This window comes from Actinocorallia sp. A-T 12471 (assembly GCF_033875155.1).
GTDB lineage: Bacteria > Actinomycetota > Actinomycetes > Streptosporangiales > Streptosporangiaceae > Actinocorallia.
In genome coordinates, this window is sequence record NZ_JAWZTE010000022.1 from 1 (window position 1) to 52111 (window position 52111).

Annotated in this window: 56 protein-coding genes, 1 tRNA gene and 1 riboswitch; of the genes, 24 read left to right on the forward strand and 33 right to left on the reverse strand. The window is 69.5% G+C overall.

All coding sequences use genetic code 11. The features are described 5' to 3' along the window. Positions 1-477 precede the first annotated feature (477 nt). Positions 478-1413: an NADP-dependent oxidoreductase gene (locus tag R9X44_RS34585; protein ID WP_319818606.1), complete on the reverse strand. Its 936-nt coding sequence runs from the start codon at positions 1411-1413 to the stop codon at positions 478-480. Between the two features lie 91 nt (positions 1414-1504). Between R9X44_RS34585 and R9X44_RS34590 the strand changes: the two genes are divergently transcribed. Further along, positions 1505-1966: a helix-turn-helix domain-containing protein gene (locus R9X44_RS34590; protein ID WP_319818607.1), complete on the forward strand. Its 462-nt coding sequence runs from the start codon at positions 1505-1507 to the stop codon at positions 1964-1966. Here the strand turns inward: R9X44_RS34590 and R9X44_RS34595 are convergent. From R9X44_RS34595 to thrC, 5 genes are all read right to left on the reverse strand, one after another. Continuing rightward, positions 1851-2279, reverse strand: coding sequence for a hypothetical protein (locus R9X44_RS34595; protein WP_319818608.1), 429 nt, complete (start codon positions 2277-2279; stop codon positions 1851-1853). The genes R9X44_RS34590 and R9X44_RS34595 overlap by 116 nt on opposite strands. Before the next feature lie 80 nt (positions 2280-2359). Beyond that, a complete protein-coding gene (gene groL, locus R9X44_RS34600) occupies positions 2360-3985 on the reverse strand; it encodes a chaperonin GroEL (protein WP_319818658.1) in 1626 nt (541 codons plus the stop codon). 341 nt (positions 3986-4326) lie between these two features. Continuing rightward, positions 4327-4527, reverse strand: coding sequence for a cold-shock protein (locus R9X44_RS34605; protein WP_319818609.1), 201 nt, complete (start codon positions 4525-4527; stop codon positions 4327-4329). A gap of 260 nt (positions 4528-4787) precedes the next feature. Continuing rightward, positions 4788-5066: a MoaD/ThiS family protein gene (locus tag R9X44_RS34610; protein WP_319818610.1), complete on the reverse strand. Its 279-nt coding sequence runs from the start codon at positions 5064-5066 to the stop codon at positions 4788-4790. Positions 5067-5074: 8 nt separating this feature from the next. Then, positions 5075-6304 (reverse strand): threonine synthase, encoded by a 1230-nt coding sequence (gene thrC, locus R9X44_RS34615; protein WP_319818611.1) that lies wholly within the window; start codon positions 6302-6304, stop codon positions 5075-5077. Positions 6305-6319: 15 nt separating this feature from the next. After that, positions 6320-6457, reverse strand: a riboswitch (SAM riboswitch). 206 nt (positions 6458-6663) lie between these two features. On the opposite strand from thrC, the gene R9X44_RS34620 reads away from it, so the two are divergent. After that, positions 6664-8088, forward strand: a complete 1425-nt coding sequence (locus R9X44_RS34620) for a trehalose-6-phosphate synthase (RefSeq protein WP_319818612.1) — start codon at positions 6664-6666, stop codon at positions 8086-8088. Between the two features lie 162 nt (positions 8089-8250). Here the strand turns inward: R9X44_RS34620 and R9X44_RS34625 are convergent, their stop codons facing one another. Further along, complete coding sequence (locus R9X44_RS34625) at positions 8251-8802, reverse strand: RNA polymerase sigma factor (RefSeq protein WP_319818613.1); 552 nt, start codon at positions 8800-8802, stop codon at positions 8251-8253. Between the two features lie 52 nt (positions 8803-8854). Between R9X44_RS34625 and R9X44_RS34630 the strand changes: the two genes are divergently transcribed. Beyond that, complete coding sequence (locus R9X44_RS34630) at positions 8855-10618, forward strand: serine/threonine-protein kinase (RefSeq protein WP_319818659.1); 1764 nt, start codon at positions 8855-8857, stop codon at positions 10616-10618. Between the two features lie 4 nt (positions 10619-10622). Here the strand turns inward: R9X44_RS34630 and R9X44_RS34635 are convergent, their stop codons facing one another. Then, positions 10623-11780, reverse strand: coding sequence for an FAD-dependent oxidoreductase (locus tag R9X44_RS34635; protein ID WP_319818614.1), 1158 nt, complete (start codon positions 11778-11780; stop codon positions 10623-10625). A 118-nt stretch (positions 11781-11898) separates the two neighbouring features. On the opposite strand from R9X44_RS34635, the gene R9X44_RS34640 reads away from it, so the two are divergent. Further along, positions 11899-12474, forward strand: a complete 576-nt coding sequence (locus R9X44_RS34640; protein WP_319818615.1) for a PadR family transcriptional regulator — start codon at positions 11899-11901, stop codon at positions 12472-12474. 7 nt (positions 12475-12481) lie between these two features. Here the strand turns inward: R9X44_RS34640 and R9X44_RS34645 are convergent, their stop codons facing one another. The 4 genes from R9X44_RS34645 to R9X44_RS34660 all read right to left on the reverse strand — a co-directional run bounded on the left by R9X44_RS34645 (position 12482) and on the right by R9X44_RS34660 (position 16822). Next, complete coding sequence (locus tag R9X44_RS34645; protein ID WP_319818616.1) at positions 12482-13936, reverse strand: serine/threonine-protein kinase; 1455 nt, start codon at positions 13934-13936, stop codon at positions 12482-12484. An 88-nt stretch (positions 13937-14024) separates the two neighbouring features. Further along, positions 14025-15620, reverse strand: coding sequence for a serine/threonine-protein kinase (locus R9X44_RS34650; protein WP_319818617.1), 1596 nt, complete (start codon positions 15618-15620; stop codon positions 14025-14027). 75 nt (positions 15621-15695) lie between these two features. After that, a complete protein-coding gene (gene otsB, locus R9X44_RS34655; protein WP_319818618.1) occupies positions 15696-16463 on the reverse strand; it encodes a trehalose-phosphatase in 768 nt (255 codons plus the stop codon). A 35-nt stretch (positions 16464-16498) separates the two neighbouring features. Next, entirely contained in the window at positions 16499-16822 is a 324-nt protein-coding gene (locus R9X44_RS34660; protein WP_319818619.1) for a DUF3263 domain-containing protein, read from the reverse strand. Between the two features lie 340 nt (positions 16823-17162). Here R9X44_RS34660 and R9X44_RS34665 point away from each other — a divergent pair, with 340 nt between their 5' ends. Further along, a complete protein-coding gene (locus tag R9X44_RS34665) occupies positions 17163-17690 on the forward strand; it encodes a MarR family winged helix-turn-helix transcriptional regulator (protein ID WP_319818620.1) in 528 nt (175 codons plus the stop codon). Positions 17691-17763: 73 nt separating this feature from the next. After that, complete coding sequence (gene mycP / locus R9X44_RS34670) at positions 17764-18978, forward strand: type VII secretion-associated serine protease mycosin (RefSeq protein ID WP_319818621.1); 1215 nt, start codon at positions 17764-17766, stop codon at positions 18976-18978. Positions 18979-18983: 5 nt separating this feature from the next. Here mycP and R9X44_RS34675 read toward each other — a convergent pair whose 3' ends face one another. After that, positions 18984-19838, reverse strand: coding sequence for an SDR family oxidoreductase (locus R9X44_RS34675; protein ID WP_319818622.1), 855 nt, complete (start codon positions 19836-19838; stop codon positions 18984-18986). A 75-nt stretch (positions 19839-19913) separates the two neighbouring features. On the opposite strand from R9X44_RS34675, the gene R9X44_RS34680 reads away from it, so the two are divergent. From R9X44_RS34680 to R9X44_RS34690, 3 genes are all read left to right on the forward strand, one after another. Further along, positions 19914-20327 carry an Rrf2 family transcriptional regulator gene (locus tag R9X44_RS34680; protein ID WP_319818623.1) on the forward strand — a complete coding sequence of 138 codons (414 nt, stop codon included), beginning with the start codon at positions 19914-19916 and terminating at the stop codon, positions 20325-20327. 274 nt (positions 20328-20601) lie between these two features. Then, positions 20602-20997 carry a hypothetical protein gene (locus R9X44_RS34685; RefSeq protein WP_319818624.1) on the forward strand — a complete coding sequence of 132 codons (396 nt, stop codon included), beginning with the start codon at positions 20602-20604 and terminating at the stop codon, positions 20995-20997. 149 nt (positions 20998-21146) lie between these two features. Then, a complete protein-coding gene (locus R9X44_RS34690) occupies positions 21147-21680 on the forward strand; it encodes a hypothetical protein (RefSeq protein WP_319818625.1) in 534 nt (177 codons plus the stop codon). Between the two features lie 748 nt (positions 21681-22428). Here R9X44_RS34690 and R9X44_RS34695 read toward each other — a convergent pair. The 3 genes from R9X44_RS34695 to R9X44_RS34705 all read right to left on the reverse strand — a co-directional run bounded on the left by R9X44_RS34695 (position 22429) and on the right by R9X44_RS34705 (position 24994). Then, positions 22429-22956 carry a hypothetical protein gene (locus tag R9X44_RS34695; protein ID WP_319818626.1) on the reverse strand — a complete coding sequence of 176 codons (528 nt, stop codon included), beginning with the start codon at positions 22954-22956 and terminating at the stop codon, positions 22429-22431. Positions 22957-23233: 277 nt separating this feature from the next. Next, positions 23234-24013, reverse strand: coding sequence for a TIGR04255 family protein (locus R9X44_RS34700; protein ID WP_319818627.1), 780 nt, complete (start codon positions 24011-24013; stop codon positions 23234-23236). 315 nt (positions 24014-24328) lie between these two features. Then, positions 24329-24994 (reverse strand): ATP-binding protein, encoded by a 666-nt coding sequence (locus tag R9X44_RS34705; protein WP_319818628.1) that lies wholly within the window; start codon positions 24992-24994, stop codon positions 24329-24331. 412 nt (positions 24995-25406) lie between these two features. Here R9X44_RS34705 and R9X44_RS34710 point away from each other — a divergent pair, with 412 nt between their 5' ends. From R9X44_RS34710 to R9X44_RS34720, 3 genes are read left to right on the forward strand one after another with little or no spacing between them, the layout of a single operon-like run. After that, positions 25407-25664 (forward strand): hypothetical protein, encoded by a 258-nt coding sequence (locus tag R9X44_RS34710; RefSeq protein WP_319818629.1) that lies wholly within the window; start codon positions 25407-25409, stop codon positions 25662-25664. After that, on the forward strand, positions 25657-25893 hold the full coding sequence (locus R9X44_RS34715) for a hypothetical protein (protein WP_319818630.1): 237 nt from the start codon (positions 25657-25659) through the stop codon (positions 25891-25893). The genes R9X44_RS34710 and R9X44_RS34715 overlap by 8 nt, the downstream gene beginning before the upstream one ends. Next, entirely contained in the window at positions 25871-26224 is a 354-nt protein-coding gene (locus tag R9X44_RS34720; protein ID WP_319818631.1) for a hypothetical protein, read from the forward strand. The genes R9X44_RS34715 and R9X44_RS34720 overlap by 23 nt, the downstream gene beginning before the upstream one ends. Before the next feature lies 1 nt (position 26225). Here R9X44_RS34720 and R9X44_RS34725 read toward each other — a convergent pair whose 3' ends face one another. From R9X44_RS34725 to cysS, 5 genes are all read right to left on the reverse strand, one after another. After that, positions 26226-26771: a phosphotransferase-like protein gene (locus R9X44_RS34725; protein ID WP_319818632.1), complete on the reverse strand. Its 546-nt coding sequence runs from the start codon at positions 26769-26771 to the stop codon at positions 26226-26228. Further along, complete coding sequence (locus R9X44_RS34730) at positions 26768-27778, reverse strand: AAA family ATPase (RefSeq protein WP_319818633.1); 1011 nt, start codon at positions 27776-27778, stop codon at positions 26768-26770. The genes R9X44_RS34725 and R9X44_RS34730 overlap by 4 nt, the downstream gene beginning before the upstream one ends. Positions 27779-27873: 95 nt before the next feature. Next, positions 27874-27947, reverse strand: a tRNA-Thr gene (locus R9X44_RS34735). A 24-nt stretch (positions 27948-27971) separates the two neighbouring features. Continuing rightward, entirely contained in the window at positions 27972-28901 is a 930-nt protein-coding gene (gene rlmB, locus R9X44_RS34740; protein ID WP_319818634.1) for a 23S rRNA (guanosine(2251)-2'-O)-methyltransferase RlmB, read from the reverse strand. Between the two features lie 90 nt (positions 28902-28991). Next, the gene (cysS, locus tag R9X44_RS34745) at positions 28992-30386 is read right to left on the reverse strand and encodes a cysteine--tRNA ligase (protein WP_319818635.1); all 1395 of its coding nucleotides are present in this window, start codon (positions 30384-30386) and stop codon (positions 28992-28994) included. Between the two features lie 126 nt (positions 30387-30512). On the opposite strand from cysS, the gene R9X44_RS34750 reads away from it, so the two are divergent. Continuing rightward, positions 30513-31430: a hypothetical protein gene (locus R9X44_RS34750; RefSeq protein ID WP_319818636.1), complete on the forward strand. Its 918-nt coding sequence runs from the start codon at positions 30513-30515 to the stop codon at positions 31428-31430. Positions 31431-31445: 15 nt separating this feature from the next. Here R9X44_RS34750 and ispF read toward each other — a convergent pair whose 3' ends face one another. Then, entirely contained in the window at positions 31446-31931 is a 486-nt protein-coding gene (gene ispF, locus R9X44_RS34755) for a 2-C-methyl-D-erythritol 2,4-cyclodiphosphate synthase (protein ID WP_319818637.1), read from the reverse strand. Positions 31932-31946: 15 nt separating this feature from the next. Continuing rightward, on the reverse strand, positions 31947-32429 hold the full coding sequence (locus R9X44_RS34760) for a CarD family transcriptional regulator (protein ID WP_106397345.1): 483 nt from the start codon (positions 32427-32429) through the stop codon (positions 31947-31949). 285 nt (positions 32430-32714) lie between these two features. On the opposite strand from R9X44_RS34760, the gene R9X44_RS34765 reads away from it, so the two are divergent. Next, positions 32715-33422, forward strand: coding sequence for a hypothetical protein (locus R9X44_RS34765; RefSeq protein ID WP_319818638.1), 708 nt, complete (start codon positions 32715-32717; stop codon positions 33420-33422). Between the two features lie 144 nt (positions 33423-33566). Continuing rightward, positions 33567-34238 carry a hypothetical protein gene (locus R9X44_RS34770; RefSeq protein ID WP_319818639.1) on the forward strand — a complete coding sequence of 224 codons (672 nt, stop codon included), beginning with the start codon at positions 33567-33569 and terminating at the stop codon, positions 34236-34238. A 115-nt stretch (positions 34239-34353) separates the two neighbouring features. Here the strand turns inward: R9X44_RS34770 and R9X44_RS34775 are convergent, their stop codons facing one another. Together R9X44_RS34775 and R9X44_RS34780 are read right to left on the reverse strand one after the other, a co-directional pair. Then, complete coding sequence (locus R9X44_RS34775) at positions 34354-35034, reverse strand: response regulator transcription factor (protein ID WP_319818640.1); 681 nt, start codon at positions 35032-35034, stop codon at positions 34354-34356. Next, complete coding sequence (locus R9X44_RS34780) at positions 35031-36203, reverse strand: sensor histidine kinase (protein WP_319818641.1); 1173 nt, start codon at positions 36201-36203, stop codon at positions 35031-35033. The genes R9X44_RS34775 and R9X44_RS34780 overlap by 4 nt, the downstream gene beginning before the upstream one ends. A 185-nt stretch (positions 36204-36388) precedes the next feature. On the opposite strand from R9X44_RS34780, the gene phoU reads away from it, so the two are divergent. Beyond that, positions 36389-37054 carry a phosphate signaling complex protein PhoU gene (gene phoU, locus R9X44_RS34785; protein WP_319818642.1) on the forward strand — a complete coding sequence of 222 codons (666 nt, stop codon included), beginning with the start codon at positions 36389-36391 and terminating at the stop codon, positions 37052-37054. Positions 37055-37116: 62 nt separating this feature from the next. On the opposite strand, the gene R9X44_RS34790 is transcribed toward phoU, so the two are convergent. Genes R9X44_RS34790 through mshA form a run of 3 tightly spaced genes read right to left on the reverse strand, consistent with a single transcriptional unit; the run spans position 37117 to position 39654 of the window. Further along, positions 37117-37863 carry a phosphoglyceromutase gene (locus tag R9X44_RS34790; protein ID WP_319818643.1) on the reverse strand — a complete coding sequence of 249 codons (747 nt, stop codon included), beginning with the start codon at positions 37861-37863 and terminating at the stop codon, positions 37117-37119. A 28-nt stretch (positions 37864-37891) separates the two neighbouring features. Then, positions 37892-38410 carry a YbjN domain-containing protein gene (locus R9X44_RS34795; RefSeq protein WP_319818644.1) on the reverse strand — a complete coding sequence of 173 codons (519 nt, stop codon included), beginning with the start codon at positions 38408-38410 and terminating at the stop codon, positions 37892-37894. Then, positions 38407-39654 (reverse strand): D-inositol-3-phosphate glycosyltransferase, encoded by a 1248-nt coding sequence (gene mshA, locus R9X44_RS34800; RefSeq protein ID WP_319818645.1) that lies wholly within the window; start codon positions 39652-39654, stop codon positions 38407-38409. The genes R9X44_RS34795 and mshA overlap by 4 nt, the downstream gene beginning before the upstream one ends. A gap of 134 nt (positions 39655-39788) precedes the next feature. On the opposite strand from mshA, the gene R9X44_RS34805 reads away from it, so the two are divergent. Then, on the forward strand, positions 39789-40553 hold the full coding sequence (locus R9X44_RS34805) for an SDR family NAD(P)-dependent oxidoreductase (protein WP_319818646.1): 765 nt from the start codon (positions 39789-39791) through the stop codon (positions 40551-40553). Between the two features lie 301 nt (positions 40554-40854). After that, positions 40855-41931 carry a hypothetical protein gene (locus tag R9X44_RS34810; protein ID WP_319818647.1) on the forward strand — a complete coding sequence of 359 codons (1077 nt, stop codon included), beginning with the start codon at positions 40855-40857 and terminating at the stop codon, positions 41929-41931. A gap of 6 nt (positions 41932-41937) precedes the next feature. Here the strand turns inward: R9X44_RS34810 and R9X44_RS34815 are convergent, their stop codons facing one another. The 3 genes from R9X44_RS34815 to R9X44_RS34825 are packed head-to-tail and all read right to left on the reverse strand — an operon-like array spanning position 41938 to position 45574. Beyond that, a complete protein-coding gene (locus tag R9X44_RS34815) occupies positions 41938-42771 on the reverse strand; it encodes a class I SAM-dependent methyltransferase (protein WP_319818648.1) in 834 nt (277 codons plus the stop codon). Between the two features lie 50 nt (positions 42772-42821). Further along, positions 42822-43856, reverse strand: a complete 1035-nt coding sequence (locus tag R9X44_RS34820; RefSeq protein WP_319818649.1) for a hypothetical protein — start codon at positions 43854-43856, stop codon at positions 42822-42824. After that, complete coding sequence (locus R9X44_RS34825) at positions 43853-45574, reverse strand: DUF2207 domain-containing protein (RefSeq protein ID WP_319818650.1); 1722 nt, start codon at positions 45572-45574, stop codon at positions 43853-43855. The genes R9X44_RS34820 and R9X44_RS34825 overlap by 4 nt, the downstream gene beginning before the upstream one ends. Before the next feature lie 226 nt (positions 45575-45800). Between R9X44_RS34825 and R9X44_RS34830 the strand changes: the two genes are divergently transcribed. From R9X44_RS34830 to R9X44_RS34840, 3 genes are all read left to right on the forward strand, one after another. After that, a complete protein-coding gene (locus R9X44_RS34830; RefSeq protein WP_319818651.1) occupies positions 45801-46196 on the forward strand; it encodes a helix-turn-helix transcriptional regulator in 396 nt (131 codons plus the stop codon). Beyond that, a complete protein-coding gene (locus R9X44_RS34835; protein WP_319818652.1) occupies positions 46193-46693 on the forward strand; it encodes a hypothetical protein in 501 nt (166 codons plus the stop codon). Before R9X44_RS34830 ends, R9X44_RS34835 begins: the two co-directional genes overlap by 4 nt. 141 nt (positions 46694-46834) lie before the next feature. Further along, positions 46835-47230 carry a VOC family protein gene (locus R9X44_RS34840; RefSeq protein WP_319818653.1) on the forward strand — a complete coding sequence of 132 codons (396 nt, stop codon included), beginning with the start codon at positions 46835-46837 and terminating at the stop codon, positions 47228-47230. On the opposite strand, the gene R9X44_RS34845 is transcribed toward R9X44_RS34840, so the two are convergent. Together R9X44_RS34845 and R9X44_RS34850 are read right to left on the reverse strand one after the other, a co-directional pair. Further along, positions 47114-48295, reverse strand: coding sequence for a lysophospholipid acyltransferase family protein (locus R9X44_RS34845; protein ID WP_319818654.1), 1182 nt, complete (start codon positions 48293-48295; stop codon positions 47114-47116). The genes R9X44_RS34840 and R9X44_RS34845 overlap by 117 nt on opposite strands. Next, positions 48292-49092, reverse strand: coding sequence for a GNAT family N-acetyltransferase (locus R9X44_RS34850; protein ID WP_319818655.1), 801 nt, complete (start codon positions 49090-49092; stop codon positions 48292-48294). The genes R9X44_RS34845 and R9X44_RS34850 overlap by 4 nt, the downstream gene beginning before the upstream one ends. Positions 49093-49453: 361 nt before the next feature. Here R9X44_RS34850 and R9X44_RS34855 point away from each other — a divergent pair, with 361 nt between their 5' ends. From R9X44_RS34855 to R9X44_RS34865, 3 genes are all read left to right on the forward strand, one after another. Then, positions 49454-50011, forward strand: a complete 558-nt coding sequence (locus R9X44_RS34855; protein WP_319818660.1) for a DNA starvation/stationary phase protection protein — start codon at positions 49454-49456, stop codon at positions 50009-50011. 136 nt (positions 50012-50147) lie between these two features. Continuing rightward, complete coding sequence (locus R9X44_RS34860; protein WP_319818656.1) at positions 50148-51200, forward strand: type III polyketide synthase; 1053 nt, start codon at positions 50148-50150, stop codon at positions 51198-51200. Between the two features lie 38 nt (positions 51201-51238). Then, entirely contained in the window at positions 51239-51769 is a 531-nt protein-coding gene (locus R9X44_RS34865) for an isoprenylcysteine carboxyl methyltransferase family protein (protein WP_319818657.1), read from the forward strand. Positions 51770-52111: the final 342 nt, after the last annotated feature.

Sequence of the window (52111 nt, forward strand, 5' to 3'; positions counted from 1 at the left end):
CCGTTTTCCACCCTTGCGGGCTTCTTTCGGAGCAACCCTTCTAACTTACCAGGCTTCCGGAGCTTGTCAACCCCATCTGCCCGACTTTCACGCTGTGCCCTAGATCCGCTACTTTCGTGGCTTTCTCCGGAGCAACCCTTCTAACTTACCAGACCTGTCTGAAGTGTCAAACTTCGTCCCGGTCTGTCGCTTTTGGGGGCGGCGAACCGCACCCTCAGGCGGGTGGATCAGAAGGGGTTCCCCGCGATCGGCCGCCCCTCGGTTTCCCTCGTTGCGGCCCGCTCTCAGTGGGGCGAAGCAAACGTTATTCCCCTTCTCCGCACTCGTCAAACCAGCCACGGCACGGAACCTGCCATCCGCCGACCGGGCGGGACCGGCACCGGTCCCGCCCACGAGTGCGGCCCACTGGTCAGCCGCCAGGCCGGGGGCTCACGGGTCACGCCTAAGGGTCAGGCCCACAGGTGAGGGGCCCACGGGTCAGGGCAGGAGGACGACCTTGCCGGTGGTCCTGCCGCCCGCGACCGCCTCGTACGCCTTGGCCGCGTCGGCGAGCCGGAACGTCGCGTCCAGGTGGACGCGCACGGAACCGTCGGCCACCAGGGCGGTCAGGTCCGCGAGGTCGTGGGCCGACGGCCTGACGTTCACCGCCTCAAGCCGAATCCCCCGCTCCGCCGCCTCGTCCCGCGTCAGTCCGAGGTTCGCCCCGATCGCCCCGATCAGCAGGCCGCCCGGCCGCAGGACGCTCGCGGAACGCGGTCCGCTCTCGCCGCTGACCAGGTCGAAGACCACGTCGAGGCCGGACAGGACCTCGGTGTAGTCGGTGTCCCGGTAGTCGATGACCTCGTCCGCGCCGAGCCCGCGCACGAACGCGTGCTTCGGCTCCGACGCCGTCCCGACGACGTGCGCGCCGCGCAGCTTGGCGAGCTGGACCGCGAGATGCCCGACGCCCCCGGCCGCCCGGTGGATCAGCACCCGCTGCCCGGCCTGGATATCCGCGATCCCGTACAGGGCCTGGTACGCGGTGAGACCGGCGAGCGGCAGCGCCCCCGCGATGTCCACCTCCACCGACGCGGGCCGCCGCACGATCTCGTTCGGCGAGACGAGCACGTACTCCGCGTGCGTCCCCGCCTCGGCCGGGAACCCGACGAACCCGAGCACCTCGTCGCCGACGCCGAACGCCGAGACGCCGGAACCGACCGCCGCGACCGCGCCCGCGACGTCCCAGCCGAGGGTGAACGGCGGCTCGCCGAGCAGCGGGTAGTACCCGGCGCTGACGGCGGCGTCCACCGGGTTGACGCCGGCCGCCGCGACCCGCACGAGGACCTGTCCCGGCCCGGGCTCCGGCGTCTCCACGTCGATGAGCTGCAACACGTCGGCGGGCGTTCCGACGGTGTCCTGGGTGAGCTTGCGCATATCTGCCTCCATGTTCCGGTGATCTGCGTTCACCCTGCCCGGAGCCGGTATCCCTTGGAAAGAAGGCACCTTTGGGATATATAGGTACCTTATGGAAACCATCCAGGTCAGCGAGTCGTGCGCCTCCCCCGCCGACAGGACCCGCATCCGCTTCGACGCCGACGCCTACCTCGCCGAGTGCGCGTCCCGCACGGTGCTCGCCGCGCTGTCGGACAAGTGGACGTGCCTGCTGGTCGACGCGCTCAGCGGCGGGCCGGTCAGGTTCGGGGAGCTGCGCCGCAGGATCGGCGGGATCACCCAGAAGAGCCTCACCTCGACGCTGCGGACGATGGAGCGCGACGGCCTCGTCAGCCGGACCGTCTACCCGACGATCCCGCCGAAGGTCGAGTACGAACTGACCGAGCTGGGCCGGAGCGTCATCAGGCTGATGAGCGGGGTCAAGGAGTGGGCCGAAGTCCACGTTGATGAGATCCTCGCCGCCCGCGCGCGCTACGACGAGCTCGCCACCCGCGAGGTCGAGCCGGTAAGGGCTGGGACAGGTATCCGCCGGTGAAGACGACGGCCTCGGCGATGATCCAGAGGGCCGCGGTGGCCGTCAGGAGGACGTCGAGGGCGTCGGGGTCGTCGTTCAGGAGCAGCGCCCCGGCGAACGCGAGGACGAGCGCGGGGACGGCGACGACGAGCGAGTACGAGACGGCGGTGTGGAAGCCCTCGAGGCAGGCCGGGTCGGCGAGGGAGCCGTCGGACGAACAGAAGGCGGCCTCGCCCCAGCCGCCGTAAGCCGACAGCAGCCAGAGCAGCGCGAGGGCCGCGTTGGCGGCGGCGGGAAGCGCCGGCGACACCCTCCAGGGGCCGGGCCGGTCCATGCCCGCCTACATAACACCAAAAGGGCGGCCCCGTCACGGGACCGCCCTTCTGTGTGCACGACTGTGCGCGCGACCGGGACTTAGAAGTCCATGCCGCCCGCGTCGGGCATGCCGGCCGGGGCCGGGTTCTTCTCGGGCTTCTCGGCGATGACGGCCTCGGTGGTGAGGAACAGGGCAGCGATCGACGCCGCGTTCTGCAGCGCCGAGCGGGTGACCTTCGCCGGGTCGATGATGCCGGAGGCGAACATGTCGACGTACTCGCCGGTGGCGGCGTTCAGGCCCTGGCCCGCGGGCAGGTTGCGGACCTTCTCCACCACGACGCCGCCCTCAAGGCCGGCGTTGACGGCGATCTGCTTGATCGGCTCCTCGAGCGCCTTCTTGACGATCGCGGCGCCGGTGGCCTCGTCGCCCGCCAGGTCGAGCTTGTCGAACGCGTTGACCGACGCCTGCAGCAGCGCCACGCCACCGCCGGGGACGATGCCCTCCTCGACGGCCGCCTTCGCGTTGCGAACGGCGTCCTCGATGCGGTGCTTGCGCTCCTTGAGCTCGACCTCGGTGGCCGCGCCCGCCTTGATGACGGCGACGCCGCCGGCGAGCTTGGCGAGGCGCTCCTGGAGCTTCTCGCGGTCGTAGTCGGAGTCGGTGTTGTCGATCTCCAGGCGGATCTGGTTGACCCGGCCCTGGATCTCGGTCGCGTCACCGGCGCCCTCGACGATGGTGGTCTCGTCCTTGGTGATGACGACCTTGCGGGCGCGGCCCAGCTGGTCGAGGGTCACCGAGTCGAGCTTGAGGCCGACCTCTTCGGTGATGACCTGGCCGCCGGTCAGCACGGCGATGTCGCCGAGCATGGCCTTGCGGCGGTCACCGAAGCCCGGGGCCTTGACGGCGACGGACTTGAAGATGCCGCGGATCTTGTTGACGACCAGCGTGGCAAGGGCCTCGCCGTCGACGTCCTCGGCGATGATCAGCAGCGGCTTGCCGGCCTGCATGACCTGCTCGAGCACCGGCAGCAGGTCCTTGTTGGAGGACGCCTTGCCGCCGACGATGAGGATGTACGGGTCGTCGAGCGACGCCTCCATCCGCTCGGGGTCGGTCACGAAGTAGGGCGAGATGTAGCCCTTGTCGAAGCGCATGCCCTCGGTGAGCTCGAGCTCGAGGCCGAAGGCGTTGCTCTCCTCGACGGTGATGACGCCTTCCTTGCCGACCTTGTCCATCGCCTCGGCGATGAGCGAGCCGATCTCGGGGTCGGCGGCGGAGATGGAGGCCGTCGAAGCGATCTGCTCCTTGGTCTCGATCTCCTTGGACAGCTGGGAGAGCTGCTCGGAGACGGCGGCGACCGCGGCCTCGATGCCCTTCTTCAGGGACATCGGGTTGGCGCCGGCGGCGACGTTGCGCAGACCCTCGCGCACGAGCGCCTGGGCCAGGACGGTGGCGGTGGTGGTGCCGTCACCCGCGACGTCGTCGGTCTTCTTGGCGACCTCCTTGACCAGCTCGGCGCCGATCTTCTCCCAGGGGTCCTCGAGCTCGATCTCCTTGGCGATGGAGACACCGTCGTTGGTGATGGTGGGAGCGCCCCACTTCTTCTCCAGCACGACGTTGCGGCCCTTGGGGCCAAGCGTCACCTTTACGGCGTCCGCGAGCTGGTTCATACCGCGCTCGAGACCGCGCCGGGCCTCCTCGTCGAACGCGATCATCTTGGCAGCCATCGGCTCCAGATCCTCCTCGTAGTGGATGCGGAACATGGCGGATCGGGTGGATGCCCGCGACGGACGGCCTCACCCTGCGAGCAGCCCCATGCATGCCACCCGAGAGCCTGACCTCATCGTCCCGACCCTGAAGCTTGTGTGGTTATCACTCTCACCTGGAGAGTGCCAGCACCTGTTTAGCACTCTCCCCCGTCGAGTGCAAGCCGCACTGGTGCTGACCAGCAGATGAACAGAAAATGACCCGCGCCCCCAAAGCGGGGTCGCGGGTCATGTGGGTCGACGCGTTACACGGCTCGGCCTGCTGGGCGGCTCGGCCCCGGCCTGCTAGACCGCTCGGCCTGCTAGACGGCTCGAACCAGGTCGGCCTGGGGGCCGCGGTCGGACTGGGTGATCTCGAACTCGACCCGCTGCCCCTGCTCGAGGGTGCGGTAGCCGTCCATCTGGATGGAGGAGTGGTGGACGAACACGTCACGGCCGCCGTCCACGGCGATGAAGCCGTATCCCTTGTCCGCGTTGAACCACTTCACGGTGCCCTGCGCCATGCCTGAACCCTGACTCGAGCCGCGGCCCCCCTGGACCGCGGAACGGCCGGGGAGTCCACCTCGGACGCCCCGATCCCCGTTCGTGATCGCCCGGAGATCCGGGCGTGATGGGGATGGCAATGGAACATACATGGGTGTATCAGACAGGGGGAATGTTCCGGCCGAGTGTGGCCACCATTGTGTCGCCGTGCACAAATCCCGGGAAACGCGAAAGGGCTTTCCCATTCTGACGGGAAAGCCCTTTCTGTAAAGTCGCTGTCTCAGGCGCCGCCGGCGACCGCCGGGATGATGGACACCTGGACGCCCGCCGGGGTCGGCGTGTCGAGGCCCTGCTCGAACCTGACGTCCTCGTCGCCGACGTAGACGTTGACGAATCGGCGCAGCTTGCCGGTGTCGTCAAGGACGCGCGCGGAGATGCCCGTGTAGTTCGTCTCGAGGTCGGCGATGACCTCGCGGAGGGTGTCCCCGGTCGCCTTGACCTCGGACTCGCCACCCGTGTAGGTGCGCAGGATCGTGGGAATGCGGACGGAAACGCTCATATCTAGACTCACACCAATCCGGTAGCGCGGAACGCCTCGATCGAGGGCGCGATGTTGGCGGACGGCTTGGCGACCTGGGCCACCGCGTCCAGGGTCTTCAGTCCTTCGCCCGAGTTGATGATGACGGTCTCCAGCGACGGGTCGAGTTGGCCGCTGTCGATGAGCTTCTTCAGCACGCCGACGGTGACGCCGCCCGCGGTCTCGGCGAAGATCCCCTCGGTCCTGGCGAGCAGCCGGATGCCGTCGACGACCTCGGTGTCGGTGACGTCGTCGATCGCGCCGCCGGTGCGGCGGACGGCGTCGAGCACGTAGGGGCCGTCGGCGGGGTTGCCGATCGCCAGGGACTTGGCGATGGTGTCGGGCTTGACCGGGCGGATCACGTCGAGACCGGCCTTGAACGCCGCCGAAACCGGGCTGCACCCCTCGGCCTGCGCGCCGTACACCTTGTAGGGCTTGTCCTCGACAAGGCCGAGCTTGATGAGCTCCTGAAACGCCTTGTCGATCTTGGTGAGCTGCGAGCCCGACGCGATCGGGACGACGATCTGGTCGGGCAGCCGCCAGCCGAGCTGTTCGGCGATCTCGTACCCGAGGGTCTTGGAGCCCTCGGCGTAGTACGGCCTGACGTTCACGTTGACGAACGCCCAGTCCTCCTGCTCGCCCGCCAGTTCCGAGGCGAGGCGGTTGACGTCGTCGTAGTTGCCGTCGACGGTCACGAAGGTGCCGTCGTACACGGCGGTGGTGATGATCTTCTGCTGCTCCAGGTCGGAGGGCACGAAGACGGCGCTGCGGATGCCCGCGCGGGCCGCGGCCGCGGCGACGGCGTTGGCGAGGTTGCCGGTCGACGGGCAGGCCAGCACCTTGAAGCCCAGCTCGCGGGCGGCGGCGAGGGCGACCCCGACGACCCGGTCCTTGAAGGAGTGGGTGGGGTTGCCGCTGTCGTCCTTGACCCACAGGGAGCTCAGGCCGAGCGCGGACGCGAGCTGGTCGGCCTTCACCAGACGGGTGAAGCCGGGCTCGGTGTTGGGGATCTCGGCGACGTTCGACGGCACCGGAAGAAGGTCCTTGTAACGCCAGATGTTGCGGGGCCCCGCCTCGATGGACTCCCTCGTGACGTTCGAGACGTCGTAGGAGACCTCGAGCGGGCCGAAACACTCGGCACAGGCGTAGTACGGGCCGAGTTCCACGGAATTGCCGCATTCGCGGCAGGTGAGCGCGGTGGCGTTACCCAGGTTGGGCATGAGTTCGAGGCCCCTCCCTCATCTTCCCTGCGCCGATCTGGTCGCAGGCCGGAGTTGGCACCTGTTCCGCGCCTACGCGCAACGGCTGCGCGGGCTGTCGGAAGGGTTGCCGGGGCTTCGCAGGGCCGGTCCCTCCACCCCTCTGGATGAGCGCCCGTCAGAAAGCGACGGGCGTGTATGAAGTTGTGCCCCGACTTTACCTCAGGTGTCCGTTCCACCGAACGGCCGGGGCGGCCGCCCTGTTGGACCGTGCCCGTCCGGGGTTGGACCGTGCTCTTTTGTGAGTTGCGCCACCGGGCGGCAGGTCAGGGCGCACCTGGTCCGGGAACCGTGTGATGTGCCGTGCGACACTTTTGTCCATGCAGGTACTCGTCGCCAGCAATCGCGGCCCGGTCTCGTTCCGCCGCGCCGAGGACGGCACCCTGACCATGCGCCGGGGAGGGGGCGGACTCGTCTCCGGCCTCGCCTCCGTCGCCTCCGGCACCGACCTTCTGTGGGTTTGCGCGGCCCTGTCTGACGACGACCGCACGGCGGCCCGTCAGGACCCCGAAGGTCGCCTCGACAAGGCGGGCCACGACACCGGGGCCGTACGGATGCTCGACATCCCGGAGAAGACCTTCCATCGGGCTTACAACTCCGTCGCGAACTCGACCCTCTGGTTCATCCACCACCTGCTGTACGCGACGCCGACGGCCCCGCACTTCGACGCGGTCTTCCGGCGCGACTGGCAGGCTTATACGGCCTATAACGCCGCGTTCGCCGGGGCGTTGGGGCAGGACGCCGAGCAGGGCGCGAAGGTCGTCGTGCAGGACTACCACCTGGCTTTGGTGCCGGGGATGCTGCGCGAGGCACGGCCCGACCTGCGGATCGCGCACTTCTCGCACACGCCCTGGGCGCCGCCCGCGTACTTCCGGCTCCTCCCGGACGACATCGGCGCGGCCCTCCTCGAGGGGATGCTGGGGGCCGACCACCTCGGGTTCCTGTGCGACAGATGGGCCGAGGCGTTCCTGAGCTGCTGTGACGAGATCCTCGGCGCGCGGGTCGATCCCGTCGCGGGGACCGTGACGCACCGGGGGCGGACGACGCGCGTCGGCGTGCACGCGCTGGGGATCGACGGGCCCGAGCTGCGCGAGCGGGCGGGGCGCGCGGACGTCGCCGAGCGGATGGCGGCGCTGCGCGAGCAGGTCGGGGACCGGCAGCTGCTGCTGCGGATCGACAGGACCGAGCTGTCGAAGAACATCGTGCGGGGGCTGGCGGCGTACTGGGAGCTGCTGCTGAACCATCCCGAGTGGCGTGGACGGGTGGTGCACCTGGCGTTCGCGTACCCGTCGCGTACTGATCTCGCGGAGTACCGGGCGTACACGGCCGAGGTCGAGCGGCTCGCGGCGGAGATCAACGACGAGTTCGGCACCGACGACTGGACGCCGCTGATCCTCGAGGTCAAGGACGACTACGCGCGCTCCCTGGCGGCCTACCAGCTCGCCGACGTGCTCGTGGTGAACCCGATCAGGGACGGGATGAACCTCGTCGCCAAGGAGGGTCCCGTCCTGTCGGACAAGGGATGCGCGCTTGTGCTCTCCCGCGAGGCGGGCGCGGCGGCCGAACTTTCCGACGACGCGCTGATCGTCAACCCCTTCGACGTCTCCCAGACCGCGGAGATGCTGAACCAGGCCCTCCTGCTCAGCCCGGACGACCGCAAGGCCCGCGCGAAGCGCCTCTCGGACGCCGCGACGGCCCTTCCCCCTACCCGCTGGTTCGCGGAGCAGCTCGCCGCCTTGGACTAAAGACAACGGGCCGTCCCTTCGGGACGGCCCGGAAAAGAGCCCCTGCGGGGCATAGAGCCCGCAGAAGGAGGCCCCTCCGGGGCTCCCCGTGCGTAGCGGGTCCCCGTGGGACGGTCCCAGGGCGTAAGGCCCCCGCGCGTAGCGGGTTTCTCCTGAGCGGGGTCAGGAGTAGGACTCGCCCAGGGTGGCTCGGACTTGTTTGCGGGCCTCGTGGATGCGGGACTTGACGGTGCCCAGGGGGAGGTTGAGCTGGGCGGCGATCTCGCTGTACTCCAGCTGGGAGACGTCGCGCAGGACGAGGGCCTGGATGAGGTCGGGCTTCTTGGCCTCGAGCTCTTCCATGGCCTCGAGGATGTCGACGCGGGAGCCCGCGATGACGCTCGTGCGGCGCGGGTCGGGGCGCTGCGAGGGCAGCTCGCCGGCCTGCTCGACCGAACGGCGCTTGAGCGACCGGTAGGTCGAGCGCGCCGAGTTGGCCACGACCACATGCAGCCACGTGGAGAACCGCGAGCGGCCCTCGAACCTGTGGATGTTGCGCGCCACCTGCAGCAGCGCGTCCTGACATGCCTCTTCGGCGTCCTGCCTGCACGGCAGGAACCTGCCGGTGTGCCGCAGGACGTCGCTTTGGATCAACCCGAGGAGTTCGTTAAGAGCGCCCTGGTCTCCCTGGGCGGCCTTCAAGGCCAGCTCTTCGGTCCGTTCGTTGAACGCCATCCGCTTCCGCTCCCCTTCATGACCGCTCAAAGGGCATGATATCGGGGTGTCCATGCCTTCAGCCGTCGGCCGTTACCGAATCGATCGAGTCCTCGGACAGGGGGCTTTCGCCTCAGTCTGGCTCGGCCTGGACGACGACCTGAACGACCAGGTCGCCATCAAGGTCCTGTCCGGGGCTCTCCTTGACGATCTGGACGTGCGCAACCGCTTCCTGGAAGAGGCCCGTATCCTGCGGCGGGCCGACTCCGAGCGGCTCGTCCGGGTGCACGAGTTCGGCGAGCTGCCCGACGGCCGCCCGTACTTCGTCATGTCCTATGCCGACCGGGGGTCGCTGTCGGACCGGATGAAACAGGGCGGTCCACTTCCGGTCAGCACCGCGCTGGCGTTCGTCGAGGACATCGCCCAGGGCGTCGAGGTGATCAACGAGCTCGGCGTGATCCACCGCGACCTGAAGCCGTCGAACATCCTTTTCCAGACGACGAAGGACGGCCAGGGCGAACGGCTGCTCATCGCCGATCTCGGACTCGCCAAGGCCCTGGCGCACGCGTCCGGCGCGTTCACGCTGCCGGTAGGGACGCCCGGTTACATGTCGCCGGAGCAGGCGAGGTTCGGCGGCGGCCTCGACGTCCGCGCCGACGTGTACGGCGTCGGCGCGCTCAGCTACCACCTGCTGGCCGGGCGCGCCCCCGGGCCCGCGCCGGTGAAGGTGCCGCCGAGCGCGCACAACCCCGAGGTGACGCCGGAGATCGACGCCGTCATCCTGAAGGCCCTGGAAGCCGACCGTGAGCTGCGCTGGCCGACGGCCGCCGCCTACGCGAACGCGATCGCGGCGCTGCGGCGCGGCGAGGCCCCGCTGTCGCCCGGCCCGCGCCGTCCGCCGCCCCCCGCGGCGATGACCTCGCCCGACCTGCCGAGCTTCGAGCCCTACGGCAGGGCGGCCGGGCCGCCGCCGCCCCCTGAGCCGCCCAGGAGGCCCCAGTACCGGCCCGAGGACGAGACCCAGGCCGTCCGGTACCCCGAGACCGACGACGCGACGGTGCTCGACCACAACGCGCTGCTCGACCGTCAGCCGCCCCGGGACACCCCGTTCGGCAGGCAACCCCAGCAGCCACAGCAGCCCCCACAGCACCCCGGGCAGCAGTACGCGCCCACGCCGCCGAACCCTCCGGCGTCCTCGTCCGCGCAGGGGCAGCCTCCCGCGCCGCGTCCAGCGAGACAGCGCCTGCTCATCCCTGCCGTGGTCACCGCGGGTGTGCTCGTGCTCGGCGCGGTCGCGGCCGTCCTGGTCCGGCTCACCGACGGCGGCCCAGAACCGAAGCCGACCGCGACGATCGCGCTGGTCCCCCTGGCCGACCCGAGCCAGAAGATCCAGCTGAGCGTGCCCGCCGCGTGGGTGCAGGACACCGACCAGGACACCTGGAACCCGGCGGAGAACGCGGGCGTCGCCGACTCCACCGCGCGTCCGGTGCTGCGCGCGACCACCGACAAGGACGACTTCAGGCCCGCCGACGCCACGTCACCCGGCGTGTTCGTCGGCCTGACGACCGCGCTGCCGCTGCCGCCCGAGGGCGAGTCCGACCACTCGGCGGCGGAGGACGGCGGCTGCGTCAAAGGTGAGACCCGGTCGCTGAAGATCGGCGATCTCGGCGCGACGATCACCCCGTGGACCCAGTGCAAGACGGGGGTTCCGTCGATCACCGAGGTCGGCGTGGTGAAGGACGACCAGAGCTTCGGCGCGTGGGTCCGCATCAAGCAGACCGACGAGACCGACATCAGCGACCAGATCCTGCGGACGCTGAAGCTCCAGGCCCCCTAGCGCGCTAGACCCGCACATGCTCGGGCCGTCCCCCGTAGGCGACGAGCCTGGCGAGGGGTCCGCGCAGCCGCGCCATCACCCTGGGCGGCGGCAGTTTCGGCGGCGCGCCCGCGAGCGTCGGCGCGACGAGCCTGCCCTGCGCGGCCCGCTGGAACCCCTGGACGAGCACCGTCGCGGGCATCCTGCGCCGCTGGACCGCCGCGAGGTCGGCGACGTCGAGGGTCCCGTCGCGCAGCGGCCGCGCGAGCCGGTTCGCGGCGGCGACGGCGTCCTGGATCGCGAGGTTGATGCCGACCCCGCCGATCGGCGACATCGCGTGCGCGGCGTCGCCGAGGCACAGCAGTCCCGGCCGGTACCAGCGCTTCAGCCGGTTCACCGCGACGCGCAGGGTGCTGGTCGTCTCCAGCGCGCGGGCGCGGTCGGCGAGCCACGGGATCAGCTCGGCGACGTTCTCGCCGACGACGTGTGGATCGTCCACGTTCATCCCCTTGCGCACGACATAGCCGCACTGCCAGTGCGTCCCCCGGTCGATCATCGCGACGAGCCGGCCACGGGAGACCCGTAGGAACAGCTCGTCCGGGTCGTCGGGTTCCTTGGGGAGCGCGAACCACGCGACGTCCATCGGCGCGCCGATCTCGTGCAGCGGGAAGCCCGCGCGCAGCGTCGAGTTCCTGCCGTTGGCGACGACGACGAGGGCGGCCCGCAGCGTCCGGTCGACGCCTTGCGCGCACCGGTAGCGCAGCCTGCCTCCGGACGCGTCGAGGACCTCGCAGCCCATCTTGAGGGTGAAGCCGGGGAAGCGGGCGGCCTCTTCGGCGAGGAAGTCGAGGAAGTCCCACTGCGGCACGAGCGCGATGTAGGGGTGGCGGCCGCGCAGTCGGCTGAGGTCGGCGACCACAAGGCGCTCGGCGTCGGTGACGACGGCCATCCGGGACACCCTGCGCTGCGGCAGCCGGGCGAAGCGCGCGCCGACGCCGAGCTCGTCGAGCACGTCGAGGGTCGAGGGGTGGACGGTGTCGCCGCGGAAGTCGCGCAGGAAGTCGTCGTGCTTCTCCAGGACGACGACGTCGACCCCCGCCCTGGCCAGGATCAGGCCGAGCATCATGCCGGCGGGTCCGCCCCCGGCGATCGCGCAGGTCGTGGTGTCCTCTGTGCCGCCCATGTCCCCCAGATCCCCCGTCCAGACAGGGGCTAAGCGATCCCACTTGCCAACGACATACTTCCGATATATCGTTGAGCCATCGACAAGCGGTCGATAACCAACCGAAGGGAAGACGATCATGCATCGCCATCACGAGAAGCACATCCACGAACACTTCGACGGGCGCGGGGCGCGCGGCCGCCGCGGCGACTTCGGCCCCTGGGGCCCGGGTCCCGGCGGCTTCGGGGGCGGACCCCGGGGCGGCGGCAGGCGCGGCGGCGGCCGGGCGCGGCGCGGCAACGTCAAGGCGGCGCTGCTCGCCCTGCTCGCCGAGCGGCCCATGCACGGCTACGAGATGATCAGCGAGCTGGAGAACAGGACGGGCGGCATCTGGCGGCCCAGCCCCGGCTCGGTGTACCCGACCCTCCAGCTCCTGGAGGACGAGGGCCTGGTCACCAGCGCCGAGCAGTCAGGCAAGCGCCTGTTCACCATCACCGAGCTGGGCACCGCGGAGGCCGTCAAGGACCCCGAGCCCTGGCAGGCCGTCGCCGACGCCGCGGGCGACACCGCGGTCAAGGCGCGCGAGTCGGTCCACCAGCTCGCGGTCGCCCTCAGGCAGGTCATGACGGCCGGCACCGAGGACCAGCAGACCCGCGCGCTGGAGATCGTCGGAGACGCCAAGCGCAAGCTCTACGGCATCCTCGCCGAGAGCTGAGCCCCGGTTATTCGGCGAAGGGCAGCGCGATGGCCCGCTGGGTGAACCGCGGATCGAGCACGTACAGGCCGAGGTCGGCCTGGGCGAGCTCGGCCTCCACCCGATCGGTGGTGGAGATCCGCAGCACGTACACGGCGCGGGGCGGCATCGTCAGGGTGCCGTCCCGCAGCTTCGGCGGGGGCGATCCGGCCACCGCCGAGCGCACGACGGTCCCGGTGCGCAGCGCGCACATCGCGAGCACCGGCTCGCATCCCGCCCTGACCTCCTCCGGCAGCGCCTCCTTGCGGATCAGCAGCGCCCCGGGGGTCTCCAGCGCGACGGCCTGACCCGAGGTGTTGGTGATCTCGTAGTCGGCGAAGGCACGGCCGTCGTCGGTCCCGCCGCCCAGCGCCTTCACCCGATACGCGCCGCCAAGGTCGAGCTTGCGGTCCTGCGAGGCCGCCGCGACCTGCGCGACCACCGGCTCGGACCGCGAGTCGTTCCACTTCACGACAGCGCCGCCGACCACCAGCGGCACCACCACCGACGCGGCCAGCAGCAGCGGGCGCAGCGGCGTCATCGGCGCGCCGGCGAGCCCGCCGAGATACGGCTGGACGGGTTCGATGTGCGGACGCGGAGGCTTCTCCGGCGTACGCACCACGGAAAGCGACGGCCACGACCTCGCCGAAGGCGCGGTGGTACCCGTCAGTTCGAGCAGCAGCTGTTGCGCCGACGGCCTACGCCTCGGCTCCTTGGCGAGGCTGTCTTCCACGAGTTGCCCTAGGCGTCCGTCGAGGCCGCCCAGCGACGGCGGCTCGGTGAGGACCCTTGTGACGACGTCCTGGATGGAGCCCTCGCCGAACGGAGGGCGTCCGGTGGCGGCATAGACCATCAGGCACGCCCACGCCCACACGTCGGCCGCCGAGTCCGTCTCCCGGCCGGACACCTGCTCGGGCGCGCGGAACGACGGCCCGCCCAGCACCCCCCTGACGCCGCCGCCCTCGAGCGCCGAGCCGTAGCCGAAGTCGATGACGCGCGGGCCGCCCGAATCCAGCAGCACGTTCCCCGGCCGCAGGTCGCGGTGGATGACGCCCGCGCGGTGCATCGCCCACAGCGCCCCGGCGACGCCGATGGCGAGCCTGTCGAGCGGCGGGCCGGTGCGCGGTCCCGCGCCCTCGACCACGTCGCTGAGCGACAGACCGTGCACGAACTCCGACGCCACCCATGGCGCGCCGCGCTCGATGCCCGCGCCGAGCAGCCGCGCGACGCACGGGTCGTCGACCCGCTGCGCGGCGGCGAGCTCCTGCGCGAAACGGGCGCGCAGCCTGTGGTTGCCGCCGAATCGCGCGTGCAGCAGCTTCACGGCCGCGAGATCGCCGTCGCGGTCGCCGAGGTAGACCACGCCCTGCGCGCCGCGCCCGAGCCGGGCGATCACGCGGTAGGGGCCGATCTGTTCCGGATCGCCCGCCTGGAGGTCTTCCATGCCGGGAATCCTGGCCCCTCGCGGGAGCGTGTAACCGATCTCTCGTGGCCGGTTGCGGCCATCCGCCGCGTGGCGGGGTGGCGCGGGGCTATCCGGGGAACTCAATGTGGCGCGCCTTCCGGTCCTGGAAGAACCGAACATCCCAGACGTACACCCCGATGTCGGCGGCCTTGACGTCGCCCGGCACCGGGTCCTTGGTGCGCACCCTGATCAGGTACGACGCGCCGGGGGCCATGTACTCGTCGCCGTCGACCGTGAGGGGCGCCTCGGACCCGTCGAGCAGGGCCTTGACCGTCTGCTCGTTCGGGACCGTGCAGCGGGAGTCCGGCGCGCCCGGCTGGTCCATGCACGCGACGCCCTTGGGGGCCTTCGCGCGCTCGATGAACAGGTCGCCGGGGTACTCCATCGGCACCGGCTGGTCCTGGGCGTTGGCGATGAAGTAATCCGCGTAGGCGTACTTCGCGCCGTCTATCTCCTCGGTGCCGCCGCCCGCCGCGCCGATCGTGTAGGTGAAGTCGTCGGTGCTGCGCAGCTCGAGCACGGGGCCCGTCGGGGGACGGACCTGGGAGGTGGCCCCGCCCGTCGCCATCACCGACGGGCTCGGCGGCTCGGGCTCGGCGTGCCCGCCGCCGGTCAGCACTACGGTCGCCGCGACGGCCACCGCCGCGACCGCCATGACCCCGCCGACGACGCCGTAACGCAGCGAGTTCTTCCGCCGGGCCCGCTCACGTTCGATGGCGCGCAGTTCGCTGCGCGAGACCGTCGGGTTGGAGTGGCCCGACCTGTCCGCGCCGCTCGCCAGCGTGGTGCGCTCGCGCGTCGGCGGGACGGGCGAGGCGGCCGCGGCCGGGAAGGGGTCGTCGGAGCGGCCCGTGCCGATGAGGTCGAACAGCAGCTGCTCGGCGGTCGGCCGCGCGGCCGGGTCCTTGGCCAGGCACGCCTCGGCGAGCTCGCGCAGCCCGCCGGTGAGCGTGCCCAGATCCGGCTCGGTGTGCAGGATGCGGTTGATCACCACCGAGATCGAGTCGTTCCCGAACGGCGGCTCCCCGCAGGAGGCGTACACCAGCGTCGACGCCCAGGCGAACACGTCGACCGGCCTGTCGACGGGCGCGCGGGCGAACTGCTCGGGGGCCATGTAGGCAGGGGTGCCGAGCGGACCGCCGCCCGTGGACAGCGACGCGGTCGTGAGGTCGAGCGCGCGGGCCACCCCGAAGTCGATAACGCGCGGCCCGTCAGGACCGAGGATGACGTTGGACGGCTTGAAGTCCCGGTGCACCACCCCGGCCTTGTGGATCGCGACGAGGGCCGTCGCGGTGCCGATCGCCAGCCGGTTCAGCTGCGAGCCCGCGCGCGGCCCCCACTCCTCGACCGTCCGCTTCAGCGACAGGCCGTGGATGTACTCGCTCGCGATGTAGGGGACGTCGCCCTCGACGTCGGCGGTGAGGATGCGCGCGGTGCAGAACGGGTCGACCTTCTGCGCGGCCTGGAGCTCGTGCGCGAACGCCGCGCGCGCCCGGTTGTCGCCGCTGAACCGCGTGTGCAGCCGCTTGACCGCGACCTGCTCCCCGGACGCCGCCGTCGCCAGGTAGACGACGCCCTGACCGCCCTCGCCGAGCCGTCCGACGAGGCGGTAGGGGCCGAGCTGTACGGGGTCGCCGGGCCTGAGCGAGTGCGCCTCGGGCATGACCGTCCCCTCATTCGTGGGTCCACAGGTGGGTTGGGCGCAAACCCTAGAACCACGACGCCGCCTAAGGCCAGTTTATGAAATTTCTTCGCAAAGCTCCCGGAGCAGGGCGACGACCCCGGCCGGGCCGTCGACGACGACGTCGGCGCGTTTGGCCAGCTCGGCGACCTCGTCGGAGCCGCTGCACACCTTCACCGCGGGAATCCCGAGCTCGTCGGCGGCGGCGAAGGCGGCGAGGTCGCCCAGGTCGTCACCCGCGACGAGCACCGCGCCCGCGCCGACCTCGGCCGCGAACGCCTTCAGCGCCTTGCCTTTGTCCATGCCCGGCGGCCGCAGTTCGAGCACGAGCCTGCCCGGCTCGATCACCAGGCCCGCCTTCTCCGCCAGGGCCTCGAGGATCGACCGCAGCCGCTCGAGCGCCACCTCGGGCTCGGCCGCGCGGCGCGTGTGGACGGCGAGGGCGTGCCCCTTGTCCTCCACGCTGACGCCCTCGGGCGCCTTGGCCAGCAGCAGCGGCAGTTTCGTCCGCGCCTCGGCGACGCCAGGGTGCTCGGGCGGCGTGCTCAGCTCGCCGCCCGACCAGCGCTCAAGGCCGTACTGGCCGAGCACCGTGAGGTTGGGTACGTCGGCGAAACCGCCGTACTCGACGGCCGTCAGCGCGGGTCTGCCGGTGATGATGACGACCGCGCCGACCTTCGGCGCGAGGTCGCGCAGCACCTGGGCGGTCTCCGGCAGCGCGCGGGCCTGGGTCGGGTCGGGGACGATGGGGGCGAGCGTGCCGTCGAAGTCGAGCGCGACGAGCACCGGGCCGGGAGCGGTGAGAAGCGGGGCGAGTACGGTCACCCCGCAAGTCTCTCAGAGCCCGCGTGCCCGCGCCGTCACGGATTGAAGCCGTACCGCCGCGCGGCGCGCTGGCGCTGGCGCTGCGCGCGGATTCGGCGCAGCCGCTTCACCAGCATCGGGTCGTGCGCCAGCGCCTCCTGCCGGTCGATCAGCAGGTTGAGCAGCTGGTAGTAGCGGGTCGCGGACATGTCGAACGTCTCGCGGATCGCCTGCTCCTTGGCGCCCGCGTGCTTCCACCACTGCCGCTCGAAGGCGAGGATGCGACGGTCGCGGTCGGACAGCAGGCCCTCGGGGAACGCGCGCGGGTCGTCCGCGTCGTGCACACCGGACTCCTCGTCGGGGACGTCGGCCGCAGTCATCAGGTCCCTTTCGATGGATTCTGATCCCGGCTGTCCGGGTTCGGCGGGGGACCTCACTCTAGCGGGGTCCACGAACGCGTGGCTGCCATTCTGGTTGTCCCTCTACACGGTTATCGGCACGCGGATATCTGCTTTTCCTCCATCATCTCCGACCCCTGTGACATCTTCCGTCCCACCGCCCGCAACGCCGTCCTGACCTGCCGATACGCGTCACGTCGGACGGCCGCCGACGCCCCGGGGCCGGTGACGTGAGACCGTGTGCACCATACATTTATCCTCCGTGCGGGGGCTGTTCCCCGGGCGGCCGCCGGACCTCTCGGCACCGGACGAAAGGGATGTGATGGAGACCGTGGCCCACGACCCCCTCCTCACCCAGATCGGCACCTCGCTGTTCCGGCTGCGCCGGGTGTGGGCGCGTCCGGACCTCATGAAGAAGGTCGGCGCGCAGCACTCGGGGGCCAAGCCGTTGCAGCTGTCGAACCTCATGGTCGTCAGCGCCGTCGGCAGGCTCGGCGACGCCGGAGGCGAGGTCACCATCGGCGCGGTCGCCGAACGGCTCGAGGTTGACCCGTCGACGGCGTCGCGGCTCGTCGGGCACGCCATCGACGCCGGGTTCGTGTCGCGGCGCGCGTCGGCGTCGGACGCGCGGCGCGCGAACCTGCGGCTGACGGACGCGGGCCGCCGCGTCCTCGACTCCGCCGAAAGGCACAGAGCCGCCTATCTCGCCGACATCATGCGCACCTGGCCCGAAACAGACAGGGTGGAGTTCGCCAGGCTCCTCACCGCCTTCGCCGACGCCATCTCCGGCGACCCGATGGACCCGACCCGGATCTCCGAGATCTTCACCGAGGCCGAGAGCGGCGAGTGACTTCCGGTTCACCCGGAGCGACCGACCTTGCCGTGGCACAATGTCCCGGTCCGCAACGTGAAGGAGAACGGGCATGCGGGTTCGCGCGCTGTCGGTGGGCCTCGCCCTGCTGCTGACCGCGCCCGGCGCGCTCGCCCCGCTGCCCGCCCACGCCGACGAGATCCGCGACAGGCAGTGGGTGCTCGGCAAGCTCGGCCTCCCCAAGACGTGGAAGCTCACCAAGGGCAAACGCGTCACCGTCGCCGTCCTGGACACCGGCGTCGACCCCGGGCACCCCGACCTCGTCGGCAAGGTCACCACCGGGCCCGACTACACCGGCCACAGCACCCCCGCCGACAGCCCCTACTGGGCCCTGCACGGCACCGCGATGGCCGGGATCATCGCCGGACGCGGCCACGGGCAGGGGCGGACCGGCGGCGTCAAGGGGATCGCGCCCGCCGCGAAGATCCTGTCGATCCGGGTCACCTGGGAGAACAAGGACCCCGCGCGGGACAAGCAGAAGAACCGCGACCTCAACAAGGACGCGATGGCCAAGGCGATCCGTTACGCCGTCGACAAGGGCGCGGGCGTCATCAACATGTCACTCGGCGGCGGCAAGGCCGACTACACGGGCAGCGACGTGGAGAAGGACGCGATCGACTACGCGCTGTCCAAGGGCGTCGTGCTCGTCGCGTCGATGGGCAACGACGGGGCCGGACAGAACCGGCGTAACTTCCCCGCCGCCTATGACGGCGTCATCGCGGTCGGGGCCGTCGACCGGTCCTTCCAGCCGTGGGGGGACAGCAACCACAACCCGTGGATCAGCCTCGCCGCGCCCGGCGTCGGGATCGTCACCACCCAGCCGGACAACGCCTACGCGACCGACGACGGCACGAGCGCGTCGGCGGCGATCGTCGCGGGGGTCGTCGCGCTGCTGCGCGCGCGCTTCCCCGACCTGTCTCCCGAGCAGATCCGGGCGGCCCTGGAGAAGGGCACCACCCACAAGCCGGCCGCAGGACGCAACGACAAGGTGGGCGCGGGCGTCGTCCACGCGTGGAAGGCCGTGCGGGCCGCCAACCGGATCGCCAAGCAGACCGGGTCGCGCATCGTCCCCCCGGACGGGCGGCCCACCGCGCAGCCCGGGCCCGCCGAGGAGCCCGTCTCGCCGCAGGCGACCCCCGCGTCAGCCGACGGCCACGCCGCCGAGTCGCCGATCCTCGTCTTCGCGATCCTCGGCGTCGGCGGCGTCTTCGTCGTCTCGGGGCTCACCCTCGCCTGGCGGACGAGACGGGCCCGCGCGGGCCTGTAGGCGCGTCACAGCTCCTTGCGCAGCACCTCGACGAACGGGGTCGGCTCGCGGCCGAGCAGGTCGGCGAGGTCGGCGGAGTCGGTGTAGAGCTCGCCGCGCGACTGGGCCTCATCAAGTGAGGCGACGAACGCGGCGGTGCCCTCGTCAAGGCCCGCGGCCTTGAGCTCGGCGGTGAGCTCCTCGACCGAGATGTCCCGGTAGACGACCTCGTTGCCCGTCTCGTCCGAGAGGGCCTTGGCGAACTCGGAGAGCGTGAACGGCTTTCCGCCGAGCTCGTAGACGACGTTCTCCACGCCGCCCGTCACGGCCGCGGCCGCCGCCTCGGCGTAGTCGGCGCGCGCGGCCGCAGAAGCCGGACGGTCGCCCGTCGCGCCCACGATCTCGCCGGTCTTCAACGCGGACGGCACCTTGTTGGCCGTGTAGACCTCGACGTACCAGCCGTTGCGCAGGAACACATAAGGCAGGCCCGCGTTACGGATGTAGTCCTCGGTCGCGAGGTGGTCGGGCGCAAGGGCGATCTGCGTGGAGTCCGCGCGGAGCACACTCGTATACGCGATCCGGCTTACGCCCGCCGTCTTGGCCGCGTCCACGACGTTGCGGTGACCCTGCAGACGCTGGCCGGGGATGTCGCCGGAGACGAGGACGAGCCTGTCGATCCCGGCGAGCGCCGTCGGGAGCGTCTCGGGCTTCGTGTAATCCGCCTCCCGGACTGTGACGCCCAGCTCCGCGAGATCCGCGGCCTTCGCCGGCGTCCGCACGAGCGCGACCACGTCCGCCGGCGGCACCCCGCGGGCCAGCAGCGCGCGCACGGTCAGGCCGCCGAGATGCCCGGTGGCTCCGGTGACGCCATAAGTGGTCATGGAAGATCCCCTTTCTGTAACCACCCTGGTTACGATTAAACTGTATCAGCAGTGGTTACAGATACAATGTCCGGTATGGCACAGGCGACGAACACCAGGTTCTCCGTCGCGGTCCACCTGGCGACGCTCCTCGCGGACCGCCCCGGCGAACTCGTCGACTCGGGCGAACTGGCGATCAGCCCCGCGACCAACCCCGCCCACGTCCGCCGCGTCCTCGGCCGGCTGCGCGCCGCCGGACTCGTCCACTCCGTCTCGGGCCCCAAGGGCGGCTGGGCCCTCTCCCACCCCCCCGAGTCCCTCACCCTCGCCGACATCTGGACCGCCATCAACGCCGACGACCCCGTCCTCGGCGTCCACCTCCCCAACCCCTCATGCCCGGTCGGCCAAACCGTCACCGCCAACCTCCACACCCAAGACGCCCTAGCCCGCCAGGCCCTCCTCACCACCCTCTCCCAAACCACAATCGCCACCCTCCTAACCCCCAAGTGAGCCCCTCCCGGCTCCCCCTACCCCCGGCACCCCCGAAGGCACCGCCCACCTCACCCAACCCACCCCCGAACCCTCCCCGTCGAACTAATCTCCTGACCCATCCGCAGGCCCGCAGCCCAAACACGCACCTGCCCCCAAGAGCAGCCCGTAAAAACGCCCTAAATCCAAGCCAGAATTCCCCAAACCCAGCATTCCGCTCACCCCGCCCAGGGAATCCCCTGACCACCAAGGGCAGGCTCACCCGAGCCCACGCCCCAGGCACAAGGGGACCGAAGTGAGCACCTCAACCACCAGACAAGCCGCCGCCACGGGTTTCGTCCTCTTCGTAGCCATCCTCATGATCCTCAACGGCGTCTGGGGCATCATCGTCGGCCTTGCCGCCCTCATCAAACAAGAATTCTTCGTAGTAGCCCCCAACTACATCTACCAATTCAGCCTCACCGGCTGGGGCTGGATCCACCTCCTCCTGGGCATCCTCATAGTCGCCGTGGCCTTCGCCCTAATAGCCGGCCAATCCTGGGCCCGCTGGCCCGTCATCATCCTCGCCCTCCTCCAAGCCATAGCCCAATTCTTCTTCCTCCCCTACTACCCCTGGTGGTCCATCCTCATCATCATCCTAGACATAATCATCATCTGGTCCCTCCTCACCTACACCCCAAAACCCCTCTAACCCCCCAACCCCCCGAGAACTCAGTGACAAGCCGAGCAGAACCACCACCCAGCCCAGCAACCGCACCAACCGAACCACCCCACCACGACTACTCAACCGACGGCATCACCCCGTCCCCAAACCTGGCAGCCGCGTGGATCGCTCTCGGAATGGCCTACGTCGAACGCCTCCCTTGGTGGGCCGCCCAGTGGCTCGCAGACGGATTCGACGGCACCGCCGTACGCGAACTAGCCGGCCTCGACGCAAGCGACCCCCACGAAATCCACGACCTGATCCCCGGCGCATTCAAAGACATGGCCATCCCCATCCCCACCTCCCTCGACGCCGCCCAAACCGTCTTCCACAACATCGCCCGCCGCTTCACCACAGGCACCCTCAACGAGCGCGACGTAGCCAGAGAAGTCCAACAAATCTGCATGCTCAACGGCCACCCAGCAAGCTTCGCCCAACTCCCCCTAGGCGAACTGGACACCGTACACGACGAGTGGGAAGGCCCCTACGGCCGCCCACCCACCGAACTCAAAGCCCTAATCCACCAAAAATGCACCGAACACCTAACCCCCACCACCCCACCCCCTTACGCAAGATATCCAGTACCGCGAACGGGCGAAATAGGGCGCACCCTTGAAACCGCAGGAGAAACGCGCCCACCAGCACAGAGGCCAGGGGAACCACGGCACTGATCACGATCGCCAACATGACGCCACCTTCTGTCGTCGCCCTCGCCCCAGTCTCGTCCAGACCGACTCGGCACCTGCTGGCTCTTAGATGCCGGTTAGGCCGTGATGCGTTGCACGGCTCCGCGAGTCTGTTCGGCGAAACCGACGGCTACGCCTTGGCAATCGACACCGGCACACACACGCTCATCGACTGCCCCACACGAAGAACTCCCCTCACCGCTCCCCCACACCCCGCAGCCAAACCCCGCGCATCTCCGCTCAACCCCGTCACCAAAGCAAAAGGCCCCTTCGCACTGACGCGAAGGGCCCTTTGATCAGGAGCCCCGTATCGGATTCGAACCGATGACCTGCTGTTTACAAGCAAGATTAAAGGCGTCCCCACCCGTCCAGATCAGCCCTCTGACCTGAACGCCGATCCCTCAGTGATCCACATGGGTCCACCGCTATCCGGGTCCTGTTGTTAGCTCGGCGTTAGCAAGATCGTCCCGAATATCCGATACTGCTTCCCTCCCTGCAAGTACAGAACGCCACGGGGACGGAACCTTCCGCCTCGCCTCGGGGTGCTCGTCCACGCGAACGTCGAGAAAGTATGACAGAGGGATTCGCGCGGGCGAGTGCGCCGGCCCGCGGGGGGCTGGGGGTCGCGAGACCCCGCTTCGAGCTCGCTTAGCCCACTCCCACCCGCCTTACCGGGAGAGAACAGTCCGCTAGTAACGCCCTACCGAACTCCGCACGACCTATATCCCTACCCCTAAATGACGTCCATGCGAGTCCAGAAAGCGATAATCTTTCTACGAAGCAATTGGATCTGGTCCTCTTCGAGGCGACCAATCCTACTGTCATTCAATAGTGGTGTAATGTAATTCGTTACCTGCGGATCAGCTTCCGCATGGCCGCGATAATCAACGAAACCAGGAGCAAAGTATCCTGCGGGCAAAAAGTATGGGTCACTCAAGAGGATGAAAGATTCACCAAGATCGCCTACATCTCCAACATACATAGCTTCGAAAGGCGGGACTTTGGCGCGCCCTCCTTTCAGATTTCCACGCCTGTCCTGAGGAAGGGCACTCATTGAGCGCAGCCGCACAAGCTGGAAATGCTGAACTCTCGGATTTCCATCCTTGTCCGGCTTGTCCATAGCACAGTCATGGGTAATAAGGATAGCCGGACCATAAATCAAACTGGCCTCAAGCCCGCCCGTACCCTGAGCGGCAATATCAACTATTGGGGCATCACTAAAGATATCCCCTTGGCAAAGCCAGGGAAGGTGAGGGCGCAATTATTCACCTTATGCAGTTACCAGTAGTCTTCGGACTCGTCCACCGGCTGTAGCCTGACAGCACCCAGCGTCTCGTCGTCTTCCCCGTAGAAGGCAACGGGCTGAGTCATAGAGGCCGGCACCTGACGAGGGGCAGCCAGCTGCTGCTCATAGATCGCAGCATTTCCCCCGCTGAGCGAACCGAGTAGCAGCCTGGATGCGAGGGTAGCACGAAGAGGCTCGTAAGAGTGGGTAGCACGGCCATGAGACCTGGGAGACTTTTCGATGAGAACTGGCATCAGCTAATTATCCCTCTCGTCGCGTCGGTGACACATGCCTCAAAAGTGTAATTCTTTGCATCCCTAAGTGTATTGAGACGGGAGCAAAGCTCATCTTCAGAGACCGCTTCTTCAGGGCTAATATCAACGATCTGAAAGGCGTCGATATCAAGAATGAGCGAAGTTGTGCCTACGGTTTTTGAAGCCGTAATTGTTGATGTGATCGTCGCGGACGAGTCGAACTTGTCCAGAGGTACCGTAACCTGTAGGAAGTATCCGGAAACTGCTTGCGGTAGATATGGAGATATGTCTACCGCTGTTCGCACATAGTCTTTTATCTCAATCTGCGGCTTGGGGATGTTGATTTGGTTAACAAAACGAACACCCAAGCGCTTGATGCCAGTCGGTCGCGCAATTTTTTTGTACTCCGACCAAAACTCAAGTGCCCGACTTGAGAAGTCCTCCCAGCCGGAGTATGGGGCATTCTCTGTATACGAAAGACCAGTACTTCTAGATCCGACGGTAAATCGCCCGCTTTTGTGGTGCATGACGAATCCCAAGCGCTGGCTTGTCGTCTCCCCCGAACGGCCAAGATCGACCTGAACGTGCTTAGCATCCTCAACCCGAGGGAATTCGTTGAGGTTTACGATATTTTGCAGAGCATCAATGTCGACATCACTCGACACTTCACATTGAATCTCAAGAATTGCTTGCGTAATCGGAGCACGAGAATATTGGGCTCCCGGATGGACCATCTGCGGGATGTCCGACCATACTTCGCGTCCAGACCCGTACGTCAACTGGATCGTGCTCCTTGGTAAGGCGGCCCTACGTACCAACACTAGGTGAGCAAGGATGCCATGCCAACAGTGGGTTCCGTGGATCAAACACACAGCCCGTCTCAAACGTCACCGTTACCTCGCCGGTAGCATCCGTCACGTCTGGCTGGTCAGGCAGGGACGGCCCGAAGAGGCCGCACGCCCTGCCTGACCAGCCAGACTGCCCGCAGAGCGGGCGGGCTTGAAACCGTAGAGAAAGTTCTCATCGAACTGGCCCAACTCTGCTGATGCCTGCTCGACTGCCATCGTGGCTGGCTGGCCCAACGCTGCTGCAACTCAGGCTGTTATTCGTTGCAGGGCTCGCCGGGTCTGCTCGGCAAGACTCACGGCGGCGCCGTGGCGGTTGTCTACGGTGATGTGGGTGTTTGGGGGGCTGTCGGCGGTGTTGAGGGTGCTGGTGTATTGGTCCCAGTTGGCGAGTTTCCAGGTGTCGCGGGGGGCGTCTCGGTGTTCTAGGTGGTCGTGCATGGTGTCGGGGTCGGATTGGACCCAGATGGCGGTGACGTCACAGCCGTGGGTGGCGGATTGGTTGGTCAGGCGGGTCAGCCAGGACGGGTCTTGGAGTTCTTCGAGGAAGGGGGCCGCGAGGATGAGGGGGATGCCGGCCTCGACGTTGGTGCGGGCCGCGCTCAGGAGGCATTGGTACTCGACGGGGCGGACCTCGGTGGCGTAGAGGTCGGTGTGGCGGTCGTGGGGGTCGCCTCCGAGGGAGGTGAGGAGGCGTTCGGTCATGCGGCGGGTGAGGGCGTCCTTGTCGAGGATGGTCCAGCCTGTGAGGTCGGACAGGAAGCGGGCGAACTCTGTCTTGCCGGAGCCGGCGTAGCCGCCGACCAAGACCAGGACCGGGTTACCGGCTGCCTTGGCTGCGGTCCGGGTGTGATGGGCGCTGCGGACCACGCTCGGGAACGGGCCGCCTTCGGGGAAGAACGGTGCCAGGTTCAACGGGGCGTCGGGGGTGGCGGGTTCGGTGCCTCGGGCTCGGTGGGCGGCGTGCTCCAGGACCTGGGGGGGACGCCCAAAGCGTGGGAGAGGTGGGGGAGCCAGTCGTCGGGATGCGTTCTCCGCGTTCCCAGCGGGAGACCTCATGGCGGGTGACGGTGGAGGTTCCCGCGTAGTCGCACAGAAGGGCTGCTAGGGCGGATTGGCTGCGGGTGCCGCGTAGGCGGGCTAGGTAGCGGCCGAACTGCGTGCGGGACTCGGTGGGCATCCTGGCTCCTTCCCTGTGAATCCCAGTCTGGCCCCTAGCTGGCCCACAGTTCGGCTCCTCTGCGAGATCGGGCGTGGGCGGAATGTGGTCACCATGGATACGAACATGCAGGAGCCTTTGGGCGGGGTCTTGGACCCAATGGATGCGTTGGCGCCGTTGCTTCGGCTGCTTTACAAGAAGGCGGGCGAATCGCTGTCGCTCGTGCTGCGGGATGCAGTTCCGCTGGTCGAGGTCAAGCGCGGCGACGTCGTCGTGGTTGTGCGGGTCGATGAGGACGGGCGTGAGTTCGTCATGCGGCCGGCCTACCGGCGTCGCCCGGCCGATGACATCGAGGGGGCGGCCGTCGCGGTGCTCGAAGAGGTGGAGCGGCTGACGCCTCGGGAGCCGGAGTCCGACGATGGATAACCGCCTGACGCGTAACCAGCTCGTCGTCCTCAAAGCGGAGTTCCCGAACTGGCGCGTCCGGCCCGTGTCGGGACGGTGGATCGCTGCTCGCGAAGGGTTCTCGGTGGTCGTCCGCGAGACCGCTTTGGAGATGCGGAACGCGCTTCGGCTGCACGAGCGCGCGCACCTCATCGTCTCGGCTCCGGCCCGGCGGCAAGGAGGTGCGGGTGAGCCGGACGGCATCCGGTGAACTGCTGTGGGAGCTGATGCACCCCGACGATCGCGCATGGACGCCGGACGCACCCGAGGAGTATCACGGGCTGCACCTCGGCTGGCAGCGTGCTGCCTGTGTCCCGATCGAGTGGCACAGGCGCACGCTGCCCGCTGTGAAGATCCGCGTCTGTGCTCACACATGCGAGTGCATGGTGATCGTGTACGAGCTCGGCGCCTATGGGGGCAAGTACCTGATCAGGCGGACGACTCGGCGGGCGGAAGGGGATCGGGTCGTCGAGACCGATCATCTCGGAGCGAAGGACATAGGGGAACTGTGGTCTCGGCTCCTGTGCGGCCTCGCCCGATGAATTAGCCTGCCGCGGTGATGATCCGGCGAGCGGCCTCGGAGGGGGTGACCTCGTCGGTTCGGATCTCCAGGTCGAAGACACCCGTACCGGCCTCGTCCAGGTCGGTACGGGTCTCGTCCCACGCGCGGAGACGATCCGCGGTGTCGGCGTCACCTCGCCCGGCCGAGCGTTCGGCGCAGACCTCGCGGGGAATCCACAGCAGGACCGCAAGCCAGTCGAGTGGGACGGCGTCGCGTAGGCGGGTGAGGTCGGCGACGTTTCCCATGTGGACGACGGGGATGCGGCCGGATGCCGCGATGGTCTCGACGTCTTGGCGGTCGACGGCGTAGACGTTGCCATAGCGGGCGGTCTCGACGGGGAGGCGTCCGTCCGCGCGCAGCTTCTCCAGCTCCTCGGCGGTGACGGCGCGGTAGCCGCGACTTCGGCCGGTGCCGGCTTTGAGCTTGGGCAGGAGGGTGAAGCGGGTGTCCTGGCGGGTCAGTTCGGCGGTGATGGTGTCCTTGCCGCTGGTCGGCGGGCCGTAGAGGATGACGCCCTTGGTGGTCACGCGAGGATCTTACGGAGGGCCTCGCGGGTCTGGTCCAGGACGGTGATCGCGGCGCCGTGGCGGTTGTCGATGGTGACTCGGGCTCCGGGTGGGGCGGTGATGGTGTTGAGGTCTGCCGCGTAGGTGTGCCAGTTGGCGAGTTTCCAGGCGTCGCGTGGGGAGTCGCGGAAGTCGATGTGTTCTCGCATGCTGTCTTCGTCGCAGCGGACCCACACCGGGATGACGTCGATGCCGTTGGCCTCGCAGCGGTTCGTTAGGCGGGACATCCATGCCTCGTCGTTGTATTCGGTGACGAACGGGGCGGACAGGATGGCGGAGATGCCGCAATCGAGGTTGTCGAATGCGGCGTCCATGAGGCACTTGTACTCGAGCGGGCGGATCTCGGAGAGGTAGAGGTCAGTGTGGCGGTCGTGCTGGTCGCCGCCGAGAGAGACAAGAAGGCGCTCTACCAGACGACGGGTGAGCGAATCCTTGTCCAGGATTGCCCAGCCGGAGACGGCCGAGAGGAAACCGGCGAGTTCTGACTTGCCGGAACCCGCGTAGCCGCCGATGAGGACGAGGGTTGTGCTTTTGGGTGATGGTCCTGATGCGCGGGCTTGCCACGCCTCGACCATCGCAGTGGTGAGGGATCGGCTGGGGTCGTGGTTCTGAGAGGCGTTGGTGAGCTGGTCGAACGCCTCGGAGAGCACGGCGGCGGCCTCGTCGGTGCGGGGAGGGGATGGCTGCGCGTTCGTGGGCTGCTCTTGTGGCAGGGGGAGGCGGAATCCGAGTTCTGGTTCGGTGGATTGGTAGAGGAGGCAGTAGGCGCGGCGGTGGTGTGGGTCCGGGTAGGTGGTGCCGTTCTCGTGGGACTGGAGGGTCCTGATGTCCGCGGCTATCTTCAGGCCCGCCTGGGTGCTGAGCTCGCGTAGCTTCTGGGCAGCGGCGGCGGGGCTCAGGGTGTGTGACTCGCGATGTGCTTTGAGCTTGGACGGGGTCCAGCCGGGGTGGGGGTTGTTTGGGGGCATCGGGACGCTTTCCGTTGGACGCCGGTCCAGGGGGCGGGCGACCCACCGCACCGAAAAGGCCCCGTTCGGACATCGAACGGGGCCTCTGAGCTGGGAGCCCCGTATCGGATTCGAACCGATGACCTGCTGTTTACAAGACAGCTGCTCTGGCCGGCTGAGCTAACGAGGCGTTGTGGGGGGCATCTTAGCGGAATCAGGGGGTGCGTTGGCGGGCGATCTCGTAGAGGGCGATGGCGGCGGCGACGCCGGCGTTGAGGGACTCGGCGGTGCCGGGCATGGGGATGTGGGCGAGGAGGTCGCAGCTGTCGGCTACCAGGCGGCTCAGGCCCTTGCCTTCGGAGCCGACGACGAGGACGAAGGGGGCGTCGGAAGCCGGGAGGTCGGCTATTGAGGTGCCGCCGTGGGCGTCGAGGCCGGCTACGAAGCAGCCCGCGTCCTGGTAGGACTTGAGCTGGCGGGTGAGGTTGGTGCAGCGGGCCACCGGGGTGGTGGCGAGGGTGCCCGCGCTGGTCTTCCAGGCGCCCGCGTTGACGCCGGCGCTGCGGCGCTCGGGCAGGAGGATGCCGGAGGCGCCGAAGGCGGTGGCGGAGCGGACGATCGCGCCGAGGTTGCGGGCGTCGGTGACGCCGTCGAGCGCGACGATCAGCGGGGCCGCGCCCTGCAGCAGGTCGTCGGGGTGGGCGTAGCGGTACGGCTTCACCTGCAGGGCAAGGCCCTGGTGGACGGCCCGGTCGGTGAGGCGGTCGAGCTCGGGCTTGCCGCACTCGATCAGCGGGACGCCGCGATCGGCGGCCAGCTTGACGGCCTCGCGCACCCGGTCGTCGCTGTCGGGCATGTAGTACAGGGTGGTGCCGGGCACGCCCTCGCGCAGCGCCTCGAGCACGGGGTTGCGGCCGTGCACGAGCTCGGGTGCGTCAGGCCGCCGCGCCGCCGCGGGACGGGTCTGCGCCGCGCCCTGACGGCTCTGCCCGCCGGGCCCGGGACGCGCGCCGCGCGGCCCCATGGTCTTGGTCCCGGTGCGGGAGGCGTTCTTGGCGGCGCGTGCCTTGACGCGCTTGCCGTGCCAGTGCCGGTCCTCGGCCTTGGCGGTGACGCTCGGGCCTTTCTTGCCCTTCTTGGTCATCCTCGGCTGCCCTTCCCACAGAAATCAAAACCACGTGAACCACAAGCGTAAGCGACCCGGAGCATCGCTCCGGGCCGCCTGTGGAAAACCCTAACCCCGTTTGATGTCGTACCGGGGGCCCTGCGGGGTGTCCTCGACCACGATCCCGGCCTCGGCGAGGCCGTCGCGGATGGCGTCGGCGGCGGCCCAGTCCTTGCGGGCGCGCGCGGCCTGACGCTGGCCGAGCACGACCCTGACGAGCGCGTCGACGACCGGGCGCAGGTCCGCGCCCTCGGCGGAGACGTTCCATTCGAGCGGGTCGATCCCCAGGACCGACGCCATCGCCCGCACCTGCGCGGCGGCCTCCCCGGCCGCGGCGGCGTCCCCGGAAGCCAGCGCGCTGTTACCCGCCCTGACGGTCTCGTGAAGGACGGCGAGCGCCTGCGGGACGCCCAGGTCATCGTCCATCGCCTCGACGAACGCCGTCGGAAGGTCGGCGGAGATCTTGACGTCCCCGAGCGTCTCGACGGTCCTGACCAGGAACCCCTCGATCCGCTGGTACGCCGACGCCGCGTCCTCCAGGGCCCCGGGCGTGTAGTCGATCGTGGAGCGGTAGTGCGCCGACACCAGGAAGTACCTGGCTTCGACGGGCCTGACCTGACGCAGCAGATCGTCCAGGTAGACCACGTTCCCGATGGACTTGCTCATCTTCTCCCGGTCGATGGTGAGAAGACCGTTGTGCATCCAGTACCTGGCGAACTCGTCGCCCGCGGCCTTGGCCTGCGCGATCTCGTTCTCGTGGTGCGGGAAGACGAGGTCGACGCCGCCGCCGTGGATGTCGAACGTCGGGCCGAGGTACTTGGTCGCCATCGCCGAGCACTCGAGGTGCCAGCCCGGACGCCCCGGCCCCCACGGCGTGTCCCAGGTGGGTTCGCCCGGTTTCGCGCCCTTCCACAGGGCGAAGTCGCGCGGGTCGTGCTTGCGTTCCTCGTTCGGGGTGTCCCCGGCCGAGCGCATGTTCTCCAGCTTCTGGTGGGACAGGCTCCCGTAGTGGTCGGCCCAGGACTTGACGTCGAAGTACACGTCGTCGCCCACGTTGTAGGCGTGGCCGCGCTCGATCAGCCGCCGCATCAGCACGATCATCTCCGGGACGTGTCCCGTGGCGCGCGGCTCGATGGTCGGCGGCAGGCAGCCGAGGGCCTCGTAGCCCTTGTTGAAGATCCGCTGGTTGCCCTCGGCGATGGCGAACCACGGCCTGCCGGACTCCGCGGCGACCGCGAGGATCTTGTCGTCGATGTCGGTGACGTTCCGGACGAACGTGACGTCGTAGCCGGAGCGGATCAGCCACCGGACGAGCTGGTCGTAGATGACGCCCGAGCGCAGGTGGCCGATGTGCGGGGCGGCCTGCGGGGTGGCGCCACAGACGTACAGCCCGACCCGGCCCGGCTTCAGGGGCTCGAACTCGCGGACGGCACGCGTGCTGGTGTCATAAAGGCGCAGGCTCACGGAAGTCAAGGCTACTAGGGAAAGGCCCTTCGGTGAGGGGTTGGGCGCAGATGTGGGGCCGGGGGTCGCGCGGGGAGGCGCGGGGGGTCAAGATTGTCTTTCCCGCCGTCTTCCCCCCGAGGCACCATGACGACAGCCTTGACGCCCGCGCAGCGGGCGTTCACCATCCTGAGCTTTCTCGCCGTCGCCGGGCTCACCGCCGGGGCGTTCGTCCTGTCCTATGACGATCTGCGGCTGCTGGCCGAGACCGGGCTGAACGGGCGGAACGCCGACCGTTTCGGGCGTTACTACCCGGTGGTCTACGACGGCCTCATCGCCACGACGATGCTCGCGCTGTTCGCGGTGCGCCGCGCGCCGTGGTGGACCCGTTGGATCCGGTGGGTCCTGCTCTACGCGCTGATCGGCGGCGCGATAGCGGCGTCGGTACAGAACGTGGTGAAGGGCTTCGCGGCGATCGACGGCACCGCCCTTGACGCCGGGGTCGCCTCCGCCCCCTGGGTGGCTGCGCTACTGGCGACTTGGCTGTGGCTGTCGATGTTCCGGCAGGTACGGTCCAGCCGTCTCGTCCGCAGGGGCCGGGAGGAGTCTTCGGCCCCCGACGCCGAGCCGAAGCCGGACTTCTCCCTTGACGGGATCACCCCGGCCGAGCCGATGCGGCTGCCGACCGCGGCGGACTTCCCGAACCCGTACCTGGACGCCTACCCCAACCCGGTGCCTCAGCAGGTTGAGGGAACCGACGAGTACGAGTCGCCGAGGTACGACCCGAAGGACGAGGAGCCCTACGAGGACGACACCGAGCCTTCCGGTCCGCCGCCGCTGCCCCTTCCCGTCGAGCCTGAGCCGGTCAGGGCCCAGCCGGCCGCGGCACGTCCGCCGTCCGCGCTGCCGACCGACGTGAAGCTCGTCGGACGCCCCGCGCAGGCCGACACTCCCCCGGACACCCCGAGGCCCGATCTTGACGAGTGGGCCGCCTACGGGGGCGACGAGTGGGACCCTCCCTCCGGCACCCTGCGCAGCGGCCCCACGCCGCCCGAGAAGGGCTGACGAGGGGCCGCGGGGTCAGCGCGGGAAGATCAGGGCCGTGGCGACGGCGGCGATGCCCTCGCCGCGGCCGGTCAGCCCGAGCCCGTCGGTGGTGGTCGCCGAGACGCTGACGGCCGCGCCGTCGAGGACCGCGCTGAGGGTCTTCTCCGCCTCCGCGCGGCGTTTGCCGATCTTGGGACGGTTTCCGATGACCTGGATGGCGACGTTGCCGATCTCGTACCCCGCCTCGCGCACCAGCCGGTGCGTCTCGGTGAGCAGGACGGCCCCGGACGCGCCGTGCCAGCGCGGGTCGGCGGTGCCGAAGACCGCGCCGAGGTCGCCGAGCCCCGCGGCGCTCAGGAGGGCGTCACAGGCCGCGTGGGCGGCGACGTCGCCGTCGGAGTGCCCCTCGATCCCGTCGCCCTCTCCGGGCCACTCAAGCCCGGCCACCCACAGGGGCCGGCCGGACGCGAAAGGGTGGACGTCGGTACCGACGCCCACCCTTGGATGTTGAGATGTCATGCAGACAAGCGTGCCTTACCCGGCGAGGACCTCGTCCAGCAGCGCCTCGGCCTTGTCCTCGTTCGTCTTCTCCGCGAGCGCGAGCTCGCTGACGAGGATCTGCCGAGCCTTGGCGAGCATCCGCTTCTCCCCCGCCGACAGGCCGCGCTCCTTGTCGCGCCGCCACAGGTCACGGACGACTTCGGCGACCTTGTTGACGTCACCGGACGCCAGCTTCTCAAGGTTCGCCTTGTACCGCCGAGACCAGTTGGTGGGTTCCTCGGTGTACGGGGCGCGCAGCACCTCGAACACCTTTTCCAGCCCCTCCTGGCCGACCACATCCCGGACCCCGACCAGCTCGGCGTTGTCCGCGGGGACGCGTACTGTAAGGTCACCCTTGTCGACCTTCAGCACCAGGTAGGTCTTGTCCTCACCCTTGATGGTGCGAGTCTCGATGGCTTCAATCCGAGCAGCCCCATGGTGGGGGTAGACGACGGTGTCGCCGACCGTGAAAGTCATGTGACAAGTACCCCTTCCGCTAGGCACAAGCCTACCACGCGCTTCCCACGGAACGCACCGGCTAACCGTACATTTCCGCAGGTCACGCCATTAATTGGGGTCTTGACAAACCTTCGGACCGGTGCAAGCACCGCCTCAGGACTCATTGTTCTACCCAGGGGAAACGTCTTCGCAACCTGCGCGCAACACCTTCGTGCGGGTCACGAAACCGATATTCCGATCTTGCCGGAAAAGGCGATACTGGAAAGGGACCGCTTGATCGGCGCCGCGGAGGCGAGGTGCGGCATGAGGCATGACGACGACGACTACGGCCTGCCGCGTGTCGACGTGGTCGTCCCCGACGACGCGAGCGAGCTCGACGCCGACGTCGCGATCTGGCGGCGTGAGGAGAAGGTCAAGCAGCGCAAAGCGCGCTGGGCGCGGCTGTCCAAGCCGTTCCGGGGCTGGGGGCTCGCGCTGCCCGTCACCGTCCTCGTCCTGCTGGTGGCCCTGCTGAGCGGCGCGATGATGACGCTCTTCGGCCCGCGCGTCCCGCGCCCCACAACGCCCGCGGAGCCTTTGGTGCGCCCTTCCGCGGCGCCCGGCTCGGTGGGCGGCCTGCTGCCTTCCGCGGAACTGACGGTCAATGGCGCGCCGCTGCACACCACCCGGCTCAGACCCGCGCTGATCGCGATCATTCCTCCGGCGTGCGAGTGCGATCCCGCCCTCCTCGGACTCGACCGCATCGCCGACGCCTCGGCCGTCCGCATGTATTTCCTTGCGGACCGCCGCACATCGGGCCAATCGATCAAGGCGGCCCATGAGGATCTCTGGAAGATCTCCGGCAGGGTCGCCGACTCGCAGGCCGCCATTGTGGACGATTCCGCCGATCTTCTCGCCCGCACCTATCAGGCGCGCGGGCTGACAGTTCTCGTGGTGAAGGCGAACGGCACGGTCGGGCAGATCATGCACGATCTGCGCGCCGCGCCCGAGCCCGCGCTGGTCAGGTTCTGAGCCGCTTCCGATCATGCGCTGATCGCGAAAGCACCCCCGGTCAGCACCACCGGCGAGTGGTCGCTACGATGCGTGCGGACCCACGATCGAACCACCAGCACCCGCACCCGAACCGGGTGTGCACAACCGAGGAGACGCGTCGCCGTGATCCGCAAAGTCGTCCCGCTGGCCGTGGCCGGCATTCTCGCCTTGGCCGGGTGCGGTGCCGGAACCGAGGCCCAGAGCGTGAAGCCGACCCGTCTCACCGAGGGCGTCAACGTCTCGCAGGGCGGCATGGACGTGCGCAACCTGTTCATCCTCGGCCCGGTCCCCGGCGCGCCCGCCGCGCCCGGCGCGGACCTGCCGCTGCACGGCACGCTGATCAACAACTCCGACAGGAGCGGCGACGACAAGCTGACCTCGGTCACCGCCGCGGGCGGCTTCGCCCAGTCGGTGGAGATCGACGGCGGCTCGATCACGCTGCCCGACCACACCGCGGTCCGGCTCGGCACCGAGCAGGCGTCGGTGACGCTCAAGGGCACCGACCGCAAGGTGTTCGGCGGGGAGAGCGTCAAGCTGACGCTCACGTTCGAGAGCGCGCCGCAGATCACCGTGACCGTCCCGATCGTCGCCGCGGTCGGCGAGTACGCCACGCTGTCCCCCGCGCCGTCCGCCCCGACAGACGCGCCGACCGACGCCCCCACGGGCGCGGCGACCCCGACGGGCGCGGCCACCGGCGAGGGTGTCGAGGGCACCCCCGCGGCCAACCCGAAGCCGACCAAGACGCCCAGGACGCCGAAGTCCGCCAAGCCGGAGAACGAGACCTCCGAGCACTGACCTTCGGACGGCCCGTATACGGCCCCCAAGAACACCGAAAGGCCCCCGGCGCACAGCCGGGGGCCTTTCCTTTGATCCACTCACGCGCCCCGCCCTCGCGGGCCTGGGGCGGCCCTCAGGGCTCGAACTTGTAGCCGAGCCCCCGGACGGTGACGATGTAACGCGGCGTCGAGGGCGCGGGCTCGATCTTCGCCCTGAGCCGCTTGACGTGTACGTCCAGCGTCTTGGTGTCGCCGACGTAATCGGCGCCCCAGACGCGGTCGATCAGCTGCATCCGGGTGAGGACGCGTCCCGCATTGCGCAGCAGGACCTCGAGGAGCTCGAACTCCTTGAGCGGCAGCTGGACGACCTCCCCTTCGACGCTCACGATGTGGCGTTCCACGTCCATCCGTACGGGACCCGCCTCCAACGCCGCGGGGACGATCTCCTCCACGTCGCCCTGACGCCGTAGTACCGCCCGTATACGCGCGACGAGTTCACGCGACGAGAAGGGCTTGGTGACGTAGTCGTCGGCTCCCAGTTCGAGGCCCACGACCTTGTCCACCTCGCTGTCCTTGGCCGTCAGCATGATGACCGGGACGCTGGAGCGAGAGCGCAGTTCGCGGCAGACCTCGGTGCCGGGCAGGCCGGGCAGCATGAGGTCGAGCAGCACGAGGTCCGCGCCGTTGCGGTCGAAAGCCTCCAGCGCGTCCGGCCCGGTGGCGGCCACGGCCACCTCGAAGCCCTCCTTGCGGAGCATGTACGACAGGGCGTCGCTGAACGACTCCTCGTCCTCCACGACAAGTACACGGGTCACGGATTGTCCTCCCGGACTGACTGATCTAGGGATCGGGGGTGTTCCCGCAGGGGGAGCCGGAGGGTGAAGGTCGATCCGGAGCCCTCCTTGCTCCAGACGATCACCTCGCCGCCGTGCTTGGTGGCGACGTGCTTGACGATGGCGAGGCCGAGGCCGGTGCCGCCGGTCTGGCGGGAGCGTGCCGGGTCGACGCGGTAGAAGCGTTCGAAGATACGTTCGAGTTCGCGTTCGGGGATGCCGATGCCCTGGTCGGTGACGCTGATCTCGGCGTAGCGGCGGTCGTCCTGCGTCATGACGCGGGTGGTGATCGCCACCTTGGTGCGTTCCGGGCTGTAGGCGATCGCGTTGTCCACGAGGTTCTTCAGCGCCATCACCAGGAGTTCCTCGTCGCCCTTGACGTACAGGTCGGAGGCGACGGCGACGCTGAAGTGGATCTCGCGGGCCTCGGCGGCGAGCGTGGCGCGGTCCACGGCGTCGGCGACGATGTCGTCGACGGCCACGGGCTCCTCCTGCGCCAGCGGTTCCTCGCCCTGCACGTGCGACAGCGTGATCAGGTCCTGGACGAGGCTGGACAGCCGCGCGGCCTCCAGCTGCATCCGTCCGGCGAAGCGGCGTACCGCCTCCTGGTCCTCCGCGGCGTCCTGGACGGTCTCGGCGAGCAGCAGGAGCGCGCCGACGGGCGTCTTGAGCTCGTGGCTGACGTTGGCGGAGAAGTCGCGGCGGATTGACTCGACGCGGCGCATCTCGGTGAGGTCCTCGGCCAGGACGAGGACGAGCCCGCCGGAGCCGAGCGGCGCGACGCGGACGGCGAACCAGCGGGAGTCGGCCACGCCGACCTGGATCTGGGCCTCGCGGATCTCGCCGTCGCGGCGGACGCGCCGGGCGAGCGCGAGGAGTTCGTCGACCATGAGGCGGTCGCCGCTGACCATCCCGAACGCGCGCGCGGCCGAGGAGGCGCGCAGCACCTTGTCGTCGGTGTCGAGGACGACGGCCGAGGACGGCAGCACGTTGAGCACCTGGGCGACGCCGGGGGGCAGCGGGGCGGGCGGCGGCTGCGAAGGCTCGCCCCTGCCTTGGGCGATCTCGCTCCAGCGGATGGCCAGGCCGGTCACCAGTCCGCCGGTCAGGCCGACGAGCCCGGCGAGTCCGACGGCCAGTTCGACGTTCACAACCTGGATGTTAGGTGCCGCGAAGGATGCCTATGCACTACGCCGGGTACTCGGACTGTCGCGTTCGTCCAATGTTCATCTGTGCCTCTGATTCAGTTCATACCGGACATGTTCCATGTGTCACGGGAAGAACTGATGGCAACTGGTTTTACCCCAAGTGATCGAACGAACACGAGGAACCGACTTTGCGCGACGCTTACCATGAGGAACTCGACGGGCTCTCCCACGAACTCGTGGAGATGACCCGTCTCGTCCGTTCCGCCATGGCGCGGGCGACCACGGCCCTGCTCGACGCCGACGCCCGGCTGGCCGAGGAGGTCATCAGCGGCGACAAGGCGGTCAACAAGATCGAGTTCGAGATCGAACAGACCGTCTTCGACCTGATGGCACGCCAGCAGCCCGTGGCGGGCGACCTGCGGACCCTGATCACCTCGCTGCGCATGGCCGCCGACCTCGAGCGGATGGGCGACCTCGCGTCGCACATCGCCAAGACCGCGCGCCGCCGCCACCCCGAGTCGTGCATCCCGCCGGAGCTGCACGCCACAGTCCTTGAGATGGGCCAGGTCGCCGAGCGGATGGTCGCCAAGGCCGGCAGCGTCATCGCGTCCCAGGACGTGGCGATGGGCCTGGAGCTGGAGACCGACGACGACGCGATGGACCGGCTGCACCGCAAGCTGTTCAAGGTGCTGCTGTCCCCGTCGTGGAAGCACGGCGTCGAGAAGGCCGTCGACATCACCCTCGCCGGCCGCTACTTCGAACGCTTTTCCGACCACGCCGTCCATGTCGCCGGCGACGTCGTCTACCTCGTGACGGGCCAGCGCCCCGAGGAGATCGTGGACGAGTTCAACTAGCCCCACACACGCTGAGAGGGCCCCACAGGCGTCTGTGGGGCCCTCTCGGCGTGTTCGGGTGCTTACTTCTTGCCCTGGTTCTTGACCGCCTCGATGGCGGCCTTGGCGGCCTGCGGGTCGAGGTACTCGCCGCCGCGCTTGCGCGGGACGAAGTCGGCGTCGAGCTCGTACTTGAGCGGGATGCCGGTCGGGATGTTCAGCTCGGAGATCTCGTCGTCGGGGATGTCGTCGAGATGCTTGACCAGGGCGCGCAGCGAGTTGCCGTGCGCGGTCACCAGGACGGTGCGGCCCGCGGCGAGGTCGGGGACGATCGCGTCGTACCAGTAGGGCAGGAGGCGGTCGACCACGTCGGCGAGGCACTCGGTGCGCGGGACGAGTTCGGAGGGGAGCGACGCGTAACGCAGGTCGCCGACCTGGGACAGCGGGTCGCCGTCGGCGATCGGCGGCGGCGGGGTGTCGTAGGAGCGCCGCCACGTCTTGAACTGCTCGGGGCCGAACTCCTCGAGGGTCTGCGCCTTGTTCTTGCCCTGGAGGGCGCCGTAGTGGCGCTCGTTCAGCCGCCAGGAGCGGCGGACCGGCAGCCACAGGAGGTCGGCCGCGTCCAGGGCGATGTTCGCGGTGCGGATAGCGCGCTTGAGCAGGGAGGTGTGCAGGACGTCGGGGGTGAGGTCGGCGTCGAGCAGCAGTTCGCCGGCGGCCGCGGCCTCGCTCTCGCCCTTGGCGGACAGGTCCACGTCCACCCAGCCCGTGAACAGGTTCTCCGCGTTCCACACGCTCTCGCCATGCCGGAGCAAAACCAGGGTAGCCATGCGGGCGATCCTACCGAGGGGGTCCCCGCTAGCGGTTGCCGGGAGCGGCGAACCTGGCGAACGCCTGGAGGTTGGCCAGGGACTCGCCGCGCGAGACCCGCCAGTCCCACTCCTTCTGTATCGAGGTCTTGAAGCCGAGTTCCAGAGCACGGTCGAAGTTCTCGTCGCTGTAGGACAGCGCGCTGCCGAGGAGCCTGTCGACCTCGTCCGCGTCGACGGCCTTGAGCGGCGTCTTGCCGACGAGATACACGTCGCCGACCTCGTCGAGGGTGAAGGCGAGGCCGTACATCTTGCTGTTCTTCTCCAGCAGCCAGCGGTAGAAGACAGCGTGGTTCTCATCGGGCTTGCGGCAGAAGAACGCCTCTACGTGGAGGCTGTAGGTGCCGACGATGAACCACACCATGGTCGCCAGCTTGTGCTCGCCCGGAAGACGGATAAGGAAAGCGCCGTCCCTCGGCTCCTCGTACGTCAGCTCCACCTCTTCGAGGGCCCCGCGGATCGTCTCGATCGCGTTGGCCGCCAGGCTGTTCGTCTCCGTGTTGCTCACGCGCACACCCGTTCGCTCACGACGCTGTTGTACACCCGCAGGAGGCGGTCGGCCGTGGCGTCCCAGCCGAAGACGCGCGCGTGCCTGACCGCGCCTTGCCCGAGCCGTTCCCTGAAGTACGGCTCGTCATACAGGTTCTCCAGGACCCTCGCGTAATCGTCGGGGTCGTGGCCCTGGACGAGGACGCCGGAGATCCCGTCCCCGACGGCCGTGCGCAGCCCTCCTACGGCGGAGGCGACGACCGGGGTCCCACAGGCTTGGGACTCGACGGCGACGAGCCCGAAGGACTCGTTGTGCGAGGGGACGACGGTGATGTCGGCGGCCCGGTACCAGTCGGCCAGGCCCGTCTGGCGGGTCGGCGGCTCGAACCTGACGACGTCGCCGATGCCGAGTGACGCGGCGAGCTTCTGGAGCCCTTCCGGGCGCTCCTTGCCCGTCCCCGAGGGGCCGCCGACGATCGCGACGACCAGCCTCGACCGCAGCTCAGGACGGCGTTCCAGAAGCCGGGCGGCCGCCTTCACCAGGACGTCGGGGGCCTTGAGCGGCTGGATACGGCCGACGAACAGCAGCAGGTAGGCGTCGGTCGGGATACCGAGCCGCCTACGGTCCTCCGTACGGCGTCCCGGCTTGAACACCTCGAGGTTGACGCCGGGGGCGACGGTCTTGACGCGTCCGGGAGCGGCGTCGTAGAGGTCGATCAGCTCTCGGGCCTCGTCGGCGGTGTTGGCGACGAGTTCGTGCGCGTCGGCCACGATCTGCTCCTCGCCCGTCACCCTTAGGGACGGTTCGGGAGTGTCGCCCTCGGCGAGGCTGAGGTTCTTCACCTTGGCGAGGGTGTGCATCGAGTGGACCAGCGGCACGCCCCAGCGGTGCGCGGCCACCCAGCCGGGCTGGCCCGACAGCCAGTAGTGGGAGTGCACGAGGTCGTAGTAGCCGGGCTCGTGGGCCGCCTCGACGCGCAGCAGGCCCGAGGTGAACGCGCACAGCTGCTTGGGCAGGTCGGTCTTGTCGAGTTCCTCGAACGGCCCGGCCTGCACGTTGCGGACCAGCACCCCCGGGGCCAGCTCCACGACCGGCGGCAGCGCCCGGGAGGTCGCGCGGGTGAAGACGTCGACCTGCACGCCCCGCTCGGCCAGCCGTTTCGCGGTCTCCACGATGTAGACGTTCATGCCCCCGGCGTCGCCCGTTCCGGGCTGGTCGAGGGGTGACGTGTGCACGGAGAGCGTCGCGACCCGGTTGATCACGAGACCTCGCTTTGATCGGAGAAAGGGGACCAAATGTTGAACCTACCGATCTGCCCGACTTGTTCCCCACCCCGGGCGGTGTTGACCGGGCCCCCTGGCCGTGCCGCGAGGGCCGTCCGACGACAATGGACCCCATGCGAAAGACAGCTGTGATCACCGGGGCGAGCAGCGGGATCGGCGCGGCCACCGCGCGCAGGCTCGCCGCCGAGGGCTTCAACATCGTCGCCGCGGCCCGCCGCCGCGACCGCCTCGACGCCCTGGTGAAGGAGATCGAGTCCGCCGACCCCGCCGGACGCCGCGGGTTCGCCGAGGCCGTCACCCTCGACGTGACCTCGGAGGAGTCGGTGGCGGAGTTCGCCGCCCGGCTGCCCGAGTGCCACGTCCTGGTCAACAACGCGGGCGGCGCGCACGGCAGGGAGCCCGTCGCCGAGGCGCGCACCGAGGACTGGCAGGTGATGTACGACACCAACGTCCTCGGCCTCATGCGGGTCACCCGGGCGCTGCTGCCGAAGCTCGTCGCCTCCGGGGCGGGCCATGTGGTGAACGTCACGTCCCTCGCCGCGCACGTGCCCTACGAGGGCGGAGGCGGCTACGTGGCCGCCAAGCACGCCGCGGCGGCCGTCAACGACATCCTGCGCCTCGAACTCGTCGACAGGCCGGTCCGGATCACCGAGGTCGCGCCCGGCATGGTGAAGACCGAGGAGTTCTCCCTGGTCCGCCTGCGCGGCGACAAGGACGCCGCCGAAGCCGTCTACCAGGGCGTCGCCGAACCCCTCGTCGCCGACGACATCGCCGACTGCATCGCCTGGGCCGTGACCCGCCCCGCCCACGTCAACATCGACCGCATCGACATCCAACCCCAAGCCCAAGCCGCCCCCCACAAAATCCACCGCTCCTAACCCCTCCTTCCTCGCAGTCCCTTCGGGCCTGCGAGAAAGGAGCCAGCCCCAGCCGACCCCGAACGCCCAAGCCCTCGCAGTCCCTTCGGGCCTGCGAGGAAGAGCAGACCCGCTGACGCGGGGACAGCCCTTCGCGGGCCTGCGTGTCCTGAGTGCCGCGGGCGCCTTCGTGGGCTGGGTGGTCCTTTTCCCCGCAGTCCCGAAGGGACTGCGGGGAGGGGTGGGGTTTGGGGGTGGTTCGTTGGTAGGGGGTCCTCTAGGGTGAGGCGCGCTCCTGTTCCCCCTTGAGGAGATTCGTCGTATGCGTCTGTCTGTTGTTGTGTCTGGTGCGCTCGTGGGGGCGCTGCTTGTGGTGCCGCAGGGGGGCGCGTATGCGGCTCCTAAGAAGGCCGCGTGGAAGAACGTGTCGGGGAAGGCGTTCAAGACGGCGGGGACGTTGGTGGCGGTGGCGGCCGTCGGTAAGAAGAGCGCGTTCGCGATCAATGAGAACGGGCGGCCGTTCCATTGGGACGGCAAGAAGTGGACGGTGAAGAAGGGGGCCGGGAACTTCCGGCCCACCGCCATTGCCGCGTCCGGGCCGAACAAGGCTTGGGCCGTGGGGGTCTCGGGGGTTACGCCCGTCGCGATCTACTGGAATGGGAAGTCGTGGAAGAAGGTCGCGTATCCGGGGGCGAACCTCGGCCCCGTCACGCTACCGATCGTGCCGATCTCGCTTTCGGCCTCGCCTGACGGGACCGTCTACTCCGTCGCGGGGTTGAACTCCAAGAACGACGGGGCGAGCGTCGTGCGCAGGTGGGACGGCAAGAAGTTCGTCAACGTCGACGTGCCCGCCGCGGCCGGGGCGTCGCTCACCGCGGTGGCCGTCCGGAACCGCAAGGACGTGTGGCTCGCCGGGACGACCACCGCCAACGGCACCCAGGCCGTCGCGACGGTCGTGCGGTACACCGGCGGGCAGTGGAAGGCCGCGCCCGCGCCCGGGGGCTCGTGGGGCGTCATCGGGCAGCCGCACAACATCGTCCAGGACCTCGCGGTCACCGGGCAGAACCGGGTGTGGGCGATCCGGGCGCAGAACGGCGGCGGCCTGCTGCGCTGGACCGGCAAGAAGTGGACCGAGGCGAGCACCCCGCTCATCTCCCACTACGCCCTCACTCCCGACGGAGGCTCCGGCGCGTGGACGATCCCGTCGCCGGGCACCGGAGGCAAGCGTTCGGCTTACCTGCACTGGACGGGCAAGTGGGCGAACCTCAAGGGCCCGCAGCGCAAGGGCGACACCCAGATCCACGACATCGTCCGCATCCCCGGTACCAGGCAGGTCATCGCGGTCGGAGGGGTCGCCTCCGGTAACAAGCGGCTGCCCATCGTGGAGATCTACCGCTGACGTGATCTACCGCTGCGGCGCGAGGGCGTCCCACGGAAGCGTTATCTCGCCCAACCTCCAGCGGCGTACGCCGCCGTAAGGCGGACGGGTGAGCACGGGCCACGTACGCCGGATCTGTTCGACCGTCGCAAGCCAGCGCTGCCTCGGCCCGAACACCGACTGCGGCGCGGCGCTCGCCCACGCGAGGTCCATGTCCCTCAGGAACGCGTGCACGGCCTCGCCCGGCACGTTCCGGTGGATCAGGGTCTTCGGCAGCCGTTCGGCGAGCGCCGACGGCCTGGGCAGATGGGCCACGGACGCGGCGAACGTGATCGTCGCGGGCGCGGCCCCGCCCGTCGCGGACGCCCGGTGCAGCGCCACCCAGACGTGCCTGCGGCCGATCTCGTCGCAGGTGCCCTCCACGAGGGTCCCTCCGGGCGCGAGGCGCTCCACAAGCCGGTCCCACGTACGCCACGCGGACTCCTCGTCGTACTGCCGCAGCACGTTCGCGGCGCGGACGAGGTCGGGCGGCCGGTCCACGGGCAGTTCGAACCCTCCCCTGGCGAACGACAGCCCCGGGTAGGCGTCCGCGTGCTCGGCGAGGAAGCTTCGGGCGGCGTCCACCCGGTCCTGCGCGATCTCGAGGCCGACGACGCGCACGTCGGGCCGCGCCGCGCGCAGCCGCGTGTACAGCTCCACGGCCGTCACCGGCGACGCCCCGTATCCGAGGTCGACCACGAGCGCGCCGGGCGGCAGCGGCGTCGTGGCGGCCGTCCAGAGGTCCTGCCGTCGCAGCCGGTTGGGGTTGGTCGTCCCCCTCGTCAGCTCGCCCTCAGGCCGCCGCACCCGCTCCGCGCACACCGCTCCACGGTAGGCGCTCCGCGGGCCCGCTCGGGCCGCTCAGGGGGCCGTCAGCGGTAGATCTCGACGATCGGGTAGCGCTTGTCGTTCCGGTCGAGCCCGCCGACCGACACCACCCGCGACGTACCCGGAATGTTCTCTATGTCGCCAAGGCCGGGAACACCGTCACGACGCGGCCCGGAAGCGAAGTCCCACAGACTGTCGCGTTCATGCCAGCGCAGGTAAGGCGTCTCCTTGGCGTCACTTCGGCTGTACGGGAGTATCCACACGCCGCCCAAGCCGTCGGAGGTGAGGGTGAGCGCACCGAGCTCGCGCGGGAGCCTGCGCTCGACCACCCGCTTGCCGGTCCACCGCACCAGCGACGTCGCCGTCGCGCCGCGCAGCGCCCACGCGGTCCCGGGACCGTCGGCGACGATCTGGGTGATCGCCTTGTTGGACACGCCCCCGACCTTCAGGCGCTTCCACTTCTTGCCGTTCCAGTGCATGAGCAGCGAACGGAACTGCTTGTTCGCGCTGTACGTGCCGCCGAGCCAGACGTCGTTCTTGGCCCGCACCTCGACCGTGCTGAGCGACGTGTTCTTCGGCAGCGGCACCTTCCAGCGCGTCCACCTCCCGTTCTTCCACCGGTGGACGGCGTTGCCGCCACGGAACGGGTCTTCGGCGACGGAGACGGCCGTCCCGTCCGGCGCGGCAGCCAGGTCGACGGGTACGCCGGGCCCCGGGAACGCCACCTCACGCCACGCGGAGCCGTTGTAGTACAGCGCGTGTGACGCCGTCAGCTCGACGCCCGTTATCCAGGCCCGCTTGGGGCCCGCGACGGCGAGCCCGGCGGGCGCGAAAGCGAAGTCGTTGGCTACCCGGCTCCACTTGCGGCCGTTCCACTTCCACAGAGCGAGCTTGTCGCCTTCCTTACCCGCCGCCCAGCCGAGCTTCGCCGAGACGAACTCGACGTTGTTCAGCGCGCCCGCCTTCACCGTCTTGACGCCGGCCATCTTGCGCCACTTGGCGGGCGCGGCCTGCGCGACGGGGGCGACCACAAGGGAGGCCCCCACAAGGACAGCCGTGAAGGCGGCGGCCCGCCTCACTCCGCGCCCAACGCCGCGACGTCGACCTTCGGAGCCTTCTTGCCGTACGGACGCGACTGGGCGAGCGCCCCGGACAGCGCGAAGGTGAACGCGCGCATCGACTCGGCGAACTTCGAAAGGTCCCATTCGGCAGGTCCCTCGTACCAGTAGAGGTTGTCTCCGCCCTCGACCCCCGCGGTCTCCACGGTCTTGGCCCACGGCCCGACCGTGTCGAACACGACCGCGTACGGCAGGAAACGGGAGAACAGGGCGATCTTCTGACGGTCGGGCACCTGCTCGGCCGCGCCCTTGCGCAGGTACTCACGGAAGCCGAGGGTGCGCGCGAGCACCGCAGAGCCCTTGGCGGTCTTGGCGGGCATGTGCTTGCCGAACAGCGTCAGCGCGAGGCCGAACGCGAGGACGCCGAGGCCGACGAGCGCGTAGTTCGTCGCGATCGCCAGCGCGACGGTCCCGATGACGCCGAGCGCGGTCACCACGTAGCCCAGGACGGTCCAGCGCGAGCGGACCGCGTCCGGCCTGCGGTTGAACCAGCCCTGCTTCACCACGTCGACGTACAGGGCCGCACGGACCTGCGAGAGCTTCGTCGCGAACGTGCCGCCGAGGGCCGCGAGCTTGACGGTCTCGCGTCCGCCGAGGAAAAGGCCGTCGTACAGGATCTGCTCGTAGGGAAGCAGGTCGTTCACCGGACGGTTGAGCCGGCGTAGGGTCCAGTCGCCCTTGCCCTCGGCTTCTTCGATGAGGAGGTAGCCGCGTACGGCGAGGTCGATGACGCTCGCGGTGACGTCGATCACGTCGGCCTGCTCGTCTATGAGCGTGCCCACCTGGCCGGGGCGGATGCCGTCCGGCGGCTCGAAGCCGGCCTCGGTGAGCGGCGTCGTCTCGGCGACTTCAGCGCGCTCGTCACGGCCGCGCAGGCGGTGCAGGAGGAAGAAGCCGCCGAGCAGGACCACAAGAAGTGCCGCCAAGGCCCCGCCCGTGACGGCGTTCATGGCGAACGACGAAGCGAGCGTCTTGCGCTCGACGTACGTCGGCGTGCCTGTGGTGTGCCCGGCGGGCAGCACCCCCGCGACCGTCAGGTACTCCTCCGGAAGCATCGTCGTCTGTCCGAACAGCGTCATGCGGCCCGGCTTCGGCCTGCGGAACTCGCTGCACCCGACGACGCTCGCGGGCGACCCGGCGAAGCAGTTGATGCCGCGCACCTGCGCCTCGACGTCGAGCGTGACCGTCGCCTCGACAACCGGGACGTTCCACCCGACGGCCGTCCAGCGCAGCTCCTGCCCGTTCGGCAGCGGCGCGACCGACCCCCTCACGTCGTAGGTGAGCGTGTAGGTCTGGACGCCCGAGCCGCCCGACAGCCGCACGACGGTCCTGCCGTCCTCGACCACGGTCTCGGCGGCGATCCCTCCGCCCGTCACCTTGACGTTGTCGACGGCGAAGGTCCTGTCGCGCGTGGAGTCGACCGGCACGCGGGTGATGAAGATCCGCTCGACGGGGTCGCCGTCGGACGTCGAGCCGTGGTCGAACCGCACGGTCTCGGTGGCGTGCAGCACCCCGTCTCCGCCGACCGTGAGGACGACCTCGTCGCTGAGCACCCGGTCGTCGGCGTCGGCGAGGACCGCCGCGCGCTCGGCGGCGGTCGGCGGCGGCGCGGCGTGGACGGGGGTCAGCGGGGCGAGCAGGAGGAGGGGTGCGGCGATCAGCCATGAGCGTCCCAGCATGCGCCCAAAGCGTAGTGGGTACCGATCACGCCCACTATGGGGCTGCGTGAACCGCTCTGCTTGCAGGAGCACGCACTCTCCGGTCAGGGAACACGCAAGGAAACGCCAAGAATCCAGTGATTTTCGGATCTGAGTTACGAGATCATGGCAAATTGTGAGCGGAGTCACCGCCGAGGGCCACGCCCTCCGCTTGCAATAGCAAGCACTTTGACCGAGGGTGGGACATATGCAAGGACCGAAGGTCGGCTCCATCGGGGAGTACATCCGGGAGCAGCGGCAACGGGCGAAGATCTCCATGCGTCAGCTGGCGCAGCAGGCCGGGGTCTCCAACCCCTACCTGAGCCAGGTCGAACGCGGCCTGCGCAAGCCGTCGGCGGAGATCCTCCAGCAGATCGCCAAGGGGCTCAGGATCTCGGCAGAGGCGCTTTACGTGCAGGCCGGAATCCTCGAGGACCGCGAGGCGGACAGCGACGTCCAGACAGCCATCCGGGCCGACCTCGCTCTTTCCGAAAGGCAGAAGCAGGTGTTGCTGGACATCTACGACTCCTTCCGGAAGGAGAACACCGCGAACACCGGGCCGGAAGACGAGGCCCCGTCGACAAGAGAGGACCTGGAACCATGACCCTCGCCGAGAAGATCCGAGAGAGCAAGGCCGTCTACGCCGGAGCGGGGGCGGTCGACCTGGCCGTCGAGAAGCTTCGCGAGGTGCCCGAGGTCGCCGCCAAGGTGCGCGCCGAACTCACCGAGAACTACAGCAAGTACCGCGAGTCGGTCACCGAGAACGTCGACGAGCTGCGCGGCGAGGTGAACGAGCGGGTCGCCAAGGCCCGCACCACCGTCACGCTGCGGGTCGACGAGCTCAAGGCCAACGTCTCCCGCTACCAGGAGACCACCGAGGCGACCACCTTCCAGGGCTACGTCGCGACCGTCTCCACCAAGCTCACCGAGGTCATCGACGAGCTGGCCGAGCGCGGCAAGACCGTCATCAACAAGGAGGCCGTGAAGGTCGAGGAGGCCACCGTGGTGGCCCCGCCGAAGCAGGCGACCCCGATCGAGGCCGAGACCGTCAAGCCCGCTCCCAAGGCCGCCCCCAAGAAGAGCACCGCCAAGAAGAGCTAGACATGAACGCGCCGCTTACGGCGACGTCGTGAACGGCCCCCGAGGGATCTCCGCCGGGGGCCGTTCGCGTGTGCGGCGCGGGGAGAGATCTTTGTCCTGCGCCGGGTTAGGGACGTGCGGCCTCGCCGGGACAATCACGGCATGGAAGTACTGAGCGGCCGTGTACTCATCCGTCCGACCGACCCGGAGAGAAGCCTTCGCTTCTACCGCGACGTGCTCGGGCTCGCCGTGTACCGCGAGTTCGGGCCGCCCGACGCTCCGGGGACGGTGTTCTTCCTCGGGTCGGGGTTCCTCGAGCTGTCCGGGCGGGCGGAGACGCCGTCGTCTGACGCCGTCGCCCTCTGGCTCCAGGTACGCGACGTAAGGGCCGAGCACGAGCGGCTCGCCGCCGCGTCGGTCACCGTGCTGCGCGAGCCGCGGCTAGAGCCCTGGGGCCTGCACGAGATGTGGATCGCCGACCCGGACGGCGTCCGGCTCGTCCTTGTCGAGATCCCCTCCGACCATCCCCTGCGCCGCGACTCCCGTCCCCTGCCCTGACCCGCCCGGGGAGAGCAGAGCTGACGTGCGCAGGGCGAGGGTACGGCGGGTGTCGGACGGGCTCGGATACAGCGGCGCGTGTACGTGGACGTGGGCGGAGAGTTCAGCGGCGGTCAGAACGCGGCGTAGTGAGTGGCTGAAGGGGTCGGCGCCTACGTAGGCCGGAAGGGTCGTCGGATGAGGGCCCTGCCGGTAGGAGAGGGCCACGGGCAGGATCGGGGCCCGGGCGTCGAGGGCGGCCTGGAAGACGGCGCGGTGGAACCGTCCCGGAGTACGGCAGCGCGTGGTGCCCTCGGGGAACACCACGACGGACGAGCCCGCACGCAGCAGCTCCGCGAGGTCGGCCACGACCCCCGGCAGCGACAACAGCCCATCGCGGTCGATGAACCTCGTCCCCACCCGCCTCGCCAACTCCCCGATGACGGGCCACTCCCCCACCTCCCGCTTCGCGAGCATCGTCACCGCCCCCAACGACGCCAGCACAGGCACATCAAGCCACGACACATGATTCGCCACCACGAGCACCCCACCCCCCTCCCCCACCCCAAAAACCCCACCCTCCCCAGCGCGCGCGCTTGTGCCCGCGTACGCACGCTCGGGGACACCGCCCTCGCCAGCGCGCGCGCTGAGGCCCGCGCACGCGGGCCCGAGAACAGGGCGCTCCTCAGCGCGCGCGCTGAGGTCCGCGGACGTGGGCCCGAGGGCAGGGCGCTGCCCGGCGTGCGCGCTTGGGGCCGCGTGCGCGCGCTCGGGCCCGAGGGTGGGAGCCTCCCCAGCGCGCGCGCTTGGGGGCGCGGGGGTGCGCTCGGGCCCGAGGGTGGGGGCCTCTCCAGCGCGCGCGCTTGGGGGTGTGGGGGTGGGGGCGGCTTTGGTGACGTTGGTGGTGATGTTCAGGGCGGATAGGAGGGAGCGGGAGAGGGGGGTCAGGGCGGTGGTGTGGGGGGTGCGGGCCAGGAGGGCGGCGAGGCGGGCGGCGCGTAGGGCCGCGGTGGGGAGGCGGGTGGGTGGGAGGGCGGCGGCTACGCATGCGGTCGTGCACGGGGAGGTGGGGGACCAGGGGTTCATCGGTCGGCCAGGAAGAAGCGGCGGTAGCGGTCGTGCATGGCGTCGAGGTCGAGGAGGACGAAGAAGTCGGCGGTCGCGAAAGCCGGGTCGTGGTGGGGCGCGCCGCAGATCCACGCGCCGAACCGCAGATAGGCGCGCAGCAGAGGCGGGGTCGTCGCGGGGGCGTCGTACTGTGCGCCGGTTACGGCCGCCGACGGGCCCTGCCAAGGGTTGCGGGGCAGTACCGCGAAGTCGGCGGGCGGCCGGTGCGCGTCGGCGAGGGCGCTGACGTGGGCGGCGGCGCGGCCGCCGTCGTCTAGGGAGACCGAGGCGCAGCCGCCCAGGTAGCGGTGGCCCGACAGCAGGACGTAGCGCGCTATGCCCGACCACAGAAGGGTGATGACGGCTCCGGTGCGGTGCGCGGGGTCGACGCAGACGCGTCCGGTCTCGACCATCGAGGCGCGCACGTCGTCCGGCAGCCCGGCGAGGTCGAACTCGGTCGCCGCGTAGGACGGGCCGCGCCCCGGCGGGAACAGCCGATAGGTGCCGACGACCTCCTCGGTCGCGGTCTCCACCACGAGCAGGTGGTCGGCGTAGGCGTCGAAGGGGTCGACGTCGTGGCCCGCGACCGCAGTGTCCAGGCAGGCGCCCTGCTCGGTCGCGAACACGCGGTGCCGCAGCCGCTGCGCCGCGCGCACCTGCTCCTCGGTGTCGGCTATCCGAACGGTGTACGCGGGCTGCGTGACGGGCTCGCGAAGGTCGCGCGTACCGGGCGGCGTTACGGGCCCGGTGATGGGGGTCGTGGTGGGCGTCGTCATGGGTGCTCCCCGGGTCGGCGGCCCGCGTCCGTCCCTTGGACGCGGCCCGTGCGAGGAACCTTCGGACGCGTCGGCGCACGTCCGGCGACGCCAGTAGAGCGCGCGCCGGAACACCCGGTGAAGTCCGCCCTTCAGGCCCGGAGCCCGCCTCCAGGACCGTCACCCACTGTGTCCGAGAACGAGCGAATTTGTGAGACAAGGACCACTTTGCGGTGTTCGCTTGGGACTTTCGGGAAGGGCTGTGAGGGTCCACCATCGCGAAGGAGGGATCGTGGCCACCGAGCGCCCCACCCAGACCGGCAGCCAGACCGGCAGCACGTTCCCGGAGGCGAACGCCTTTCCGGAGACAGGCAAGACGCAGATACAGGAGTTCGGGACCATCCGGATGTTCCCGCTCGGCCTGTCGTCCGAGGCGCGGATGTACTCGTGTCGCCGGCTGAACCAGATCCTCGCCGACACCCAGATCCTCTACAACCTCTACAAGAAGGCGCACTGGCTCATGCGCGGGCCGACCTTCTACCAGCTCCACCTCCTGCTCGACAAGCACGCCGACGAGCAGCTGAAGCTCGTTGACCTGGTCGCGGAACGCGTCCAGACCCTTGGCGGCGTGGCCGTCGGCGACCCGAGGCACGTCGCCGAGCTGACCGTCATCCCCCGGCCGCCGGACGGCGTCGAGGAGGTCCCGGCGATGCTGACCCGCCTTGTCGAGGCGCACGAGGCGATCCTCGTCGCCGCGCGCGACGCGGCGCGGCACGCCGCCGACCTCGGCGACTCGGGCACCGATGACCTGCTGGTCTCGGACGTCATCAGGACCGGCGAACTCCAGGCGTGGTTCCTCATCGAGCACCTCGTCGACACGCCGATCGTCAGCGGGCCGATCAGCGACACGGTGAACGACCCGCAGCGCGACCCTAGCTAGCGCGCTTACGACCCGTCGGGGGCCGGGCTCACGCCCGGCCCTCAGGGCTGTCCGGAGCCTTTCCCATTCGCGTCTTCGCCCGCGCTTGCCCCGGGAGTGCCCCGGCCTTGGGGGATAACGAACTATTGATGGAGTCATGACGCGTATCGCGGCGGTTCGCGGGGTCCTGCCGGAGCACAGGTATCCCCAGGGGCAGATCACCGAGGCGTTCGTCGCGGGATGGGGACTGACCGGGACAAAGAAGGCACTGCTCGAGCGGCTGCACACCGCCGTCGGGGTGCGGACGCGCAGCCTCGCGCTCCCGATCGGCGGCTACGCGGCCCTGGAAGGCTTCGGGGGCGCGAACGACGCCTACATAACCCGGAGTGTCGAGCTCGGCTCCCGTGCCCTCACGGAGGCGCTGAGCGACGCGGGGCTCGCCCCCGACGACGTCGACCTGATCCTCACGGTCTCCACGACCGGGCTCGCGGCGCCGTCGATCGACGCGCGGATCGCGGCGAATGTCGGGCTCCGTACGGATGTGCGGAGAGTGCCGGTGTTCGGGCTCGGCTGCGTCGGCGGCGCGGCGGGGCTCGCCAGGGTCCACGACCACCTGCGCGGCTGGCCGGGGCACGTCGCCGTCCTGCTGTCGGTCGAGCTGTGCTCGCTGACGCTCCAGCGGCACGACCTGACCCCGGCCAACCTCGTCGCGACCGCGCTGTTCGGCGACGGGGCCGCGGCCGTCGTCGTCTGCGGCGCGGCCCACGCCCTTCCCGGCACCGCCTCGGTGCGGGCCACGCGCAGCCGCCTGTACCCCGACTCCGGCCACCTGATGGGCTGGAACGTGTCCGGCGACGGCTTCGGCGTCATGCTCGACCCGGGCATCCCGGACATGGTCCGCGCGCATCTCGCCGACGACGTCAGGACCTTCCTCGCCGCGCACGACCTCACCCCGCGCGACATCACCACGTGGATCTGCCACCCGGGCGGACCGAAGATCATCGACGCCGTCGTGGAGACCCTCGACCTCGACCCCGAGGCCCTCGCCCTCACCAGGACCTCCCTCCAGGAGAAGGGCAACCTCTCGTCGGCCTCGGTCCTGCACGTCCTCGCCGACACGCTCGCCGCCTCGCCCCCGAGCGGCGGCCACGCCGTCCTCCTCGCCCTCGGCCCCGGCTTCTGCGCCGAACTCGTCCTCCTCGACTGGTAACCGGGACCCGTGATTCGGGCTGGCGAAAGGGGTGCTCCGTGTCCGGCTGGTACGCGGCTCTGGTCTGCCTGGTAGGGCTGGAAAGACTCGCCGAACTCAAGGTGGCCCGCAGAAACCTCCAGTGGAGCCGCGCCCTGGGCGGCGTCGAATCAGGCCGCGACCACTACCCCCTCATCGTGGCCCTGCACGTCGGCCTCCTTGCCGGCTGCCTCCTGGAACCCGTCCTGCTCGACCGCCCCTTCATCCCCGCCCTCGGCTGGCCCATGCTCGCCCTGGTGGCGGCCGCCCAGGGCCTGCGCTGGTGGTGCATCCGCACCCTCGGCCCCCAGTGGAACACCCGCGTCATCGTCGTCCCCGGCCTCCCCCGCGTGACCCGAGGCCCCTACCGCTACCCCTGGCTCCCCCACCCCAACTACCTCGCCGTAGCCCTAGAGGGCTTCGCCCTCCCCCTGGTCCACACAGCCTGGCTCACCGCCCTCACCTTCACCCTCCTCAACCTCCCCCTAACCGCCCACCGCCTGAAAACCGAAAACACCGCCCTAAAATCCCTAACCCCCAAAAAAGCCTAACCCCTTTCCGCGCAGTCCCTTCGGGACTGCGCGGAGGAAGGCCGGCCCCGGCCCGACCCCAGACCGGCCCGCACAGGCGGTGATCGTCGCGCCCGCCTACGGCCGCTTCGCCTGGCTCGCCGCCCGGCTGACCCCGGCCGCGCAAGCCCAAATCCCGCACCGGCCCGAACGAGAGCGGGGTGTCCAGCCCACCCCGGCGGGCTCGAACGAGAGCTGGGCCGCTCCGCGCGAGCGGGCCGGGCTGGAGCTGGGCTGCGCGGTGCGAGCGCAACCCCGCACGGACTCGGGCTAGAGCTGGACCACGTGGGGCGGGCGCGCGCGGGCTGGGTTGCTGGGTGGGAG

Bases quoted from the DNA above. Each gene is read 5' to 3' on its own strand.
- R9X44_RS34825 (WP_319818650.1), bottom strand. From the start codon at position 45,574: ATGCTGGGACGCTCATGGCTGATCGCCGCACCCCTCCTCCTGCTCGCC.
- R9X44_RS34750 (WP_319818636.1), top strand. From the start codon at position 30,513: ATGACGACAGCCTTGACGCCCGCGCAGCGGGCGTTCACCATCCTGAGC.
- R9X44_RS34620 (WP_319818612.1), top strand. From the start codon at position 6,664: ATGCAGGTACTCGTCGCCAGCAATCGCGGCCCGGTCTCGTTCCGCCGC.
- groL (WP_319818658.1), bottom strand. From the start codon at position 3,985: ATGGCTGCCAAGATGATCGCGTTCGACGAGGAGGCCCGGCGCGGTCTC.
- R9X44_RS34730 (WP_319818633.1), bottom strand. From the start codon at position 27,778: ATGCCCCCAAACAACCCCCACCCCGGCTGGACCCCGTCCAAGCTCAAA.
- R9X44_RS34625 (WP_319818613.1), bottom strand. From the start codon at position 8,802: ATGGCGTTCAACGAACGGACCGAAGAGCTGGCCTTGAAGGCCGCCCAG.
- R9X44_RS34635 (WP_319818614.1), bottom strand. From the start codon at position 11,780: ATGGGCGGCACAGAGGACACCACGACCTGCGCGATCGCCGGGGGCGGA.
- R9X44_RS34715 (WP_319818630.1), top strand. From the start codon at position 25,657: ATGGATAACCGCCTGACGCGTAACCAGCTCGTCGTCCTCAAAGCGGAG.
- R9X44_RS34760 (WP_106397345.1), bottom strand. From the start codon at position 32,429: ATGACTTTCACGGTCGGCGACACCGTCGTCTACCCCCACCATGGGGCT.
- R9X44_RS34650 (WP_319818617.1), bottom strand. From the start codon at position 15,620: ATGCCCGAGGCGCACTCGCTCAGGCCCGGCGACCCCGTACAGCTCGGC.
- mycP (WP_319818621.1), top strand. From the start codon at position 17,764: ATGCGGGTTCGCGCGCTGTCGGTGGGCCTCGCCCTGCTGCTGACCGCG.
- R9X44_RS34585 (WP_319818606.1), bottom strand. From the start codon at position 1,413: ATGCGCAAGCTCACCCAGGACACCGTCGGAACGCCCGCCGACGTGTTG.
- ispF (WP_319818637.1), bottom strand. From the start codon at position 31,931: ATGACATCTCAACATCCAAGGGTGGGCGTCGGTACCGACGTCCACCCT.
- rlmB (WP_319818634.1), bottom strand. From the start codon at position 28,901: ATGACCAAGAAGGGCAAGAAAGGCCCGAGCGTCACCGCCAAGGCCGAG.
- R9X44_RS34790 (WP_319818643.1), bottom strand. From the start codon at position 37,863: ATGGCTACCCTGGTTTTGCTCCGGCATGGCGAGAGCGTGTGGAACGCG.
- R9X44_RS34845 (WP_319818654.1), bottom strand. From the start codon at position 48,295: ATGAACCCCTGGTCCCCCACCTCCCCGTGCACGACCGCATGCGTAGCC.
- R9X44_RS34765 (WP_319818638.1), top strand. From the start codon at position 32,715: ATGAGGCATGACGACGACGACTACGGCCTGCCGCGTGTCGACGTGGTC.
- R9X44_RS34830 (WP_319818651.1), top strand. From the start codon at position 45,801: ATGCAAGGACCGAAGGTCGGCTCCATCGGGGAGTACATCCGGGAGCAG.
- R9X44_RS34595 (WP_319818608.1), bottom strand. From the start codon at position 2,279: ATGGACCGGCCCGGCCCCTGGAGGGTGTCGCCGGCGCTTCCCGCCGCC.
- R9X44_RS34840 (WP_319818653.1), top strand. From the start codon at position 46,835: ATGGAAGTACTGAGCGGCCGTGTACTCATCCGTCCGACCGACCCGGAG.
- R9X44_RS34860 (WP_319818656.1), top strand. From the start codon at position 50,148: ATGACGCGTATCGCGGCGGTTCGCGGGGTCCTGCCGGAGCACAGGTAT.
- R9X44_RS34810 (WP_319818647.1), top strand. From the start codon at position 40,855: ATGCGTCTGTCTGTTGTTGTGTCTGGTGCGCTCGTGGGGGCGCTGCTT.
- R9X44_RS34850 (WP_319818655.1), bottom strand. From the start codon at position 49,092: ATGACGACGCCCACCACGACCCCCATCACCGGGCCCGTAACGCCGCCC.
- R9X44_RS34640 (WP_319818615.1), top strand. From the start codon at position 11,899: ATGCATCGCCATCACGAGAAGCACATCCACGAACACTTCGACGGGCGC.
- R9X44_RS34805 (WP_319818646.1), top strand. From the start codon at position 39,789: ATGCGAAAGACAGCTGTGATCACCGGGGCGAGCAGCGGGATCGGCGCG.
- R9X44_RS34610 (WP_319818610.1), bottom strand. From the start codon at position 5,066: ATGAGCGTTTCCGTCCGCATTCCCACGATCCTGCGCACCTACACGGGT.
- R9X44_RS34680 (WP_319818623.1), top strand. From the start codon at position 19,914: ATGGCACAGGCGACGAACACCAGGTTCTCCGTCGCGGTCCACCTGGCG.
- R9X44_RS34835 (WP_319818652.1), top strand. From the start codon at position 46,193: ATGACCCTCGCCGAGAAGATCCGAGAGAGCAAGGCCGTCTACGCCGGA.
- R9X44_RS34630 (WP_319818659.1), top strand. From the start codon at position 8,855: ATGCCTTCAGCCGTCGGCCGTTACCGAATCGATCGAGTCCTCGGACAG.
- R9X44_RS34645 (WP_319818616.1), bottom strand. From the start codon at position 13,936: ATGGAAGACCTCCAGGCGGGCGATCCGGAACAGATCGGCCCCTACCGC.
- R9X44_RS34675 (WP_319818622.1), bottom strand. From the start codon at position 19,838: ATGACCACTTATGGCGTCACCGGAGCCACCGGGCATCTCGGCGGCCTG.
- R9X44_RS34660 (WP_319818619.1), bottom strand. From the start codon at position 16,822: ATGACTGCGGCCGACGTCCCCGACGAGGAGTCCGGTGTGCACGACGCG.
- R9X44_RS34590 (WP_319818607.1), top strand. From the start codon at position 1,505: ATGGAAACCATCCAGGTCAGCGAGTCGTGCGCCTCCCCCGCCGACAGG.
- R9X44_RS34605 (WP_319818609.1), bottom strand. From the start codon at position 4,527: ATGGCGCAGGGCACCGTGAAGTGGTTCAACGCGGACAAGGGATACGGC.
- thrC (WP_319818611.1), bottom strand. From the start codon at position 6,304: ATGCCCAACCTGGGTAACGCCACCGCGCTCACCTGCCGCGAATGCGGC.
- R9X44_RS34665 (WP_319818620.1), top strand. From the start codon at position 17,163: ATGGAGACCGTGGCCCACGACCCCCTCCTCACCCAGATCGGCACCTCG.
- R9X44_RS34690 (WP_319818625.1), top strand. From the start codon at position 21,147: ATGGCCTACGTCGAACGCCTCCCTTGGTGGGCCGCCCAGTGGCTCGCA.